General features: G+C 65.0%; 48 protein-coding genes and 1 pseudogene (2 of these 49 cut by a window edge). 17 read left to right on the top strand and 32 right to left on the bottom strand.

The annotated features are described in order from the left end of the window. Together Q0D31_RS18300 and Q0D31_RS18295 are read left to right on the top strand one after the other, a co-directional pair. Nucleotides 1–643, top strand: partial view of a dienelactone hydrolase family protein gene (locus Q0D31_RS18300; RefSeq protein ID WP_291854087.1) — the 3' portion only. The gene continues 326 nt to the left of window position 1, outside the view; the window shows 643 of its 969 coding nt (coding positions 327–969); its start codon lies off the left edge, out of view; the stop codon is at nt 641–643. Between the two features lie 216 nt (nt 644–859). Further along, on the top strand, nt 860–1,693 hold the full coding sequence (locus Q0D31_RS18295; RefSeq protein WP_291854085.1) for a metallophosphoesterase: 834 nt from the start codon (nt 860–862) through the stop codon (nt 1,691–1,693). Nucleotides 1,694–1,697: 4 nt separating this feature from the next. Here Q0D31_RS18295 and Q0D31_RS18290 read toward each other — a convergent pair whose 3' ends face one another. The 4 genes from Q0D31_RS18290 to Q0D31_RS18275 form a co-directional block, all read right to left on the bottom strand. Further along, the gene (locus tag Q0D31_RS18290) at nt 1,698–2,468 is read right to left on the bottom strand and encodes a glucose 1-dehydrogenase (protein WP_291854083.1); all 771 of its coding nucleotides are present in this window, start codon (nt 2,466–2,468) and stop codon (nt 1,698–1,700) included. A gap of 29 nt (nt 2,469–2,497) precedes the next feature. Continuing rightward, nucleotides 2,498–3,523, bottom strand: coding sequence for an NADP-dependent oxidoreductase (locus Q0D31_RS18285; protein ID WP_291854081.1), 1,026 nt, complete (start codon nt 3,521–3,523; stop codon nt 2,498–2,500). Nucleotides 3,524–3,752: 229 nt separating this feature from the next. After that, a complete protein-coding gene (gene guaB / locus Q0D31_RS18280; protein WP_291854079.1) occupies nt 3,753–5,243 on the bottom strand; it encodes an IMP dehydrogenase in 1,491 nt (496 codons plus the stop codon). Nucleotides 5,244–5,442: 199 nt separating this feature from the next. Then, the gene (locus Q0D31_RS18275) at nt 5,443–5,691 is read right to left on the bottom strand and encodes a hypothetical protein (RefSeq protein WP_291854077.1); all 249 of its coding nucleotides are present in this window, start codon (nt 5,689–5,691) and stop codon (nt 5,443–5,445) included. A 152-nt stretch (nt 5,692–5,843) separates the two neighbouring features. On the opposite strand from Q0D31_RS18275, the gene Q0D31_RS18270 reads away from it, so the two are divergent. Then, nucleotides 5,844–7,319, top strand: a complete 1,476-nt coding sequence (locus Q0D31_RS18270) for an MFS transporter (RefSeq protein WP_291854074.1) — start codon at nt 5,844–5,846, stop codon at nt 7,317–7,319. Nucleotides 7,320–7,433: 114 nt separating this feature from the next. Here the strand turns inward: Q0D31_RS18270 and Q0D31_RS18265 are convergent, their stop codons facing one another. Together Q0D31_RS18265 and Q0D31_RS18260 are read right to left on the bottom strand one after the other, a co-directional pair. Next, nucleotides 7,434–8,123 (bottom strand): RlmE family RNA methyltransferase, encoded by a 690-nt coding sequence (locus Q0D31_RS18265; protein ID WP_291854072.1) that lies wholly within the window; start codon nt 8,121–8,123, stop codon nt 7,434–7,436. Between the two features lie 109 nt (nt 8,124–8,232). Further along, the gene (locus Q0D31_RS18260) at nt 8,233–9,276 is read right to left on the bottom strand and encodes a Ppx/GppA phosphatase family protein (RefSeq protein ID WP_291854070.1); all 1,044 of its coding nucleotides are present in this window, start codon (nt 9,274–9,276) and stop codon (nt 8,233–8,235) included. A 207-nt stretch (nt 9,277–9,483) separates the two neighbouring features. Between Q0D31_RS18260 and Q0D31_RS18255 the strand changes: the two genes are divergently transcribed. After that, nucleotides 9,484–11,859 (top strand): xanthine dehydrogenase family protein molybdopterin-binding subunit, encoded by a 2,376-nt coding sequence (locus Q0D31_RS18255; protein ID WP_291854068.1) that lies wholly within the window; start codon nt 9,484–9,486, stop codon nt 11,857–11,859. Nucleotides 11,860–12,028: 169 nt separating this feature from the next. Here the strand turns inward: Q0D31_RS18255 and Q0D31_RS18250 are convergent, their stop codons facing one another. Beyond that, entirely contained in the window at nt 12,029–12,829 is an 801-nt protein-coding gene (locus tag Q0D31_RS18250) for a hypothetical protein (protein ID WP_291854066.1), read from the bottom strand. Between the two features lie 166 nt (nt 12,830–12,995). On the opposite strand from Q0D31_RS18250, the gene Q0D31_RS18245 reads away from it, so the two are divergent. From Q0D31_RS18245 to Q0D31_RS18230, 4 genes are all read left to right on the top strand, one after another. Continuing rightward, a complete protein-coding gene (locus Q0D31_RS18245; RefSeq protein ID WP_291854064.1) occupies nt 12,996–13,490 on the top strand; it encodes a YaiI/YqxD family protein in 495 nt (164 codons plus the stop codon). A 3-nt stretch (nt 13,491–13,493) separates the two neighbouring features. Continuing rightward, a complete protein-coding gene (locus Q0D31_RS18240; protein WP_291854062.1) occupies nt 13,494–15,305 on the top strand; it encodes an ATP-binding cassette domain-containing protein in 1,812 nt (603 codons plus the stop codon). 118 nt (nt 15,306–15,423) lie between these two features. After that, nucleotides 15,424–16,506, top strand: a complete 1,083-nt coding sequence (locus tag Q0D31_RS18235) for a D-TA family PLP-dependent enzyme (RefSeq protein WP_291854060.1) — start codon at nt 15,424–15,426, stop codon at nt 16,504–16,506. A 152-nt stretch (nt 16,507–16,658) separates the two neighbouring features. Then, nucleotides 16,659–17,612 carry a cyclase family protein gene (locus Q0D31_RS18230; RefSeq protein WP_291854058.1) on the top strand — a complete coding sequence of 318 codons (954 nt, stop codon included), beginning with the start codon at nt 16,659–16,661 and terminating at the stop codon, nt 17,610–17,612. Nucleotides 17,613–17,709: 97 nt separating this feature from the next. Here the strand turns inward: Q0D31_RS18230 and Q0D31_RS18225 are convergent, their stop codons facing one another. From Q0D31_RS18225 to Q0D31_RS18185, 9 genes are all read right to left on the bottom strand, one after another. Next, on the bottom strand, nt 17,710–18,939 hold the full coding sequence (locus tag Q0D31_RS18225; RefSeq protein ID WP_291854055.1) for a TIGR03862 family flavoprotein: 1,230 nt from the start codon (nt 18,937–18,939) through the stop codon (nt 17,710–17,712). Between the two features lie 130 nt (nt 18,940–19,069). Beyond that, entirely contained in the window at nt 19,070–19,987 is a 918-nt protein-coding gene (locus Q0D31_RS18220; RefSeq protein ID WP_291854053.1) for an SDR family NAD(P)-dependent oxidoreductase, read from the bottom strand. A 257-nt stretch (nt 19,988–20,244) separates the two neighbouring features. Then, a complete protein-coding gene (locus Q0D31_RS18215; protein WP_291854051.1) occupies nt 20,245–20,724 on the bottom strand; it encodes a MaoC family dehydratase in 480 nt (159 codons plus the stop codon). Between the two features lie 3 nt (nt 20,725–20,727). Continuing rightward, the gene (locus tag Q0D31_RS18210) at nt 20,728–22,458 is read right to left on the bottom strand and encodes an AMP-binding protein (RefSeq protein ID WP_291854049.1); all 1,731 of its coding nucleotides are present in this window, start codon (nt 22,456–22,458) and stop codon (nt 20,728–20,730) included. An 11-nt stretch (nt 22,459–22,469) separates the two neighbouring features. Continuing rightward, nucleotides 22,470–23,357: a 3-hydroxyisobutyrate dehydrogenase gene (gene mmsB, locus Q0D31_RS18205; RefSeq protein WP_291854047.1), complete on the bottom strand. Its 888-nt coding sequence runs from the start codon at nt 23,355–23,357 to the stop codon at nt 22,470–22,472. 35 nt (nt 23,358–23,392) lie between these two features. Then, nucleotides 23,393–24,475 carry an enoyl-CoA hydratase/isomerase family protein gene (locus tag Q0D31_RS18200; protein WP_291854045.1) on the bottom strand — a complete coding sequence of 361 codons (1,083 nt, stop codon included), beginning with the start codon at nt 24,473–24,475 and terminating at the stop codon, nt 23,393–23,395. Further along, nucleotides 24,472–25,617, bottom strand: a complete 1,146-nt coding sequence (locus Q0D31_RS18195; protein ID WP_291854043.1) for an isobutyryl-CoA dehydrogenase — start codon at nt 25,615–25,617, stop codon at nt 24,472–24,474. Before Q0D31_RS18195 ends, Q0D31_RS18200 begins: the two co-directional genes overlap by 4 nt. A 117-nt stretch (nt 25,618–25,734) precedes the next feature. Continuing rightward, nucleotides 25,735–27,231 (bottom strand): CoA-acylating methylmalonate-semialdehyde dehydrogenase, encoded by a 1,497-nt coding sequence (locus Q0D31_RS18190; RefSeq protein ID WP_291854041.1) that lies wholly within the window; start codon nt 27,229–27,231, stop codon nt 25,735–25,737. 299 nt (nt 27,232–27,530) lie between these two features. Continuing rightward, nucleotides 27,531–28,145: a TetR/AcrR family transcriptional regulator gene (locus Q0D31_RS18185; protein ID WP_291854039.1), complete on the bottom strand. Its 615-nt coding sequence runs from the start codon at nt 28,143–28,145 to the stop codon at nt 27,531–27,533. A 195-nt stretch (nt 28,146–28,340) separates the two neighbouring features. On the opposite strand from Q0D31_RS18185, the gene Q0D31_RS18180 reads away from it, so the two are divergent. From Q0D31_RS18180 to Q0D31_RS18170, 3 genes are read left to right on the top strand one after another with little or no spacing between them, the layout of a single operon-like run. Next, a complete protein-coding gene (locus tag Q0D31_RS18180; protein ID WP_291854037.1) occupies nt 28,341–29,111 on the top strand; it encodes an enoyl-CoA hydratase in 771 nt (256 codons plus the stop codon). Between the two features lie 12 nt (nt 29,112–29,123). Then, nucleotides 29,124–30,815 (top strand): FAD-dependent monooxygenase, encoded by a 1,692-nt coding sequence (locus Q0D31_RS18175; RefSeq protein ID WP_291854036.1) that lies wholly within the window; start codon nt 29,124–29,126, stop codon nt 30,813–30,815. Next, on the top strand, nt 30,812–30,997 hold the full coding sequence (locus Q0D31_RS18170; RefSeq protein WP_291854034.1) for a hypothetical protein: 186 nt from the start codon (nt 30,812–30,814) through the stop codon (nt 30,995–30,997). The genes Q0D31_RS18175 and Q0D31_RS18170 overlap by 4 nt, the downstream gene beginning before the upstream one ends. A gap of 150 nt (nt 30,998–31,147) precedes the next feature. On the opposite strand, the gene Q0D31_RS18165 is transcribed toward Q0D31_RS18170, so the two are convergent. After that, a complete protein-coding gene (locus Q0D31_RS18165; RefSeq protein ID WP_291854032.1) occupies nt 31,148–32,707 on the bottom strand; it encodes a carboxyl transferase domain-containing protein in 1,560 nt (519 codons plus the stop codon). Then, complete coding sequence (locus Q0D31_RS18160) at nt 32,637–33,614, bottom strand: helix-turn-helix domain-containing protein (RefSeq protein WP_291854031.1); 978 nt, start codon at nt 33,612–33,614, stop codon at nt 32,637–32,639. The genes Q0D31_RS18165 and Q0D31_RS18160 overlap by 71 nt, the downstream gene beginning before the upstream one ends. 135 nt (nt 33,615–33,749) lie before the next feature. Between Q0D31_RS18160 and Q0D31_RS18155 the strand changes: the two genes are divergently transcribed. From Q0D31_RS18155 to Q0D31_RS18145, 3 genes are all read left to right on the top strand, one after another. Next, a complete protein-coding gene (locus tag Q0D31_RS18155; protein WP_291854029.1) occupies nt 33,750–33,989 on the top strand; it encodes an acetyl-CoA carboxylase biotin carboxyl carrier protein subunit in 240 nt (79 codons plus the stop codon). Between the two features lie 103 nt (nt 33,990–34,092). Continuing rightward, nucleotides 34,093–35,259, top strand: a complete 1,167-nt coding sequence (locus Q0D31_RS18150; RefSeq protein ID WP_291854027.1) for a TAXI family TRAP transporter solute-binding subunit — start codon at nt 34,093–34,095, stop codon at nt 35,257–35,259. Between the two features lie 65 nt (nt 35,260–35,324). Beyond that, nucleotides 35,325–37,397, top strand: coding sequence for a TRAP transporter permease (locus Q0D31_RS18145; protein ID WP_291854024.1), 2,073 nt, complete (start codon nt 35,325–35,327; stop codon nt 37,395–37,397). Between the two features lie 39 nt (nt 37,398–37,436). Here the strand turns inward: Q0D31_RS18145 and Q0D31_RS18140 are convergent, their stop codons facing one another. After that, nucleotides 37,437–39,776, bottom strand: coding sequence for a Tex family protein (locus Q0D31_RS18140; RefSeq protein ID WP_291854022.1), 2,340 nt, complete (start codon nt 39,774–39,776; stop codon nt 37,437–37,439). A 230-nt stretch (nt 39,777–40,006) separates the two neighbouring features. On the opposite strand from Q0D31_RS18140, the gene Q0D31_RS18135 reads away from it, so the two are divergent. Further along, a complete protein-coding gene (locus tag Q0D31_RS18135) occupies nt 40,007–41,263 on the top strand; it encodes an Hsp70 family protein (RefSeq protein ID WP_291854020.1) in 1,257 nt (418 codons plus the stop codon). Nucleotides 41,264–41,285: 22 nt separating this feature from the next. On the opposite strand, the gene Q0D31_RS18130 is transcribed toward Q0D31_RS18135, so the two are convergent. After that, the gene (locus Q0D31_RS18130) at nt 41,286–41,813 is read right to left on the bottom strand and encodes a carboxymuconolactone decarboxylase family protein (protein ID WP_291854018.1); all 528 of its coding nucleotides are present in this window, start codon (nt 41,811–41,813) and stop codon (nt 41,286–41,288) included. A 182-nt stretch (nt 41,814–41,995) separates the two neighbouring features. Here Q0D31_RS18130 and Q0D31_RS18125 point away from each other — a divergent pair, with 182 nt between their 5' ends. Then, nucleotides 41,996–43,729, top strand: coding sequence for a DUF255 domain-containing protein (locus Q0D31_RS18125; protein ID WP_291854016.1), 1,734 nt, complete (start codon nt 41,996–41,998; stop codon nt 43,727–43,729). A 406-nt stretch (nt 43,730–44,135) separates the two neighbouring features. Here Q0D31_RS18125 and Q0D31_RS18120 read toward each other — a convergent pair whose 3' ends face one another. From Q0D31_RS18120 to Q0D31_RS18065, 12 genes and pseudogenes are all read right to left on the bottom strand, one after another. After that, nucleotides 44,136–44,495 carry an OB-fold domain-containing protein gene (locus tag Q0D31_RS18120; RefSeq protein ID WP_291854014.1) on the bottom strand — a complete coding sequence of 120 codons (360 nt, stop codon included), beginning with the start codon at nt 44,493–44,495 and terminating at the stop codon, nt 44,136–44,138. Continuing rightward, nucleotides 44,492–45,629, bottom strand: a pseudogene (locus Q0D31_RS18115) (thiolase family protein). The gene Q0D31_RS18120 and the pseudogene Q0D31_RS18115 overlap by 4 nt, the downstream one beginning before the upstream one ends. A gap of 151 nt (nt 45,630–45,780) precedes the next feature. Further along, nucleotides 45,781–46,947, bottom strand: coding sequence for an acyl-CoA dehydrogenase family protein (locus Q0D31_RS18110; protein ID WP_291854012.1), 1,167 nt, complete (start codon nt 46,945–46,947; stop codon nt 45,781–45,783). 10 nt (nt 46,948–46,957) lie between these two features. Next, a complete protein-coding gene (locus tag Q0D31_RS18105; RefSeq protein WP_291854010.1) occupies nt 46,958–48,160 on the bottom strand; it encodes a CoA transferase in 1,203 nt (400 codons plus the stop codon). 174 nt (nt 48,161–48,334) lie between these two features. Then, on the bottom strand, nt 48,335–49,504 hold the full coding sequence (locus Q0D31_RS18100; RefSeq protein WP_291854008.1) for an acetyl-CoA acetyltransferase: 1,170 nt from the start codon (nt 49,502–49,504) through the stop codon (nt 48,335–48,337). 55 nt (nt 49,505–49,559) lie between these two features. Beyond that, entirely contained in the window at nt 49,560–50,210 is a 651-nt protein-coding gene (gene eda, locus Q0D31_RS18095) for a bifunctional 4-hydroxy-2-oxoglutarate aldolase/2-dehydro-3-deoxy-phosphogluconate aldolase (RefSeq protein WP_291854006.1), read from the bottom strand. Further along, nucleotides 50,207–51,151, bottom strand: a complete 945-nt coding sequence (locus Q0D31_RS18090; RefSeq protein WP_291854004.1) for a sugar kinase — start codon at nt 51,149–51,151, stop codon at nt 50,207–50,209. The genes eda and Q0D31_RS18090 overlap by 4 nt, the downstream gene beginning before the upstream one ends. Nucleotides 51,152–51,185: 34 nt before the next feature. Then, nucleotides 51,186–52,172, bottom strand: coding sequence for a D-erythronate dehydrogenase (gene denD, locus Q0D31_RS18085; RefSeq protein WP_291854002.1), 987 nt, complete (start codon nt 52,170–52,172; stop codon nt 51,186–51,188). 58 nt (nt 52,173–52,230) lie between these two features. Then, entirely contained in the window at nt 52,231–53,322 is a 1,092-nt protein-coding gene (gene ugpC, locus Q0D31_RS18080) for a sn-glycerol-3-phosphate ABC transporter ATP-binding protein UgpC (RefSeq protein ID WP_291853999.1), read from the bottom strand. Between the two features lie 75 nt (nt 53,323–53,397). Continuing rightward, nucleotides 53,398–54,249, bottom strand: coding sequence for a carbohydrate ABC transporter permease (locus Q0D31_RS18075; RefSeq protein WP_291853997.1), 852 nt, complete (start codon nt 54,247–54,249; stop codon nt 53,398–53,400). A 55-nt stretch (nt 54,250–54,304) separates the two neighbouring features. Next, complete coding sequence (locus Q0D31_RS18070; RefSeq protein ID WP_291853995.1) at nt 54,305–55,243, bottom strand: sugar ABC transporter permease; 939 nt, start codon at nt 55,241–55,243, stop codon at nt 54,305–54,307. Between the two features lie 133 nt (nt 55,244–55,376). Beyond that, nucleotides 55,377–56,693: an extracellular solute-binding protein gene (locus Q0D31_RS18065; RefSeq protein WP_291853993.1), complete on the bottom strand. Its 1,317-nt coding sequence runs from the start codon at nt 56,691–56,693 to the stop codon at nt 55,377–55,379. A 345-nt stretch (nt 56,694–57,038) separates the two neighbouring features. Between Q0D31_RS18065 and Q0D31_RS18060 the strand changes: the two genes are divergently transcribed. After that, on the top strand, nt 57,039–57,533 hold the 5' portion of the coding sequence (locus tag Q0D31_RS18060; protein ID WP_291853991.1) for a LacI family DNA-binding transcriptional regulator. It continues 537 nt past the right edge of the window; 495 of the gene's 1,032 nt are visible here — the first part of the coding sequence; it begins with the start codon at nt 57,039–57,041; its stop codon lies beyond the right edge, outside the window.

Raw genomic sequence — 57,533 nt, 5'->3', positions numbered from 1 at the left:
CCAGACCCAGTTCTCGTTTGCCGCCAGCGCCTATGACGTGCTGGCGGCGTGGCAGGTGCTCGCCGCGCATCCTGATATCGACGTGTCCCGGATCGGCGCGCAGGGCCACAGCCGCGGCGGCTCGGCGGTGCTGACGGCGGCGACGCGCCGCTTCGCCGACGCGGTTGTCGGCGACGGCGCGGGCTTCCGGAGCATGCTCGCGGCCTATCCCTGGAGCGGCCACCAGTTCCTCGACCCCTCGGTCGACCAGACCGAAATCCGCGTCATCATGGGCGACGCTGACGAATGGTGCTCGCCGATGCAGGTGCAGGGCCATTGCCAGGCCATCCGGCTCGCCGGCGGCAAGGTCACGATGCGGCTGATCGGCGGCGCGCAGCACAGTTTCGATCGCGGCACCGCGGTCGAGAACGTCGCCGACGCCGCGGTGTCGCCGGCCGCGCCGACGGTTTATATCGGCCATGACGGCGCCTTCATCCACCCGCTCGCCGATGCCGCGGACGCCAAGCTTGTCGACCGCGACCTGATGATCTACGCGCTGAAAGCCGGCTACGGCCGCAAGGGCGCCAGGATCGGCAGCCGCGACGGCGAGGCCGAGCTGTTTCGCGCGGACATGCTGGCGTTCTGGCGGCGAACGCTGGGGTGAGATTCACGCTACTCGTCATACTCCGCGAAGGCGGAGTATCCAGTACGCCGCGGCTTCTCGATCCTATCGACAATCCTCTGGAATACTGGATCGCCCGCCGGAGCCTGTCATCGGGCTCGCCAAGACGAGACCCGGTGGCGGGCGATGACAGCCATGGGATTTGTCACCATTTCGACGCCTGACAGACGGTATGATCGGACCTGAAGGGACCACCGCATGAGCGAATTTCGCCTGACGCAGATTTCCGACACGCACCTCACCCGCCGCCTGCAAAAACTCACCGACAATTTTCACGCCGTCAGCGCGCATATCGACGCGACGCGGCCCGATCTCGTGGTCAACAGCGGGGACCTCGCCTTTGACGCGCCGACCAGCCGCGACGATCTGGTGTTTGCGAAGGAACTGCACGACGCCCTGCCCGCGCCGTGCCGTCATCTGCCCGGCAATCACGATATTGGCGACAACCCGACGGCGGTTGGTCCTGCACCGAAGCAGCCCGCGACCGAGCAGGAGCGGCAGAACTATCTTGCCGTAATCGGCGAGGACCGCTGGCGCTTCGACGCCGCCGGCTGGTGTTTTATCGGGCTGAACTCGCTGATCATGAACACCGGGATATCAAGCGAGGCCGAGCAGTTCGACTGGCTCGCCTCCGAACTCGCAGGCGTCAACGGCAAGCCGGTCGCGCTGTTCCTGCACAAGCCGCTGTTTCTCGATACGCCCGATGATCCCGAGACCGAGGCAACCGCGATCCGCTACGTGCCGCAGCCGCGGCGGAAACACCTGATCGAGATGTTTGCGGCGGTCGATCTGAGGCTGGTGGCAAGCGGCCACGTCCACCAGCGCCGCGATTTCAGCTTTGGCCGCACCCGCCATGTCTGGGCGCCCTCCGCCGGCTTCGTGCTTCCCCACGAAAAGCAGGAAGTGATCGGGATCAAGGAGGTCGGGCTGGTGGAGTATCGTTTTGCGCCCGACCGTTTCGAAGTCCGCCACGTCAGGCCGCCCGGCCTGACCGACATCTGGCTGAACGAGCTGCTCGGCAAGCCGGCGTGATGCTTCAGGCCGCGTAGTATCCGCCGTCGACCACATGCGACGCGCCGGTCATGAACGAGGCCTTGTCCGAGCACATCCAAGCCACGGCTTCGGCGATCTCGGAGGGAACGCCCATCCGCCGCATCGGAACTTTCGCCAGGATTTCCGCGCCGCGCTCCTCGATCGTCTCCTTTGTCATCGGCGTCGCGACGTAGCCGGGATTGACGCAGTTCACGCGGATGCCGTCCTGGGCGTATTCGATCGCCGCGCTCTTGGTCAGCCCGACCACGCCGTGCTTGGCGGCGACGTAATGCGCCGAGGTGGCGAGTCCGATCAAGCCTGCGATCGAGGCGGTGTTGACGATCGCGCCGCCGCCGCCTTGCGCCAGCATCTGCGCGATCTCGTGCTTGAGGCAGAGAAACACGCCGGTCAGGTTCACCGCCAGCATGCGATCGAACGCTTCCTGGCTGAGTTCGTGCGTGCGCTGGCCCACCGGGCCGATGGCGCGTCCGGCGATGCCGGCATTGTTGAAGGCGCAATCGATCCGCCCGAAGGCGGAAACCGTGCGCGCCACCATGGCCGCCACGTCGGCCTCGCGCGTGACGTCGCCGCCGAGGGCGATGGCCTGGCCGCCGGCCGCGTTGATCAGCGCGACCGTCGCCGCGGCGTCGGCCTCGGCGCGGTCGGCCACCGCCACCCGCGCCCCCTCCCGCGCCATCACCACCGCGGCGGCCTGCCCGATCCCGGATGCGCCGCCGGTCACCAGCGCCACCTTGCCGTCAAGAATGCCCGCCATGTTCATCTTCTCCGAGATGTTGCGACCGCTTACGCCTTGTCGGGCCCGACCCGCACCAGCTGCTTGCCGAAATTGGCGCCCTTGAGCAGGCCCATGAAGGCGGCCGGCGCGCTGTCGAGGCCTTCGGTGACGAACTCGCGGTGCTTGACTTTGCCCTCGCGCACCCAGCCCGACATGTCGCGCAGGAAGTCGGCGTGACGCGCGGCGAAGTCGCTGACGATGAAGCCGCGGATGGTCAGGCGCTTGGTCAAGACGTTGCGCATCAGCGCACCGGCCCATTTCGGGCTGGTGCCGCCGAAATTGTTGTATTCCGAAATCAGCCCGCAGACCGGCATCCGCGCAAACGCGTTCAGGAGCGGGAACACCGCCTCGAACACCGCGCCGCCGACATTCTCGAAATAGACGTCGATGCCCTTGGGGCAGGCGTCCTTCAGCTTCGCCGCCAAATCGGGATCGCGGTGATCGAGGCAGTCATCGAAGCCGAGCTCCTTTTTCACATAGTCGCACTTCGCCTTGCCGCCGGCGATGCCGACCGCGCGCGCCCCCTTGATCTTCGCGATCTGGCCGACGGCCGAGCCGACCGCGCCGGAGGCCGCGGCGACGACGACGGTCTCGCCCGCCTGCGGCTTGCCGATGTCGAGCAGGCCGGTATAGGCGGTCATGCCGGGCATGCCGAGCACGCCGACCGCGGTCGAGATCGGCGCCAGCTTCGGATCGATCTTGGCCAGCCCCTTGCCGTCGGAGATCGCATGGGTCTGCCAGCCGGCGCGCGACAGCACGATGTCGCCCCTGGCAAAGCCCGGATTGTTCGAGGCGATCACCTCGCTGACGGTGCCACCCTCCATCACGCCGCCAACCGGCACCGGCTGGGCGTAGGACGGCCCTTCGCTCATGCGTCCGCGCATGTAGGGATCGAGCGACAGCCAGATGGTGCGCAACAGCACCTCGCCCGCCCCCGGGGTCGGAACCGGGCATTCCTCGAGGCGGAAATCGGATGGCTTGGGTTCGCCGACAGGGCGCGCGGCGAGGACGATGCGTTTGCCAGATGCGGACATAGGGGGTTCCTCCGGTTGTTATTGTTCTTTCGTCATTGCGAGCGTAGCGAAGCAATCGACAGCTCCGCAAGCTGTGAAATGGATTGCTTCGTCGCTAACGCTCCTCGCAATGACGGTGGCGAATGGCGCCTCCTCAAACGCCGTCATTCCGGGATGGTCCGAAGGACCAGACCCGGAATCTCCAGATTCCGGGTTCGCTTCGCGCCCCGGAATGACGGCGTATGGTGGATCACACCCCGCCCGGATAGTTCGGGCTTTCGCGGGTAATCGTCACGTCGTGGACGTGGCTTTCGCGCAGGCCCGCGCCGGTGATGCGGACGAACTGCGCCTTTTCGTGGAATTCGGCGAGGTTGCGCGCGCCGACATAGCCCATCGCGGCGCGCAGGCCGCCGGCGAGCTGGTGCATGACATTGCCGACCGGCCCCTTGTACGGCACCTGGCCCTCGATGCCCTCGGGCACCAGCTTGAGCGTGTCCTTGATGTCCTGCTGGAAGTAGCGGTCGGCCGAGCCGCGCGCCATCGCGCCGACCGAGCCCATGCCGCGATAGGCCTTGTAGGATCGGCCCTGCCACAGAAACACCTCGCCCGGCGTCTCGTCGGTGCCGGCGAGCAGCGAGCCGACCATGGCGATGTCGGCGCCGGCGGCGAGCGCCTTGGCCAGATCGCCGGAATATTTGATGCCGCCGTCCGCGATCACAGGCACGTCGACTTTCTTTGCGGCTTCCACCGCGTCCATGATGGCGGTGAGCTGCGGCACGCCGACGCCGGCGACGATGCGCGTGGTGCAGATCGAGCCCGGACCGATGCCGACCTTGATCGCATCCGCACCGGCATCGATCAGCGCCTGCGCGCCCTCGCGGGTGGCGATGTTGCCGGCGATCACCTGGACGGCGTTGGAAAGCCGCTTGATGCGGTTGACCGCTTCCAGCACGCGCGAGGAATGACCGTGCGCGGTATCGACCACGATCACGTCGACGCCGGCGTCGATCAGCTTTTCGGTGCGCTCATGGCCGCCCTCGCCGACGGTGGTCGCGGCCGCCACGCGCAGCCGGCCCTGCGAATCCTTGCAGGCGAGCGGATGGGCGACCGCCTTCTCCATGTCCTTAACGGTGATCAGGCCGACGCAGCGATACTGGTCGTCGACCACCAGGAGCTTCTCGATGCGGTGCTTGTGCAGCATCCGCTTGGCCTCGTCCTGGCTGACGCCCTCGCGCACCGTGACCAGGCTTTCATGCGTCATCAGCTCCGACACTTTTTGCGTGGGATCGGTCGCAAAGCGAACGTCGCGGTTGGTGAGAATGCCGACCAGCTTGCCGGGCGAAGTCTTGCCGGCGCCGGTGACGACGGGGATGCCGGAGAAGCCGTGATCGTTCATCAGCGTCAGCGCGTCGGACAGCATCGCATCGGGGCCGATGGTCAGCGGATTGACCACCATGCCCGATTCATACTTCTTGACCTGGCGCACCTGGGCGGCCTGCCCGTCGGGATCGAAATTACGGTGGATGACGCCGATGCCTCCGGCCTGCGCCATCGCGATCGCCATCCGCGCTTCGGTGACGGTGTCCATCGCGGAGGCGATGATCGGGATGTTCAGCGGAATGGCGCGGGTGACGCGGGAACGGATATCGGCCTCCGAGGGCAGGATATCCGACAGACCGGGTTTCAGCAGCACGTCGTCGAACGTGTAGGCTTCACGGATGCCCTGAAGTCCCTGCGCCATTGCCAACTCCTTTCGGCGGCGGCCCGCCGCGATCATGACCTGGGATGAACGCCGCCTCCGGCGATGCTACCGGCATCGCCGTCGAATCGAAGCCCATCGGTGGGGTTGACGGCGGTCGATAGCATGTCGAGAGGGCGAATCAAAGCGGTTGCCTGCCATGCGCGGGCTTTTGGCGGAGAAGCCCGATCAATCAAGGGCCTTAGCGCTGATATCCGGGCGGCGGGCCATGCCGGCGGATCGCCTCCACCACCTCCCGGTGGCGGCGGTCCTCCCGCCTCATATGGACGGCGATCAGCGCATGCGCGGAGGGCACCAGCAGCAGCACGGGGAAAATCAGCCCGAACAGCAGGCAGAGCACGATCAGCACCACGTTGAAGATCGCCGAGAACGGCTGCCCGTTCAGCAGCAACCCGAGCGGCGGCAACAGGGCAGCAAGGACATAGATCATCGGTTCAAACCTCCAGCGGCCGGCGCGACACATGCCAGCGTCACGCTGGATTTAGGTGGTTTGCCGGCTTCCGCAATGGTCAGTGTGACGCAGGGATGATACAGGCCGGTCGCCCGCGTTCCGCTCGAATAGCTGACCTTGCCCTGGTATCGATGACCAAAGAACGCCTGATCCCGCTCATCGTCGCCACCGCCCTGTTCATGGAGAACATGGACTCGACGGTCATTGCCACCTCGCTGCCGGCGATCGCGGCCGACATCGGCACCAGCCCGTTGACGCTGAAGCTTGCGATCACGTCGTATCTGATTTCGCTCGCGGTATTCATTCCGGCCAGCGGCTGGACCGCCGACCGCTTCGGCGCGCGCATGGTGTTCTCGATCGCCATCGCCGTCTTCATGGTGGGGTCGATCGGCTGCGCGCTCTCGCAGAACGTGACCCATTTCGTGATCGCCCGCATTTTGCAGGGCATGGGGGGCGCGATGATGACGCCGGTCGGCCGGCTGGTGCTGCTGCGCTCGATCGACAAGAGCGCTCTCGTCAACGCCATGACCTGGGTGACGGTGCCGGCCCTGATCGGCCCGGTGATCGGGCCGCCGCTCGGCGGCTTCCTGACCACCTATTTCTCCTGGCACTGGATCTTCCTGATCAACATCCCGATCGGGCTGCTCGGCATTTTCCTGGCGATGAAATACATCGACCCGATCAAGAGCGAGACTCCCGAGCGCTTCGATCTCTACGGGCTGGTGCTGGCGGGAATTGGCCTGGCCGGCATCGCCTTCGGCTTGTCGGTCGCCGGCCTCAACCTGCTCCCCTGGCCGATCGTCGCCGGCCTGGTCGCGGTCGGCACCATCTCGATGACGCTGTATGTCATGCATGCCCGCCGAACCGGCTCGCCGGTGTTGGACTTCTCGCTGATGCGGCTTTCCACCATGCGCGCCAGCATTTTCGGCGGTTTCCTGTTCCGGCTCGGCATCGGCGCGCTGCCGTTCCTGCTGCCGCTGCTGATGCAGGCGGGCTTCGGCCTGTCGCCGTTCCAGTCGGGCCTGATCACGTTTTCCTCCGCCGTCGGCGCCATGGGCATGAAGACGCTGGCGGCGCGCATCATCCGCGCCTTTGGATTCCGCTACATGATGACCGTCAACGCCATCATCAGCGCAGTCTTCCTCGCGGCCTGCGCGCTGTTCACGGTGACGACGCCGCTGTCGCTGATCTTCATCATCCTGGTGGTCGGCGGCTTCTTCCGCTCGCTGCAGTTCACCGCGATCAACACCGTCGCCTATGCCGAAGTCGAGCCGGCGCAGATGAGCCGCGCCACCACGCTGGTCAGCGTCAACCAGCAACTGGCGCTTTCGGCCGGTGTTGCCGTCGGCGCGTTCTCGGTGGAATCGACCATGCTCTATCAGCACGTCACCGAACTGGACGCCGGAGTGTTCGCGCCGGCCTTCGTCGTGGTCGCGCTCATCTCGGCGGTGTCGGCCTGGTTCTTCTGGCAGATGCCCGACGACGCCGGTCATGAAATCTCGGGGCGCAAGGCGGTGGAGATCGCCAGCCGCAAGGGTGCGGCGACGGCGGCGACCAAGGCCGCCAGCGAGGGCACCGACGACGCGCGGGACCAGCGGCTGGGCTAACGAAGCAACAACACTTTCCGCGTCATTGCGAGGAGCAAAGCGACGAAGCAATCCATGGTTCCCCGCGCAGAGGATGGATTGCTTCGCTTCGCTCGCAATGACGGCGGTGGTTACCTACCCGCCCTTCGGCCCGCCGCGGAATCCCATCGCCAGCACGTAGCGCTCGGAGGAGTCCTGCCGGCTGGAGGCCGGCTTGACGTGACGCACGCTGACGAAATCGCGCTTGAGCTGGCCGACCAGTTCGGCATCGGCGCCGCTCTGGAACGCCTTGGCGAGAAAGGTTCCGCCGGGATTGAGCACGTCGGCGGCGAAGGCAGCCGCGGTTTCGATCAGGCCGACGATCCGCAACTGGTCGGTCTTGCGGTGGCCGGTGGTGTTGGGCGCCATGTCGGACATCACGACGTCGGCGCGCCCGCCCATCATCGCGACCAGCCTGGCCGGCGCGTCCTCGGCCAGAAAATCCAGCTGCGCAAAATTGACGCCGGGGATCTCCGGCATCTCCAGGAGATCGATCGCCACCACCCTGCCCTTGCCGCCGACCGCGCCGACGCGCTTGGCCGCGACCTGGCTCCAGCCGCCGGGGGCGGCGCCGAGATCGACCACGGCGATGCCATGCTTGAGAAAGCGGTGCTTGTCGTCGATCTCGATCAGCTTGTAGGCCGCGCGCGAGCGATAGCCGTCGCGCTTGGCCTGCGCGACATAGGGATCGTTTAGCTGCCGCTCCAGCCAGAGCTTCGATGACAGCTTGCGCTTGCCGCCGCTCTTGACGGTGACGTGCAGCCGCCCGGTGGTGTCTTTCGCCATGTCGGTCCCTGTTGTCATTCCGGGATGGTCCGAAGGACCAGACCGGAATCTCGAGATTCCGGGTCTGCGCTTCGCGCATCCCGGAATGACGTTTATCTTATAATGACGTTTAGCTTATGCGGAGCGCGCCGTCCTCGCGCATCATCTCGACCAGCATGCCCTCGCGCAGGCCGCGATCGGCCACCCGCAGCCGCGGCAGCGGAAAGGCGTCGCGGATCGCGTCGAGAATGGCGCAGCCGGCCAGCACCAGATCGGCGCGCTCGACGCTGATACAGTTATTGTCGATGCGTTGCTGGTAGCTCATGCCGAGCAGCCGCTGGATGACGGCGGTGACGTCGGCATCGCTCATCCAGACGCCGTCGATCCGCCGACGGTCGTAGCGCGCCAGATTGAGATGAATGCCCGCGAGCGTCGTCACTGTCCCCGACGTGCCAAGCAGGTGCATGTCGTGCAAATCCGCGCCGTGCTCGGCCGCGAACGGCGCGACATGGCGCGCGACTTCGCCCACCATCCGCGCGTAGGATTCCGCCGTCACGTCCCGACCTCCGAAATGCTCGGCCACGGTGACGACGCCGAGCGGGATCGACATCCACGCCTTGATCACCGGCGCCGCGTTCCATTGAGCGGGATCGCGCACGATACGGACCAGTTCCGTCGAGCCGCCGCCGATGTCGAACAGGATCGCGCCCCGGCTTGCGGGATCAAGCAGCGGCGAGCAGCCGACGACCGCCAGCGTGGCCTCGGTCTCGCGATCGATCACCTCGAGCCGAATGCCGGTCTCGGCGGCGACCCGCTCAATGAAGCTGTCGGCGTTGGCGGCCGAGCGGCAGGCCTCGGTTGCGATCAGCCGCAGGCGCCTGGCCTTGCGATAGCGGATCTTGTCGCTGCAGATGCCGAGAGCGGCGATGGCACGCTCGATCGCGGCCTCGCTGATGCTGCCGGTCGCCGAAATGCCCTCGCCGAGCCGGATGATGCGCGAGAACGAGTCGAGCACGCGAAAGCCATCGCCGGCCGGGCTGGCGATCAGAAGCCGGCAATTATTGGTGCCCAGGTCGAGCGCGGCGTAGACACCGCTTCCAGCATCTGTCGCAGCCAACTCTGGCGGGCTCGCACGGGCCAGAAGAGCCTCGCCAAGCCGCGGATCCTCATTCATCGAATACTGTCTTTCCGCGGCCCCCCGAGCCGCCGAAGAAATAACCGTTCACGGAAACTTTAGCAGGGCCAAGGGGCCGCGCAACAACGCATCACATGGGACCATGCCCAATCAGGCGTTGTCGCGCGCAAGGCGGTGGGTTATCTCAACACTATCCCGCGAAAGCGCGAGAATCCAAGAACATAACAAGCATTTCAGGTGTTATCGATGCAAGGTCACACGTCGCCATCCTCATTGGACAACGCTATCGCACTGCAGAAGTACGGGGTCGGGCAGCCGGTACGCCGCAAGGAAGACGACACGCTGGTCCGCGGCAAGGGCAAATATACCGACGACTTCTCACTCCCGGGCCAAGCCTATTGCTGGATGGTGCGCTCCAGCCACGCCCACGGGATCATCCGGGGTATCGAAACGGCAGCCGCCAGGACAATGCCGGGGGTGCTCGGCGTCTGGACCGGAAAGGACCTCGAAGCCGCCGGCTACAACCCTTTCACCTGCGGCCTGCCGCTGAAGAGCCGGGACGGCTCGGCGCTGCTGCAAACCAACCGCCCGGCGCTTGCCATCGACAAGGTGCGCTTCGTCGGCGACCCCGTCGCCTTCGTGGTCGCGGAGACGCCGGCGCAGGCGCGCGACGCCGCCGAAGCGGTCTCGCCCGACATCGCGCCGCTGCCCGCCGTGACCGACGCCGCCGAGGCCACCAAGCCCGGCGCGCCGCAGCTCTATGACCACATCCCCAACAATATCGCGCTCGACTACCACTACGGCGACACCGCCAAAATCGACGCCGCGTTTGCCGCCGCCGCGCATGTGACCAGGCTCGATATCGTCAACACCCGTGTCGCCGTGGTGACGATGGAGCCGCGCGTGGCGCTGGCCGCCTACGACAAGACAAGCCAGCGCTTCACGCTGCAGGTGCCGACGCAGGGCGTGTCCGGCAACAAGGCGACGCTGGCGAAGATCCTCAACGTGCCGAACGACAAGGTTCGCATCCTGACCCCGAATGTCGGCGGCTCCTTCGGCATGAAGAACGTGAGCTATCCCGAATACACCTGCATCCTGCACGCGGCGAAGCTGCTGGGCCGGCCGGTGAAATGGACCGACGAGCGCTCGACCAGTTTCCTGTCCGACAGCCAGGGCCGCGGGCAGCTGATCCACGCCGAGCTGGCGCTCGACGCCGACGGCAAGTTCATCGCGGTCCGCCTGCAGGGTTACGGCAACCTCGGCGCCTACATCACCGGCGTGGCGCCGGGCCCGCTGTCGCTCAACACCGGCAAGAATCTCGCCAGCGTCTACCGCACGCCGCTGCTCGGCGTCGACATCAAGACGGTGCTCACCAACACCACGCTGATGGGCGCCTATCGCGGCGCCGGCCGGCCCGAGGCCAATTATTACATGGAGCGGCTGATCGACCGCGCCGCCGACGAGATGGGTATCAACCGGCTGACGCTGCGCAAGCGCAACTTCATCAAGCCGTCGCAACTGCCGTTCGCAGCCGCCAGCGGCGTCATCTATGACAGCGGCGATTTCGCCGGCGTCTTCAACAAGGCGCTGGAGATTTCCGATCACGCCAATTTCGCGAGGCGCAAGAAGGAAAGCAGAAAGAACGGCAAGCTGCGCGGCATCGCCGTCGGCTCCTACCTGGAGGTCACCGCGCCGCCGAGCGGCGAACTCGGCAAGATCACCTTCGAGCCGGACGGATCGGTGAAGTTGACCACCGGCACGCTCGACTACGGCCAGGGTCACGCCACGCCGTTCGCACAGGTGCTGTCGGCGCAGCTGGGCGTGCCGTTCGAGAAGATATTGCTGGAGCAGAACGACAGCGATCTGGTGCGTTTCGGCAACGGCACCGGCGGTTCGCGCTCGATCACGGCGACGGGCCAGGCGATCGTGGAAGCCGCCGCGCTGGTGATCGCGAAAGGAAAGCAGGCGGCCGCCCATCTTCTGGAAGCCTCCGAGGGCGACATCGAATTCGCAGGCGGCCGCTTCACCATCGCCGGCACCGACCGCGCCATCGGCATCATGGAGCTGGCGCAGCGGCTGCGCGAGGGCAAGTTGCCCGAGGGCGCGCCGGACACGCTCGACGTCGATCACGCCACCAAGGAGATCGCGTCGACCTTCCCCAATGGCTGCCATGTCGCGGAAGTCGAGATCGATCCCGAAACCGGCGTGGTGGCGATCGTGCGCTATTTCGCCGTCAATGATTTCGGCACCGTCGTCAATCCGATGATCGTCGCCGGCCAGTTGCATGGCGGCGTGGCGCAAGGCATCGGCCAGGCCTTGATGGAGGAGGTCAGCTACGATCCCAGCGGCCAGCCGATTACGGGATCTTTTATGGACTACGCGCTGCCGCGCGCGGAGGACATTCCGCCGATGGAAGTGAGCGACCACCCCTCGCCGGCCAAATCCAATCCGCTGGGCACCAAGGGCTGCGGCGAAGCCGGCTGCGCCGGCAGTCTCGTCTGCGTCGTCAACGCCGTGATCGATGCGCTGTCCGACCACGGGATCAAGCAGATCGACATGCCGCTGACGCCGGAGCGGGTATGGCGGGCGATCCAGGGCGCGAAGGCGAAACAGGCAGCGTAGCCCGGTCAAGCCTACCACATCCACAATTGTCGTCGCCCGGCTTGACCGGGCGATCCAGTATCCCAGAGACGTTAGCGATAGAATCGAGAGGCCGCGGCGTACTGGATTCCCCGCTTTCGCGGGGAATGACGGGTAATGAGATTGGCGTGGCGATGCGCCGTTTCGCGCCCTACGCCGCCGCCTGCTCCCTCGGCTGGTAGATCGCGACGTGGTGGCAATGCGCCAGCGGCGTCTTGCCGTTGGCAATGACGAGTGCGTCGAGCTCGACGAAACGGTGGCCTTTCCTGTCGTAATTGCCGACCACTTTGGCGCGCGCGGTCAATTCATCGCCGATGCGCCCGGCGGACAGCAGCTGCATCCGGGTGCCGACATGAATCCACGGACCCATGATGGCGTTGTCGACCAGCACCTTGTTCATCACCCGCGGCAACAGGCCGGGGTGGCCGAGCCCTTCCCGGGCATAGATCGGCTCAGTCTCGCGAATATCTTCCAGATATTCCTTGGCCGCATCGGCCGCCCCGCTGCGCGGCACCGCGCCTAGCCATCTGCCGAGGGCATAGGACGTCGCATCCACCGGCTTTCGCTCGGCTGCCGCCGCAACATCGACAAAATCGGAAAGGGAAAACGATGGCGCGGAAGCCGGCAGCGATGCCGTGCCGGTCGCGCAAAGGCCTCCCCGGCTCACGACCTGGATCGCGAGCACGCCGTTGCTCTCTTCGCCGGTGACATCGACCAGTTCGCCGTCATAGACCGGCTTGACGAAGCGCGCCTCGATCAGGCCGCGCTCAAGGAAGGGACGGCCCCATTTCGCCACCGGCAGGTGCATCATGTAGGCCATCACGTCGACGCCGGGCACCAGTCCGCCGACAAAGCCATAACGCTTCGCCACGGTGTCATCGTGCATCTTGTTTTCGGAATGCTTCGACGTGTTGTAGGCCGAGACCCGATAGGGCTCGATGCGGCATGTCATGCCCGTTTCCTCTGGTTTCCTGTTCTTTCCGGCCGTTATCGTACGCGAAGAAAGTGACGTGGCAAGCGTGTTCCGGCAGCTGTTTTCCTCGCATTTTTGCGCCCGGTAGAGTACCACGCGCGGATGACAAAACGTCACCGAAACCAATCCGATTGACGGACCTGAAGTGCCTGAATTGAATAGCCCCCGCATCTATGTCGATGCCGACGCCTGCCCGGTAAAGGACGAGATCTATCGGGTCGCGATCCGGCACGGCCTGCCGGTCAGTGTGGTCGCGGGCAATTTCATTCGCGTGCCGGAGGATCCGCTGATCGAGCGCATCGCCGCCGGTTCGGGCATGGACGCCGCCGACGACTGGATCGCGGAGCGCGCGGGCAAAGGCGATATCGTCATTACCTCGGACATCCCGCTCGCCAGCCGCTGCGTCAAGGCCGGCGCCGAGGTGATCGCACCGAACGGCAAGCCGTTCACCGAACAATCGATCGGCATGACGCTCGCGGTGCGCAACCTGATGACCGACCTGCGCTCGTCCGGCGAGGTGACCGGCGGCCCGAAATCCTTTGCGCCGCGCGACCGCTCGGCCTTCCTGTCGGCACTCGACCAGACGATCCGCCGCATCCAGCGCCAGCCGGCGCAGCAGCCCGCGCCAAACCAGGACTGACCGATGGCGCCACCGCTGATCCAGTTGAAGGATATCCGGCTGACCTTTGGCGGCACGCCGCTGTTGTCGGGCGTCGAACTCACGGTGTCGGCGGGCGAGCGGGTGTGCCTGATCGGCCGCAACGGCTCCGGCAAGTCGACGCTGCTCAAGATCGCCGCCGGCCTGGTCGAGCCCGACGGCGGCAGCCGCTTCGTGCAGCCCGGCGCCACGATCCGCTATCTGCCGCAGGAGCCTGATTTCGGCGGCCACAAGACGACGCTGGCCTATGTCGAGGCAGGTCTCGGCCCCGGCGACGATCATTACCAGGCGCGCTATCTGGTGGAACAACTCGGCCTCTCCGGCAACGAAGACCCTGCCCATGTTTCCGGCGGCGAGGCCCGCCGCGCGGCGCTGGCGCGGGTGCTGGCGCCCTCGCCCGACATCCTGCTGCTGGACGAGCCGACCAACCATCTCGACCTCACCACCATTGAGTGGCTGGAGAGCGAACTGGAAAGCCGACGCTGCGCGCTTGTGATCATCAGCCACGACCGCCGCTTCCTCTCCAATCTCTCGCGCGCCACCGCATGGCTTGACCGCGGCCAGATCCGGCAGATCGACCGCGGCTTCTCGGCGTTCGAGGCCTGGCGCGACGAGGTGCTGGCGGAAGAGGAGCGCGACCAGCACAAGCTTGACCGCAAAATCGTCAATGAAGAGCACTGGCTGCGCTACGGCGTCTCCGGCCGCCGCAAGCGCAACGTCAAGCGGCTCGGCAACCTGCACGCGCTGCGCGACCAGCGCCGCGATTACCGCGGCGCAACCGGCAACGCCAATCTCGCCGCCGCCGAATCCGACAAATCCGGCAAGCTCGTGATCGAGGCCAAGCACATCAGCAAGGCCTATGGCGAGCGCAAAATCGTCGATGACTTCTCGATCCGGGTCCAGCGCGGCGACCGGATCGGCATCGTCGGCCCCAACGGCGCCGGCAAGACCACGCTGATCGAGATGCTGACCGGCGGCAGCGCGCCGGACAGCGGCACGGTCCGGCTCGGCGCCAACATCGAGATGGCGACGCTGGACCAGCACCGCGAAAGCCTCGACCCGAAATCGACGCTGGCGGAAGCCCTGACCGGCGGCCGTGGCGACCACGTCATGGTCGGCGGCAAGCCGAAGCATGTGGTCAGCTACATGAAGGATTTTCTGTTCGCGCAGGAACAGATGCGCACGCCGCTGGAGGTGCTATCCGGCGGCGAGCGCGGCCGGCTGATGCTGGCCCGCGCGCTGGCGAAGCCGTCGAACCTGCTCGTCCTGGACGAGCCGACCAACGACCTCGACCTCGAAACCCTCGACGTGCTGGAGGAAATGCTTGGCGACTACGAGGGCACCGTGATCCTGATCAGCCATGACCGCGACTTCCTCGACCGCGTGGTCACCTCCGTGATCGCGCCCGAGGGCGACGGCCGCTGGATCGAATATGCCGGCGGCTACAGCGACATGCTTTCGCAGCGCGGCGAAGACCTGAGGCGCGATGCCGCGAAGGCCGCGGGGGCCGATCCGAAGAAGGAAACCAGGGCTGGCGCGCCCTCGGCGACGTCGAAGCGCCGGCTTAACTTCAACGAAAAGCACGCGCTGGAAACGCTGCCGAAGACGATCGCCCGATTGCAGGCGGAAATCGCCAAGCAGCAACGATTCCTTGACGATCCCAACCTGTTCCAGAAGGATCGCAAGCGGTTCGACCAGGCCTCCGATGCGCTGACCAAAGCGCAGAAGGAGCTGACGGAAGCCGAGGACAAATGGCTGGAGCTCGAAGTGCTGCGCGAAGAGATTGAACAGGCCTAGAGCGTATGCTTCCTTTCTTCATTGCGAGCGAAGCAAAGCAATCCATAGCTCGGCAAGTTGAGGCATGGATTGCTTCGCTTCGCTCGCAATGACGGGAACCACGCATGGAGTCGATCCGATGACCACGCCCCTCGCCGCCAAGATCGCCCGCGAATACGGCACGCCCTGCGCCGTGATCGACATGGACCGGGTCGAGCGCAACATCGCCCGCATCCAGGCCGCCTGCGACGCGGCCGGCGTCGCCAACCGCCCGCATATCAAGACCCACAAGAGTCCCCTGCTGGCGCAGATGCAGATCGCGGCGGGCGCCAAGGGCGTCACCTGCCAGAAACTTGGCGAGGCCGAAGTGATGGCGGACGCCGGGATCGACAACATCCTGATCAGCTACAATTTGCTCGGCGAGGAGAAGATGGCCAGGCTCGCCGCGCTGCAGGCCAAGGCCCACATGACGGTCGCCGCCGACAATTCGACCGTGATCTCATGCCTGCCGCAGGCCGCGAGCGTGTCCGGCCGCCCGCTTTCGGTCGTGGTCGAATGCGACACCGGGCGCAAGCGCGCCGGCGTCGAAACGCCGGCCGAGGCGATTGCGCTGGCGCGGGAGATCGCGGCATCGGAGGGGCTGACATTCGCCGGCTTCATGCTGTACCCGACCGAGAGCGGCTGGGCCGAGGCCCAGAAGTTTTTCGACGAGGCGCTGGCCGGCGTGCGCGCCAGCGGGCTTGATGCGGCGATGGTTTCCACCGGCGGCTCGCCGAACATGAAGAATGTCGGCAAGCTCAAGGGTGCGACCGAGCATCGGCCCGGCACCTATATCTACAACGACCGCATGCAGGTCGCCGCCGGCGTCGCCGGCTGGGACGATTGCGCGCTCAACATCTATGCCACCGTGGTCAGCCGTGCCGGCCCGGACCGCGGCATTCTCGATGCCGGCTCCAAGACACTGACCTCCGATCCCGGCGGGGGCCTCGATGGCTACGGGCTGATCCTGGAACACCCCGAGGCCAGGATCGCCCGCTTCGCCGAAGAGCACGGTTTTCTCGACCTCACCCGCAGCAACACCCGGCCCGATGTCGGCGATGTCGTGCGGATCGTGCCCAATCATGTTTGCGTCGTCGTCAACATGATGGACGAGGTGGTGATGGTGCGCGGCGAGGAGATCGTCGGGGTGTTGCCGGTGGCGGCGCGGGGCAAGTTGCGCTGACACCGTCGAGAGGCAACGCTAAAACGCGCACAGCTGGATTGCTGATGACGCTCCCTGCGCAACCTTGTTGGGCCTTGAACCGGCTGGCTTGAACCCGCATGATCGGACCCAAGGGCGCCGTTTCCAGAGCGCCCTGTGTTGGGAGGATACGGATGAAAGCATTCACATTGTGTGCGGCGATAACGCTTGCGTTTTCCGCCGCCGCCTACGCGCAGGCGCCGACCTGGACCGTTCCGACGGAAAGCCAGCGTTGTCCGTCGAAATGGGGCGCCGCCGACGAGCGCGGCTCGGTCAATCACCAGAAGCCCGCGGCGGTGACGAACGCCGCCAAGCTGATCAAGACCGGCGAGGTGATCGAGCTCGCGCATGTGCTTGGTCCCAGCATGGCGTTCTTCGGAACCCGGCGGTTCGACGTCCATACCAAGCGCACGTTCATGAACCAGTTCTCCAACATGCGCGGCTCGAACGAAGAGGTCGTCATCACCGAACTCGGGCAGGTCGGCACGCAGTTCGACGGCTTTGCGCACCAGACTCACCTCAACAGCTGGTACAATTGCCAGAAGGTCGACGAGAACGTCGATCGCACCGGCTTCAAGAAGTTCGGTATCCACAATGTAGGCACGCTGTTCACGCGCGGGGTCCTGATCGACGTCGCGGGCTTCAAGGGCGTGGGGATGCTGGGCGACAATTACGAGATCACCGTGGAAGACCTAGAGGGTGCGCTGAAGAAGCAAAACCTCACGCTGCAGCCCGGCGACGCCGTGCTGATCCACACCGGCTGGGGCAAGCTCTACGGCAAGGACAACCCGCGCTACGTCAAGTCCTGCCCGGGCATCGGCGTTCCGGCCGCGCTCTGGCTTGCCGCGAAAGACCCGATGCTGCTCGGCGCCGACAACTGGCCGGTCGAAGTCTCGCCAAACCCCGACAAGCAATTGTCGCTTCCGGTGCACCAGGTCGCACTCGTGGTGAACGGAATCCACCTGCTGGAGAATCTCAAGCTCGATGAGCTCGCGCAAAAAGGTGTCGGAGAATTCGCCTTCGTGATGCAGCCGCTCAAGATCCAGGGCGGCTCGGGCTCCACGGTGTCGCCGGTTGCGGTGAGATAGCGGCGGTAGGCAAGCCCTGACGCTTCGCGTCGACGCACGCCGCAGCGTGACGTCCGCTCCGTAGGTGGAGCGGGCGCCACCTGGTGGAGCGCCCGGGCTATCGCTCAAGCCACTTCAACGACCCCCGGCCCGCCGCGGCACCGGTCGCGAACGATGCCTGCAGGAGATAACCGCCGGTTGGCGCTTCCCAATCCAGCATTTCGCCCGCCGCAAACACACCGGGCAAGCGGCGGAGCATGAAGTCGCCGTCGAGTTCGCTGAACGATATTCCTCCGGCGGTCGAGATCGCGCGGGCGATCGGGGCCGTGCCGGTGAGCTCGATCGGGATGGCGTTGATCAGGTGGGCGAGATCGGCCGGCGGCAGCGACGCCAGCGACACGCCGGATGTTCGGGCGGCCTCCTGCAACAGGCCGATGGCGAGCGGTGACAGATTGACCGCCTTGCGCAGGAAGTTGGAGAGGGATTGTTTGCCCCTTGGTACCGATACCTTCGCGATCAAGTCTTTCATGTCGAGATCGGGCCGTAGCGCAACCTGCGGGGTTGCCCGCCCCGACTGGTCGATGGCCTCGCGCAACTCGGCCGATAGCGCGTAGATGGCGCCGCCCTCGACGCCGGCGCGGGTCACGATTAACTCGCCGCGTCCGCTTTGACCGGCGAATGTCAACGCGACGCCCTTGAGCGGCTGGCCTTCGAACCGTTCCCGGAAGATATCCGACCAGACGACGGTAAAGCCGCAATTGGCCGGCCGGAGCCGCGATATCTTCACGCCCCGGGCTTCAAGCGTTTCCGTCCATGCGCCGTCGGAGCCCAGCCGCGGCCAGCTCGCGCCGCCGAGCGCCAGCACGGTCGCCCGCGTCTCGACCGCGCGCGGTCCATCCGGTGTCTGGAAGCGCAGCCGGCCCTGCTCGTCCCAGCCGACCCAGCGGTGACGCAGCGCCAGCTTGACGCCCACCGCCTCCAGCCGCCGCAGCCACGCCCGCAGCAGCGGCGACGCCTTGAACGTATGCGGGAACACCCGGCCGCTGGAGCCGACGAAGGTTGGCTGCCCGAGCGCCTCGCTCCAGTCGCGCAACGCCTGCGGCGGGAGTGCTTCGATGGCGGCGGCCAGATGCGGCGTCGCCTCGCGGTAACGCGCAAGGAACGGCGGCAGCGGCTCGCTATGGGTGAGGTTAAGCCCGCCGCGGCCGGCGATCAGGAACTTGCGCCCCGCCGACGGCATCGCGTCATGGACGGTGACCTCCGCGCCGCCTTGGGCGAGCACTTCGGCGGCCATCAGCCCGGCGGGGCCGGCGCCGATGACGGCAATTTTTTTGGAGATTAGCGACATGATGCCAATGTGGCCCGGTTTCGCTGACCGTGGGAGAGGACGTCATTCCGGGATGGTGCGTTAGCACCAGACCCGGAATCTCGAGATTCCGGGTTCGATGCTTCGCATCGCCCCGGAATGACGGCGAACGCTACAGCTTGATCCCCGCCCTGGCCGCGGCCTGCGCGACGTACTTCTGGGTCTGCTCGAACGCACCCTGCAACGCCTTGGCCGTGGAGACGTCGCTGATCTCGGCAAAATGGGCGGCGACGGCATCGGGGGTCCAGTCCGACTGCGGCAGGTTGACGCCCTCGGTCTCGATGATCCTGATCACGGCGAATGAGCCAGCGCCGGCGCCCATGATGGTGCGGGTTGGCGCGTCCTCGCTGAGCAGGAATTCCACCGCCGGCGTGATCGCCTCGGGACGCATCAGGGCCAGCGCCTGCGGTGACAGCAGTTCCTCGGTCATCCGGGTCGCAGCCGTCGGCGAGATCGTATTGACGCGGATGTTGTTCTTGCGGCCCTCCTCGGCCAGCACGTTCATCAGGCCGACCATGCCGGCCTTGGCGGCCCCGTAATTGGCCTGGCCGAAATTGCCGAACAGGCCGGACGACGAGGTGGTGACGACGATGCGGCCATAGTTGCGCTCGCGCATGCCGGCCCACACTGCCTTGCAGCAGAGGAAAGTGCCGGTGAGGTGGACGTCGAGCACCTTGGCCCAGTCCGCGACCTCCATCTTGGCAAAGGACTTGTCGCGCAGGATGCCGGCGTTGGCGCACAGGAGATCGACGCTGCCCCATTCCTTTGTGGCGCGCTCGACCATGGCGGTGACCTGCTCGAAGTTCGACACGTCGGCGCCGTCGGCCATCGCCGTGCCGCCGGCTTTGCGGATTTCCTCGACCACGGCCTCGGCGGGACTCAGCGAGCCGCCGGTGCCGTCGCGCGCGCCGCCGAAATCATTGACCACCACCCTGGCGCCGCGGCGGGCCAGCCCCAGCGCATGCGCCCGTCCAAGACCATTGCCCGCGCCGGTGACGATGGCGACGCGTCCGTCAAACCTGATTGCCATGAGTGGAATTCCCGGAAGTTAATGGAAGGCGGTTCTATTCCCTTCTCCCCTTGTGGGAGAAGGTGGCGCGGACGAAGTCCGTGCCGGATGAGGGGTTCTCTCCAAAGACGAATTCGCGGAGAGAACTCACCCGTCTCGCCGCTGCTTCGCGCCGTCGATCCACCCTCTCACAAGGGGAGAGGGTGCAAGCGCCCGGCCGTTGCCAGCTTTTGAACAAGGATGGCTGGTCGGGTCAAGCCCGGCCATGACGGAAACGCCTAATCGAAATAGATCAGCCCGATCCAGTCGGCGACCAGCGCAGGCTTGTCCTCGCCCTCGATCTCGACGGTGACGCTGGTGCGCGATTGCAGCTCCTTCGGCTTGCGCAGTTTCGCCTCCATCAGCGTGAAGCGGCCGCGCACGCGCGAGCCGGCGCGCACCGGAGAGAGGAATCGCAGCTTGTCGAAGCCGTAATTGACGCCCATCGCGGTGCCCGAAATGACAGGCATCACCTCATAGGACATGATGCTCATCAACGACATCGTCAGAAAGCCGTGCGCGATGGTATTGCCGAACGCGGTTTCCTTTTTCGCCCGCTCGGGATCGACATGGATGAACTGGTGGTCCTCGATCACGTCGGCATAGACGTTGATCCGGTTCTGGTCGATCAGATGCCACGAGGACACGCCGACCTCCTTGCCGACCATCGCCTGATAGGCCTCGAACGACACCGGCGGCTTCTTCCAGACTTCATTCATTCCCTAGTTCTCCATCCCGGCGGTCCGCACTTTTTGCAGCTCCGGGAACTCTTCCTCGCGAAATTCCGTTCCGCGCAGGGCGTCCGCACGGTTGTTGTCATGCTCGAGACGGCGCAACTGCACGCGGCGGATCTTGCCGGAAATCGTCTTTGGCAGTTCCGTCACCAGTTCGATCCTGCGGATGCGCTTGAACGGCGCCAGCCGCGTGTGCAGGTGCTTGAAGATCGACAGCGCGGTTTCAGGCGAGCGTTCGACGCCGGCGACCAGCAGCACATAGGCCTTGGGAATCGCAAGCCTGATCGGATCGGGGCTCGGCACCACGGCGGCTTCGGCGACCGCCTCATGCTCCAGCAGCACGCTTTCCAGCTCAAACGGGCTGATGCGATAGTCGGACGATTTAAAGACGTCGTCGGAGCGGCCGACAAAAGTCAGGTAGCCATCCTCATCGGCGAACACCACGTCGCCGCTGCGATAGAGGTCGCCATCCGCGCCGGAGAGCTTGCCGTCCTCGCCCTGGTAGCCCTGCATCAGGCCGGGGGGGCGATCGGCGCCGAGTACCAGTGTCACCTCGCCCTCCCTGGTGACGTGGCCGTCATTGTCGGTGATCTGAACGCGATATCCCGGCAATGGGCGGCCCATCGAGCCGATCTTGACCCTCTGGCCCGGCGAGTTGCCGGCAAGCGCAGTGGTTTCGGTCTGGCCGTAGCCGTCGCGGATGGTCAGGCCCCACGCCGCCTTGACCTGATCGATGACTTCCGGGTTCAGCGGCTCGCCGGCGCCGCACACCTCGCGCAGGCTGACCTTGAAATCGGCGAGCTTCTCCTGGATGAACAGCCGCCACACCGTCGGCGGCGCGCACAGCGTGGTGACGCCGCAGCGCCCGATGGTCGCGAGCAGCGCCTTGGCGTCGAAGCGCGGCTGGTTGACCACGAACACGGTGGCCCCTGCATTCCACGGCGCGAACAGGCAGCTCCAGGCATGCTTGGCCCATCCCGGCGACGAGATATTGAGGTGCACGTCGCCCGGCTGCAGCCCGAGCCAGAACATCGTCGATAACGCGCCGACCGGATAGCTGCGCTGGCTGTGCCGCACCAGTTTTGGCTTGGCGGTCGTGCCGGAGGTGAAATAGAGCAGCATCGGATCGTCGGCGTTGGTCGGCCCGTCCGGCGCGAACGTTTCGGAGCTGTTGGCGGCTTCCTCGAACGGCAACCAGCCGTCGTGCTTTGACGAGGCCCCGACCACGATCCGCACCAGGCTGTCGGCGCCGAGCGCGGCGAATTTTCCGACCTGGTCCTGCGAGGCCACCACCGCCCGGGCTCGGCCGCGATCGAGCCGGTCGCGCAGTTCGTCCGGCGTGAGCAGCGTGGTCGCCGGGATCACCACCACGCCGAGCTTCATCGCCGCCAGCATGGTCTCCCACAGCGGCGCCACATTGCCGAGCAGCAGCAACAAATGATCGCCGCGCTTCAGGCCCTGCGCGCGCAGGAAGTTCGCCACCTGGTTGGAGCGGCGCGAGAGCGTCGCAAAGGAGAGTTTGGTATCCTTGTCGCCGGGATCGACGATCCACAGCGCCGCGCGGTCGCGGCTGTCGGGACTGCCGGCGAGTTCGGCATCGAACCAGTCGAGCGCCCAGTTGAACGGGACCGGGTCCGGCCAGCGGAATCCCTTCACGGCCGCGTCGTAATCGGTGCGGTGCTCAAGCAGAAAAGCCCGCGCTTGCTGGAAGGTCGTCATCGGCTCTCCGTTTATTTCCCGGCGAGGCTCCGAACGTGCTGCATAATTCCGGAAAAATCCACCCCGCCATGGCCGGCGGCGTCGAACGCCCGGTAGATTTCCTGCGCGTGCTTGCCGAGCGGCGTCGCAGCACCGGCGGCGTTGGCGGCGTCCTGCGCCAGCGTCAGGTCCTTCACCATCAGCGCCGCGGCAAATCCCGGCCTGTAACCGTTATTCGCAGGAGAGGTCGGCACCGGGCCCGGCACCGGGCAATAGGACGTCATCGCCCAGCATTGCCCCGAGGAGGTCGAGGCGACATCGAACAACGCCTGATGCGACAGGCCGAGCTTTTCGGCGAGCGCGAAGCCTTCGCAGACCGCGATCATGGAGACGGCGAGGATCATGTTGTTGCAGATCTTGGCCGCCTGCCCCGCGCCAACGCCGCCGCAATGCACGATCTTCTTGCCCATGTTCTCCAGCACGGGTTTTGCGGCCGCAAACGCCTTAGCCTCGCCGCCGCACATGAAGGTCAGCGTCGCGCCCTTGGCGCCGCCGGTTCCGCCGGACACCGGCGCATCGACCGAGAGCATGCCGTGCCGGGCGGCCAGCGCATGGGCCTGCTTGGCGCTTTCGACGTCGATGGTCGAGCAGTCGATGATCAGCGCGCCTCGGCTCATCGCCGGGATCACCTCGTTCCAGACCGACAGCACGTGCTTGCCGGCGGGCAGCATGGTGACGATGATTTCAGCGCCCTTGACCGCCGCGACCGAGCTTTCGGCAATCGCAGCGCCGTCGGCTTTGGCCTGGTCGCGCAAGGCCGCCACCAGATCGAACGCCGTCACCTTGTGGCCGGCCTTGACCAGATTGGCCGCCATCGGCCCGCCCATGTTGCCGAGGCCAATGAATGCGATATGTGCCATTTCGAACTCTCCCGCGTGAATCTTTTCTGTCTTGATCAGTCGAACTTCAATTCGTCGGCGCCGATCTCGGCGAAGTATGGCTCGACCATGGCCGGCGTCACGTCCTCGACTCGCGGCGGCGACCACCGCGGATTACGGTCCTTGTCGATCACGGCGGCACGCACGCCCTCGCGGAAATCATCGCTGGCGAACACCTCCAGCGCGGCGCGATATTCCCGCACCAGACATTGCTCCAGCGAGTTCGACGCCCGCGCCAGCCGCAGCAGCTTCAGCGTCACCACCATGCCCCGCGGCGACTTCTCATTCAGCGTCCTCAGCGTCGCCAGCGCAAGTTCAGAACCGTCGCGCTGCAACGCCGCGACGATCTCCTCCATCCGGTCATGCGCGAACCAGCGATCGATGCCCGGCTGCATCGCCGCCACCGGGCCTGCGGTTTCGCCAGTGGCAAGGCCCGCGATCAGGGATTTGACCGCCGCCGAGGCGGTCCCGGCGCGAACCCTCGTGAGCGCCTCACGCAGCGCCGGCAGCTTCTCCGACGGCACCACCGCGTCGGCAAAGCCGGCATGGACCGCGTCCGGGCCGTTCATGGTATGCCCGGTCAATCCGAAATACGTGCCGATCTCCCCCGGGGCGCGCGACAACAGCCAGGTGCCGCCGACGTCGGGAAAGAAGCCGAGGCCCACTTCCGGCATCGCGAGCTTCGTCTTTTCGGTCACGACGCGATGGCTGGCATGGGCCGACAGCCCAACGCCGCCGCCCATCACGATGCCGTCCATGAAGGCGACATAGGGTTTCGGGAATTTCTTGATCCGGGCGTTGAGGATGTATTCCTCGCGCCAAAGGATCTTGCCGAGATCGCCCTTGACCCTGGAGCTCTCCCAAAGCGCGCGGATGTCGCCGCCGGCGCAAAGGCCGCGCTCGCCCGCGCCTTCGAGCAGGATCACGGCTATGGCCGGATCGGCTTCAAACGCGTCGAGCGCCTTGTCGATGTCGCGAAACATCTCCAGCGTGACCGCATTGATGGCCTTCGGCCGGTTGAGCCGGATCACGCCGGCGGCGCCTTCGCGCCGCGCGATCAGGTCGCCTTCGGTTGGCGTGGATGCCGCGGCCGCCGTCATCGCGCGCCCTCGATCAGCTTGCGCGACACGATCAGCCGCATGATCTCGTTGGTGCCTTCCAGGATCTGGTGCACCCGCAGGTCGCGCACGATCTTCTCGATGCCGTATTCGCTGAGATAGCCGTAGCCGCCATGCAGCTGCAGCGCCTGGTTGGCGACCTCGAAACCGACGTCGGTGCCGAATCGCTTGGCCATCGCGCACAGCATGGTGGCGTCGGGGTCCTTGCGGTCGAGGGCGGCGGCGGCGCGCCAGACGAAAGTCCGCGCCGCCTCCAGTTCGGTCGCCATGTCGGCGAGGCGAAACTGCAGCGCCTGGAATTCATCGAGGCGCTTGCCGAAAGCTTTGCGCTCCTTCATGTAGGCCAGCGACTTTTCCAGCGCGCTTTGCGCGCCGCCGAGCGAACACGCCGCGATATTGATGCGGCCGCCATCGAGCCCGGCCATCGCGATCTTGAAGCCGATGCCTTCCTCGCCGAGCCGGTTCTCGACCGGGACGCGGGCGTTCTCGAAGATCACCGCGCGCGTGGGCTGCGCGTTCCAGCCCATCTTGCGCTCGTTGGCGCCGAACGAGAGCCCTGGCGTGTCGGCCGGAATCACCAGCGTCGAGATCCCGCCGGCGCCGTCGGCCCCGGTCCGCACCATCACGACATAGAGATCGCTGCCGCCGGCACCGGAAATGAACTGCTTCTGACCGTTGAGAACATAGTGATCGCCCTCGCGAACCGCGCGGGTGCGCAGCGCGGCGGCGTCGGAGCCGGAGCCCGGCTCGGTCAGGCAATAGCTCGCCAGCAACTCCATGGTGCAAAGCTTCGGCAACCACTTTCGCCGCTGGGTGTCATTGCCGTAGGCGTCGATCATCCATGACGCCATGTTGTGGATCGAGATGAAGGCCGACACCGTCGGGCAGCCCTGCGCCAGCGCCTCGAAGATCAGCGCCGCGTCGAACCGCGTCATCCCCGATCCGCCGACGTCGTCGCGGATATAGATGCCGCCGATGCCGAGCCTGGCGGCCTCCCGCATCACTTCCACCGGGAAATGCTTGTCCTCGTCCCAGCGCAGCGCATGCGGTGCGATCTTCTCCGCGGCGAATCCCCGCGCCATGTCGCGAACCGCAAGCTGGTCCTCGTTGAGGGCGAAATGCATTCTGGGCTGCTCTTTCCTCGTCATTGCGAGAGGCGAAGTGACGAAGCAATCATGCTGCCGTTTCGCGGCAGCTTCGACTGCTTCGCTACGCTCGCAATGACGGCCTGGGCTATTCGGTCAATTCATCGTCGGGATCGAGAACTCCGCGCCCTCCTTGACGCCGGACGGCCAGCGAGAGGTGATGGTCTTGGTCTTGGTGTAGAAGCGGATCGAATCCGGGCCATGCTGGTTGAGATCGCCGAAGCCGGACTTCTTCCAGCCGCCAAAGGTGTAATAGGCGATCGGCACCGGGATCGGCACGTTGATGCCGACCATGCCGACATTGACCCTGGCGGCGAAATCGCGCGCGGCGTCGCCATCGCGGGTGAAGATCGCGACCCCGTTGCCGTAGTCATGGTCCGACGGCAGCGCCAACGCCTCGGCGTAGTCCTTGGCGCGCACCACCGAGAGCACCGGGCCGAAGATCTCTTCCTTGTAGATCCGCATATCCCTGGTGACGTTGTCGAACAGGCAACCGCCCATGTAGAAGCCGTTCTCATAACCCTGCATCTTGAAGCCGCGGCCGTCGACGGCGAGCGTAGCGCCCTCCTTGATGCCGATATCGACATAGTTTCTGACGCGATCGAGCGCCTCCCGCGTCACCAACGGTCCGTAGTCGGCGGAGGGATCGATCGAGGTGCCGATCTTCAGGGACTCGACGCGCGGGATCAGCTTTTCCATCAGCCGGTCGGCGGTGGTCTTGCCGACGGGCACCGCGACCGAAATCGCCATGCAGCGCTCGCCGGCCGAGCCGTAGCCTGCGCCGATCAAGGCATCGACGGTCTGGTCCATGTCGGCGTCGGGCATGACGATGGCGTGGTTCTTGGCGCCGCCAAAACACTGGCAGCGCTTGCCGGTGGCCGCCGCACGCTCGTAGATATATTGCGCGATCGGCGAGGAACCGACGAAACCGACCGCCTTGATATCGGGATCGTCGAGAATGGCATCGACCGCTTCCTTGTCACCATTGACAACGTTCAGGATACCGGGCGGCAGCCCGGCCTCGATCATCAGCGCCGCCAGCATCATCGGCACGCCGGGGTCGCGCTCAGAGGGCTTCAGGATGAAGGCATTGCCGCAGGCGATCGCGGGCGCGAATTTCCACATCGGGATCATCGCCGGAAAATTGAACGGCGTGATGCCCGCGACCACGCCCAGCGGCTGGCGCATCGAATAGATGTCGATGCCGGGGCCCGCACCCTCGGTGTACTCGCCCTTCATCAGATGCGGCACCCCGCAGGCGAACTCGACGACCTCGAGGCCGCGCTGGATATCGCCCTTGGCGTCGGGAACGGTCTTGCCATGCTCACGGGCCAGCATGTCGGCGAGCTTGTCGTAGTCGCGCTGCGCCAGTTCGAGGAACTTCATCAGGACCCGCGCCCGGCGCTGCGGGTTGGTGTTGGCCCACTCGACCTGCGCGACCTTGGCGTTCTCGACGGCGGCGCGAACCTCGGCCTTGGAGGCCAGCGCCACCTTGGCCTGGACGTCCCCGGTCATCGGCTCGAAAACGTCGGCCGTCCGTCCCGAGGCGCCCTTGACCTCCTTGCCGCCGATGAAATGTCCGATTGAGCGCATGGATAACCTCCCTGGGAGCCCGGCAGGCGCCTCGGTTCCGATCGAACCGGGCGCCGGACTTGTTCATAAGCGTCCTCGTCGCGCGAACCAACCTCGCTCGAAACCGCGAAGGGTCCGCTTTGGAGTGCTTTCTTGCCTGGCATTTTCGAAGAAACAAGTCCGATAAATCGCACCATAGATGCGCGGAAATGCCGGATCAAGCCGCCCGAACCATCGATGGCGCGCGCTTCGACGAAACCCGCCAGCGCGAGCGACGCGCCAGGTGGCAGGAACAGTGCCACGCCCGCACGGCCGTGAGTTCAGTGCGGCTTTGGCCGCTGCTTCCGCAAAGTGGGCCTGCCCCCCCGCCCCAGAGCGGCCTCGCGTCCGGCGGACAGAATTTCGTCGGACAGTTCGCCCGTGCCGGCGATCCGCGACAACACCAGCGTCCCTATCATGGCCGTCAAGGCCGCGGTGGCCTGCTTGCGGGCAGCGGGCCGAGGAACGCCGTGCAACTGATCGGCCATCATGTCGATCATCTGTTCAAGCTTGGCCGCAAACGCCTTGCGCATTTTCGGGCTCTCACGAGCGATTTCGGCGCCGAGCGCCGGCACCGCGCAACCATGACCGGGATCGTCGCGGTGGACCGGCGTCAGGTAGCTTTCGACGATGGCTGCAAACCGCTTATCGGGCGGTGTCGCCGCGGCGACCTTGCGCCAGCGCTCGCTTGAGCGGTCCATCGCATAGGCGAGAGCCTCGATTACCAGCGCCTCGCGCGAAGCGAAATGCGCGTAGAAGCCGCCATGGGTCAGGCCCGCCTCCTTCATCAGGTCGGCGACGCCGATGCCATGCGCGCCCTTTTCGCGAAGCCGCACCGAGGCCCTCTTCACAATTCGCGCGTGAGTCTCCTGCTTGTGCTCTTTCGAATAGCGCATCGCGGCGTCCTATAAGATGTCTGCGGTCATATAATAGCAGCGACGTTCGGCAAAAGCTGCATCTATTTCGTCTTCACCCTGTCGGCCCACCGAGCAATCGCCGTCGCGTGCGCCGCAAGATTGCCCTCCCTTGACAAGCCGGCGCAATATCCTTGGAAGTGGAGCGGACCGCCAGAACGGATCCGGGAAAACAACATGGAAATGCTCAATTCCCATTGCGGGGTCGACCGCGACGGCCGGGGCGTCGCTCGGCTGACGATCTGCAATGCCGGCTCGCTCAACATCCTTTCCTCCGCCGTCACCGACGGCGTCCGCGAAGGGTTCGAACACCTCGCCGGCGACAAGGATATCCGAGCCGTGATCCTGGTCGGGCAGAGCGAGAAAAGCATGATCGGCGGCGCCGACATCAAGGAGATGGCGGGTCTCGACCAGAAATCTGCGGAAGCTTTCATCACGCGGCTGCGCGACCTCTGCGAAGCCGTGCGCAGGTTTCCCGCACCTGTTATCGCGCGACTGCCGGGCTGGTGCCTCGGCGGCGGCCTTGAAGTCGCCGCCGCCTGCGATTTCCGGATCGCCGCCCACGACGCCCGGTTCGGCATGCCGGAAGTACGGGTCGGGATTCCCTCGGTGATCCACGCCGCCCTGCTGCCGCGGCTGATCGGCTGGGGCCGCGCCCGCTGGCTGGTCATGACGGCCGAGAACATCGACGCGCCGACCGCGCTTGGCTGGGGCCTGGTCGATATGGTCGCCAGGCCAGGCGGTCTTGACGCCGCGATCGAGCACACCGTAAGCGCCCTGCTCGAATGCGGCCCCGAAGCGCTGCGCGCGCAGAAGGCGCTGCTGCGCCAGTGGGAAGAACTGCCGCTGACGGAATCCGTCAATTTGAGCATCGGCGTGTTCGGACAATCCTTCCTGACCGGCGAGCCGCAGCGGCTGATGCAGGGCTTTCTCGATCGCAAGAGATAAACGGAGAAACGCATGAGACCCGCCGGCAAGGGGCCGCTGGAGTCGCTCTATTTCAACTATCCACGGTTTGCCGCGCGGCGCGTCCCCGAGCTCGACGGCGTCACGCCCAAGCACGCCGTCCTGATCGCCGGCGCCGGTCCGATCGGCATGACCGCGGCGCTGGTGCTGGCGCGCCATGGCGTCAGATGCGTGCTGATCGACCGCAAGGACACCTTCAACGACGGCAGCCGCGCCATCTGCATCGCGCGGCCCAGCATGCATATCCTGGAGCGGATCGGCGCGGTCGCGCCGTTTCTCAACAAGGCGCTCGGCTGGCAGTTCGGCCGCAGCTACTATCGCGGCGAACAGATATTCCGGCTTGAGATGGCGCAACCGCCGGGCGAAAAATATCTGCCGATGTACAATCTGCAGCAGCAATATATCGAGAAGTTCCTGCACGACGCGGTTGCGGCCAGCGACCTCATCGACATGCGCTGGCAGAGCGAGTTGTCGACCATCGAACCTCACGATGATGGCGTATCGGTTCGGATTTCATCTCCGGAGGGCGATTACCGGCTCGACGCCGATTATGTGCTCGCCGCCGACGGCGCGCGCTCGCCCGTCAGATCGATGCTCGGACTGCGGCTGAAGGGCGACAATTACGAAGGCCGGTATGTGATCGCGGATATCCGCACGGACCACGACTTTCCGACCGAACGCCGGGCGTTTTTCGAACCCCGCGGCAACCCCGGCGGCACGGTGCTGATCCACAAGCAGCCGGACGACATCTGGCGCGTGGACTATCAGCTGCGCGAAGACGAGAGCGAGGAAGAGGCCGTAAGGGAGGATAACATCCGCGCGCGGGTCGGCGCGATCCTTGCCGATATCGGGCACACAAAGCCGTGGGAGCTGGAGTGGTGGAGCGTCTATTCCGCCAACACGCTCTGCCTCGACGACTACCGGCACCGGCGCGTCTTCTTCATCGGCGATGCCGCGCACATCGTGCCGATCTTCGGTGTGCGTGGACTGAACAACGGGCTGGCGGACGCCGAAAACCTCGGCTGGAAGCTCGCGCGCGTCCTAAAGGGCGAGGCGGACGACCGACTGCTCGACAGCTATTCGCCGGAACGGCGCGGCGCCACCCTCGATGTCTTCGCCAACGCCGCCAAGAGTACGCGCTTCATGACGCCGCCGACGCGCGGCTGGCGGCTGGCGCGCGAGGCGGCGCTCTCGCTCAGCTTGCGTCACGAATTTCCGCGCGGGCTGGCCAATCCGCGCCAGATGCAGCCCTACACCTATTCGGACAGCCCGCTGACGCCCTATCCCGGACGCGACGCGGAGTTTGCCGGCGGGCCCCCTTGCGGCAGCGCCGCACCGAATGCGAAACTCGACGATGGCGGCCATCTGCTCGATCACGCCGGTTACGGCATGACGGCCATTGTTTTCTGCAAGGGGCAGCCCACCTCCGAACAGACGGCCCTGCTTCAGCGACTCCGCCGGATCGACCGAGGTTTCACTGCGTTGCTGATTGGCGCCCGGGGCTCCGTACCGGAAGCGAATGCCGTCGCGGACGATGACGGCGAGATCGCCCGCCTGTTCGCCGCTGAACCTGGCGCGCTCTACCTGCTGCGGCCCGACCTGCACATCGCCGGACGATGGCAGGCGGCCGTTCCCGCCGAGGTCGCGAGAGCCGCGGGCATTTGCCTGGGAAGCGAGCCGCCATGAGCACGATGCCCTCTGAGGATGTCGAAGCGGCCTATGAGGCGTTGGCCATGGCAATCGATTCAGCCGGCGCCGAGCGCGAAGCGCTGTTCCTGACCCGGCTGGCGCTGGTCCTCGGCCATGAACTCGGGGACATCACGGCGTTCAGGCGGGCCATCAAGACGGCGCTCGAAGACCTGCAATAACGCGACCCGGTCCCGGCGCGATCGCGCGGCCGAAGGCGGCGGCGGATGCGGTGGCGTAAAGGCCGAAATGTCATTCCGGGGCGATGCAAAGCATCGAACCCGGAATCTCGCGGGTCTGGTGCTGACGCACCATCCCGGAATGACATCCCCCTAAGGCCGGATCGCCATGTTCCTCGCCGGGCCTGCCTCGCGAATCGGCTCGGCGAGCCGCGCGAACTCGCACAGCAGCGAACGCGTCTTGCGGGGGTCGATCACCTCCTCGACCCAGAATCTCTCGGCCGAACGGAACGGCGAGCGCAGCTTGTTGAGGCGGTCCTCGATTTCCTTCAGCTTGGCGGCCGGATCATCCGAGGCGTCGATCTCGGCGCGATAGGCGGCCTCGATGCCGCCTTCCAGCGGCAGCGAGCCCCAATAGGCTGACGGCCAGGCATAGCGCATCGAATAGCGGTTGGCCGGCTGATGCACGACGCCGGCAACCCCGAACGCGTTGCGCACGATGATGGTGCACCAGGGAACGGTGGACTGGTTGACCGCGGCCATGGCGCGGACGCCGTGACGGATGGTCGCCGACTTCTCGGCCTCGAGCCCGATCATGAAGCCGGGACAATCCATCAGATAGACCACCGGCAGATGGAAGGTCTCGGCGAAATCGACCCAGCGCACCACCTTCTGGCATGCTTCCGCCGTCCACGACCCGCCATAGTGGAAGGGATCGCTCGCCAGCAGCAGCACGGCGCGGCCCTCCAGCCGGGCGAGCCCGGCAATCACCGGACGGCCGAAATTGGCATTGACCTCGAAGAACGAATCCTTGTCGACCACGGCGCCAATGATCGGGCGCATCTTGTAGACCTGACGCCGGTTGCGCGGCACCGCGTTCAGCAGCGATTCCTCGGCGCGCTCGGGATCGTCGGTGCAGGGCGAAGTCGGCGGCAGCTCGTACACCGAGGACGGCAGATAGGACAGGAACCGCCGCGCCCGCTCGAACGCCTCTTCCTCGGTATCGACGGCGTCATCGACGCCGCCGGCGCGGGTCTGGATCTCGGCGCCGCCAAGCTCCTGCTTGGTCAGGTCCTGGCCGAGCCGCTTCACCACGGGGGGACCTGCGACGAACATCGCGGAGTTCCGGGTCATGACCGAATAATGACTGGCGGCAAGCCGCGCCGCGCCGAGGCCCGCGACCGAACCGAGTCCGAGGGCCACCACCGGCACCCGCGCCATGTTCGCGGTCGTAAACCAGTACCAGCGCGTGCCGCCGACGCCGCCCGGCAGATTGGCGGCGCCCTTGGTCTCGATCGTCTTCACCGAACCGCCGCCGCCGGAGCCTTCGATCACGCGGATGATCGGCAGGCGGAAGTCATGGGCCATTTCCTCGGCCATCAGCGGCTTGGCCGAAATCGAGGCGTCGGCCGATCCACCGCGCACGGTGAAATCGTCGCCAACCACGACCACGGGCCTGCCGTCGATCTTGCCGCGGCCGAACACGCAATTCGCCGGCGTCAATAGTTTCAGTTCGCTGTTTTCGTCGTATTCCGCGACGCCGGAAATCGCGCCGATCTCATGAAAGGAATTCTTGTCGATCAGCTTGTCGATGCGCTCACGAACGGTGAGCCGGCCCTGGTCATGCTGGCGCTTGACCTTGTCAACGCCGCCCATCTCGCGCGCGAACGCTTCGCGCCGGGCGAGGTCGTCGAGTTCCGGCTTCCAGTTCATTCGCATCCTCCGTCTTGATGATCTTGTTGTTATTGGGGGTCGGCGGCGGAAGCGCTTTTCCTTCCAGACGGTTGACGAAGATGTCGCCCTCGGCGCCTTCGAGCAGGCTGCCGATGGCAGCACCTAGTCCGAGCATGTGCGGCGCTACTTCCCGGTGCAGCCGGTTCTCGTCGAACATCGCAGCGAGAAGCCCGATCGTCGCGACGACGTAGGTCTGATATTGCGGCGACCAGATCGGCACCGCCAGACCGTTGATGTGCGGACTCCAGGTGCCGCAAGCAACGACATAGCCATGCTGGCCGAGATGACGGCGGTTGTCCTCGATGCGCGACTTCAACAATGCGGCGCGGTCACCTATCTCCCGCTCCATTTCGGCGATCAAGGCGTTGCCGACGTCGGCGTCGAGCGCGGCGGTGTAGGCAAATCCCGCGGCCGTGCTCGTCATCGAAATCCGGCTGCCGGTGCCCTCGTGCAGGCCGAGCGCGTTCGCCGCCCGCGCAAATTCGAGATAGACCAGATGGAAGCGGTCGGGGATGACGAAACCGACCGTGCCCGGCAACTGCTCGGCGACGTCCTGCAGCCTCAGCCGGATCAGGTTGCGAAGCTGCAACCCCTTCATCATCGACGTGCTCATCGCCACCGCGCTTGGACCGATCCTGTATTTCTGGTCGCGCGGCAAGTAAACGAGCTGCCCCATCCGCGTCAGCGTGTGCGTGAGCCGCGACACCGTCGAGCGCGGCAGGCCGCAGCGGCTGGAAATCTCCAGATTGCCCAACCTGGCCTCGTGACTCTCAAAGCAGCGCAGGACGTCGAAGGCCCGCGACACCACCTGGATCACATCGCCCTCGCCTGAGAGATCACCGGCGAGCATTCCCTGCTTGCTAAGCCGCTCCGAGCGTCTTCCCATGTGTTTTCGGCTCCATTCCGCCGTGCGGAATAAAATTCCACTTGCGTAACAAAGTACCTCAGGCAATCTGCGGCCACAACAAAAAGCCGTTCGCGAGGGCAATTCGTCCGCCAGACGGTCGCGGGGGAGGACGGAATGCCAGAGATCAAGATCGTCACAGAAGTCGCCGGGCGCGTGTGCGCGCTTCCCGTTGAAACCGGAGGGAGCGTCGGCGACGGTGACGAAATCGCCTTTGTCGAAGCCATGAAGATGGAAATCCCGGTGACGTCGACAACGGCGGGAACGCTCAAGGCGATCCTGGTCAAGCTCGACGACGTCATCGCCGAGGGCCAGGTGGTCGCCATCGTCGAATCAGAGACCCGCGATGTGGGCTGATTGTCAGACGGGGACCGGAACTTGCCCCGGTCGTTGCCATCGCCATGCCGCGATGACATGATCCCGCCCATAAAAAACACCCGTAGAAGCCCTTGGAGGAAACATGATGCGTCGGCTGATCGATTCCGTGCCTGCTGCCCTGGCAACCCTGTCGCTGCTGGCAATCGCCCCTGCGCTGGCCGACGAGGTCAAGCTGCCACCCTCTATGGCCATCACCGCCTACGATACCGGCACGGCTGGCTTCAACATCACGGTCGGCGTCGGCAAGATGATGAAGGACAAGCACGGCACCGACGTCCGGGTGCTGCCCGCGGGCAACGACGTGGCGCGGCTGGCGCCGCTGCGCGCCAAGCGCGCGTCGATGTCCGCGATGGGTTCCGGCAGCTATTTCGCCCAGGAAGGCGTGTTCGAATTCGGCGTCAAGGAGTGGGGTCCGCAAGCCCTGCAACTGGTGCTGTCGTCGGTCGACTGCAATGGCGCCTCGCTCGGCGTGGCACGGGACACCGGGGTTACCGAGATCAAGCAACTCAGGGGCAAGCGTGTTGGCTTCGTCGTCGGCTCGCCGGCGCTGAACCAGAACTCGCTCGCGGTGCTGGCGTTCGGCGACCTCAAGCAAAGCGACGTCAAGGTTGTCGAGTTCTCCAGCTATGGCGCGATGTGGAAGGGACTGGTCAATAACGACGTCGATGCGGCCTTCGCCACCACGATCACCGGCCCGGCCAAGGAAGCCGAGACATCGCCGCGCGGCATCATCTGGCCCCCGCTGCCGCACAATGACAAAGCCGGCTGGGAGCGCGTCCAGAAGGTCGGCTCGTTCTTCTTCCGGCACATGGCAACCTGCGGCGCCGGCATTTCCAAGGACAAGCCGATCGAATTGGGGAACTATCCCTACCCGATCTTTGTGGTCTATGCCTCACTTCCCACCGACGAGGTCTATTCCATCACCAAGGCGATGATCACGGGCTATGACGCCTACAAGGACTCCGCGCCCGGCGCGAGCGGCCTGGCGGCCGATCGGCAAACCAAGAACTGGGTGATTCCGGTTCATCCGGGTGCTGCGAAGGCGCTCAAGGAAGCCGGCCACTGGACGGCCGATCAGGAAACCCACAACAACGGGTTGCTGAAGCGCCAGCAAGTGCTGGCCGCCGCCTGGGCCGATTACGGCAAGACCAACCCGCCTTCAGACGACAAGGCCTATCTCGACGGCTGGATGAAGGCACGCGCTGCGGCGCTGGCGAAAGCCAACATGCCGAACGGCTTTGATCAATAGCGCTTGCTTCCGGACTTTGAGCTTGGCCTGGAGCTGAAGGCGAACACCATTCTTTGGGGAAAATGATGTCACCTTCCGCATCCGATGGCGTGGCCGCGCCGGCCAGGCGGATCGAGTTCGAGGATCCGCACGCCGGCATCAGCAACCTGCAGGAGGCCGAGGTTTCGCGCGTGCGCACCCTGCGCGGGGCATGGCGCTGGACGCTGGTGGTCGCAACCGCGGCGACGATCCTCTTGTGCATCAACCAGCAGTTCTCGCTCCGCTTCTTTCTCGGCTATACCCAGCTCAACACCGAATACTTCTATCTGCTGATCGCGCTGATGCTGCCGTTCACGTTCCTGATCTTTCCAGGAACGGGAGCGGCGTCACTCGATCGCATCCCCTGGTACGACCTGCTGCTGTTCGTGGCGACCTTTGTCGCCTCGATCTGGCTGATGCTCAACGTCCGCAAGGCCGCCCAGTTCGGCTGGGAATCGGACGGCGCGCCGCCGAGCGTGATCGCTGCCGGTCTCGTGATGTGGTTTGTACTGATGGAGGCGCTGCGGCGAACCGGCGGCTGGAGCCTGCTGCTGAGCGTGCTTCCCTTTACGCTCTACCCGCTGTTCGCCGGCGCGCAATGGCTCGGGCCGTTCAAGGGGTCGCAACTCACGCTGGAGCAGACCACCGCCTATCACGTGCTGTCAGGCGAAAGCCTGCTCGGCATTCCGATCCAGGCCTTCGCCGATACCGTGATCGGTTTCCTGGTATTCGGCACCGCCTTGATGATGACCGGCGCCGGCAAGTTCTTTATCAACATCTCCTTTGCGATGTGCGGCACATTTCGCGGCGGCGCGGCGAAGGTCTGCATCTTTGCCTCGGGCCTGCTCGGCATGATGTCCGGCTCGATCATCTCCAACGTGTTGACCGCCGGCACCATGACCATTCCGGTCATGAAGAAGAGCGGTTTCCGCGCCTCCTACGCCGCCGCGATCGAGGCCTGCGCTTCGACCGGCGCTGTGCTGGCGCCGCCGGTGATGGGCGCTACCGCGTTCGTGATCGCGCAGTTCCTCAATGTCAGCTACGCCGAGGTCGCGATCGCCGCGATTATTCCGGCGGCGCTGTACTACGCCGGCCTGTTCATGCAGGTGGACTCCTATGCCGCGCGCCACGGGCTGAAGGGCATTCCGCGCGCCGAGTTGCCGAAGATCTGGGATACCATCAAGGACGGCTGGTACTACATTTTCGTCATCGCCCTCCTGATCGTGATGCTGCTGTACTTCAAACGCGAGAGCCACGCGCCGTTCTATGCGACCGCGCTGCTGCTGGTGCTGAACCAGCTCTTTTCCAGGGACACGCGCTGGACGGTTGCGACCATCAGCAAGTTCCTGGAAGTCAACGGCCGCACCTTCGTCGAACTGGTCGGCATTCTCGCCGGCTGCGGCCTCCTGATCGGCGCGTTCTCGATGACGGGCGTGGTGTCCAGCCTCGCCAACGACCTGTTGCGGATCGCCGGCGACAATGCGTTCCTGCTACTCGGCATGTGCGCCTTCACCAGCCTCGTTCTGGGGCTCGGGCTGACGACGACAGCCTGCTACATCTTCCTCGCCATCCTGGTCGCGCCTGCGCTGGAGAAGCTCGGCCTCAACCGGATGGCCGTTCACATGTTCATCTTCTACTGGGGCATGCTGTCGTCGATCACGCCGCCGGTCGCCATCGCCTCCTTTGCCGCGGCCGGCATCGCCGGTTCTCCGGCGATGAAAACGGGATGGGAGTCGATGTGGGTCGGCAGCATCATCTACTTCATCCCGTTCTTCTTCGTGTTGAACCCGACGCTGGTGATGCAGGGTGATAACCCCTATCTCGAAGGGCTCGGGCTGATGGCGCTGGCAGGCGTCGGCACGCTGTTCATCTGCGGCGGCATCCAGGGCTATCAGGCCTTTGTCGGCGACCTCCGCGGCGCGGGCACGCTGGAATGGCCGCTGCGGGTCTTGCTGGTGATCGGCGGCTTCGTCCTTGCCACGCCCGGCGGCGGCATCATGCCGCTCTCGCAATGGCAGATCACCTCGCTCGGATTGGCGATCCTGATTCCGACTGTGCTGCTTGCGCTGCTGTTGATCCGACGTCAGGCGCCGTTACCGGGACAGACGCGTACGCGGTGACGGCGCGGCTGGCGTGGACGACAAAGCCCCAACGCCCTCCTAAGCCCTCGTCTTGCCTCGTCCGTTCTTCGAAGCCGCGCGGCGCAGGGCTTCGGCGAGCGCGCCGTCACCTGACGGCTCCCCGGGCCTGCCCGGCGGCGCCGACGTCGGGACCTTGTCGGCATCGCGCGGCTTGCGTTCCGCCAGCTTCGGGCCCTTGGTTCCGACTTCGTCGTCGAGACGAAGAGACAGCGAGATACGCTTGCGGGCAACCTCGACCTCCAGCACCTTGACCTTGACGATGTCGCCCGGCTTGACCACCTCGCGCGGGTCCTTGATGAAGGTCCTGGACATCGCCGAGACATGCACCAGCCCGTCCTGGTGCACGCCGATATCGACAAAGGCGCCGAACGCCGCGACGTTGGTCACCGTACCCTCCAGGATCATGCCGCGCTTCAAGTGCTTGATCTCCTCGACCCCCTCCTTGAGCACCGCCGCCTTGAACGCCGGACGCGGATCGCGGCCGGGCTTTTCCAGCTCGCGCAGGATGTCGGTCACCGTCGGCAGACCGAACGTCTCATCGACAAAGGACTGCGGCTCCAACTGCCGCACGACCTCGGCATTGCCGATCAGCGCCTTGATATCGCGCTTGGCCGCCGCAAGAATCCGGCGCACCACCGGATAGGCCTCAGGATGCACGCCGGACGCGTCGAGCGGATCCTCGCCACCGTTGATGCGAAGGAAGCCCGCGCATTGCTCGAACGCCTTGGGACCGAGCCGCGGCACCTCCTTGAGCGCCTTGCGCGATCTGAACGGACCGTTGGCGTCGCGATGCTGCACGATGCTCTGCGCGAGCCCCGCCCCGATGCCCGACACCCGCGCCAGCAGCGGCGCTGAAGCGGTGTTGGCGTCGACGCCGACGGCGTTGACGCAGTCCTCGACCACGGCATCGAGCGAGCGCGCCAGCCTGGTTTCGCCGAGGTCGTGCTGGTACTGTCCGACGCCGATCGCCTTCGGGTCGATCTTGACGAGTTCGGCGAGCGGGTCCTGCAGGCGGCGCGCGATCGACACCGCGCCGCGCAAGGTGACGTCAAGCTCCGGCAGCTCTTCGGAGGCAAAGGCCGAGGCCGAGTACACGGATGCACCGGCTTCCGACACCACGATCTTCGACATTTTCAGGTCGGGCAGCAGCTTGACCAGCTCGATCGCCAGCCGGTCGGTCTCGCGCGAGGCGGTGCCGTTGCCGATCGCGATCAGGTCGACGCGGTGCGCGGCTGCAAGCTTGCCCAGGGTCGCCAGCGCCGCGTCCCATTGCCGCTGCGGCTCGTGCGGGTAAACCGCCGTGGTCGCCACCACCTTGCCGGTCGCATCGACGATCGCGACCTTGACCCCGGAGCGGTAGCCGGGGTCGAGCCCCATGGTGACGCGCGCGCCGGCCGGCGCAGCCAAAAGCAGGTCGCGCAGGTTCGAAGCGAACACGCGAACGCCCTCGGTCTCGGCCGCCGTCCACAGCCGCATCCGCAGGTCGAGGTTGAGATGCACCTGAATCCTGGTCTTCCACGCCCAGCGCGCGGTCTCGACCAGCCAGCGGTCGCCGGGACGGCCCTGATCCGCAATGGCGAAGCGCTGCATGATCTGTCGTTCATACGTGCTGGGCTCGCCGGCCGGCGGAACATTCGCCTCGGGCAGCATCTGCAGATCGAGGATTTCCTCCTTCTCACCGCGGAACATCGCGAGGATGCGGTGCGACGGCAGCTTGTGCAGCGGCTGGGAGAAATCGAAATAATCCTTGAACTTCTCACCCGCGAGCTTCTTGCCCTTGCGCACCGTGGACGCCATCAGGCCGCTCGACCACATCTGCTCGCGCAACCGCCCGATCAGGTCGGCATCCTCGCCAAAGCGCTCCACCAGGATGGCGCGTGCGCCTTCCAGCGCCGCGGCCACGTCCGCCACCTGCTTGTCGGCATCGACAAAGCCCGCGGCCACCACCTTCGGATCGTTCTGCGGTTGCGTCAGCAACAGCTCGGACAGGGGTTCGAGCCCGGCTTCCCTGGCGATCTCGGCCTTGGTCCGGCGCTTCGGCTTGAACGGAAGATAGATATCCTCCAGCCGTCCCTTGCTGTCGGCCGCCATGATCGCCGCCTCCAGCGCGGCGTCGAGCTTGCCCTGCTCGCGGATCGAATCGAGGATGGCGATGCGGCGTTCCTCGAGTTCGCGCAAGTAGGTCAGGCGTTCTTCCAGGGTGCGCAGCTGGGCATCATCCAGCCCGCCGGTGACTTCCTTGCGGTAACGCGCCACGAACGGAACGGTGGCGCCGTCGTCGAGCAGCGCCACCGTCGCCGCGACCTGCTGCTCGCGAACGCCAAGCTCTTCGGCGATCTGTCGGTTGATGTTTGCCACGCCAAATCTTTCCACGACCACGGCGGCAGGTGAATCCTCCGCTGCCGGAGGCCGCTTATGGACCATCGCAGATTGCTTCATCAAGGCATCGCGGGAAACAAATTGATCTGTGGATGGCCCTGACCGGGAAAATCAACATGTGCGCGCAACCCCTTGGGATCAACGGGTGAGATAAAGGTGGATCGATGGCGTTGTAATGTGTAAACGAACGCTCCCCCTTGGGAGCATCCATGTCCAGTTGTGGCCTTGATTTCGGAACGTCGAACACGACGCTTGGCATGATCGAAGGCGAGACGCCGGTTCTGGTGGCGCTGGAGGCCGGAGAGACCGCCATACCCAGTGCGATATTTTACGAGACGGACGGCGCCGTCCTGATCGGCCGCGGGGCGGTGGAAGCCTATGTCGAAGGGGCGCCCGGCCGCCTGATGCGCAGCCTCAAGTCGGTGCTTGGAACCTCGCTGATCGACGAAACCACGCGGCTCGGACGCATGCAGGTCAGTTTTCGCGATGTCATCGCCTACTACCTCGGCGCGGTCAAACGCCGCGCCGAACAGGCCTCGGGGCGCGAACTGCGCGACGTCGTCCACGGCCGGCCGGTCCACTTCGTCGACAATGCGCCTGACGCCGATCGCAAGGCGGAGCAGACCTTGAGGATGATTGCACGGGAAATCGGTTTCGACGAGGTTACGTTTCAGTTCGAACCGATCGCCGCGGCCCTGGACTATGAGCGGCAGATCAACTCCGAGCAAGTGGCGCTGATCGCCGATATCGGCGGCGGCACGTCCGATTTTTCAATCGTGCGTCTGGGGCCTAAGCGCCACGGCAAGGCCGATCGCGCCGCCGACATTCTCGCCAATGATGGCGTGCGCATCGGCGGCACGGATTTTGACCGCCAGCTCAGCCTCGGCGTGGTGATGCCGCTGTTCGGCTTCGGCGGCGCCATGAAGCGCGCCGGGCTTGACGTGCCATCGAGCTATTTCCACGACCTCGCGACCTGGTCGAGCATCAACCGCATGTATGAGCCGCGCGTGATCGCCGATATCCGCCAGGTCCGGCAGGAGGCTCGCGAGCCGGAACTCCTCGAGCGGCTGATCCGCGTGGTCCACGAACAGCGCGGCCATACGCTGGCGATGGAGGTCGAAGACGCCAAGATCGCGCTATCCGAGAAGCGCCGGGCGGATATCCCGCTGGAATGGGTGACCCCCGGCCTTGCCGTCGCCATTGGCCGCCCCGATCTCGTCAGTCATACACGACAGTTGGTCGATCGGATCGCGGCACGCGTCAAGAACTGCCTAGGTCAGGCAGGCCTTGCCGCCGGCGCTATCGACGCGGTGTTCCTGACCGGCGGCTCGGTCAAGCTCGCCCATGTCCGCAAGGCGATCATCAAGGCGGTGCCGGCGGCCCGGATCGTCGAAGGCGACATCTTCGGCGCGGTCGGCAAGGGGCTGACGCTGGAGGCACTACAAAGGTACGGGCCACGGGCGTGACATCCATCGTTCGCGAAACTAGTCAGGCCACCACTTCACTCACCGGCTGCAGGTCGATGGCGAAGGTTTCGAGGAACTTCGAGGTCATGATGTAGAAGCCGACCGAGAGCTGCAGTTCGACCAATGCGGCCGGGGTCAGTTTGGCGGCGATCGCGTTGAACGTTGCGTCGGTCGGCTTGTGACGCTTGACGATCTCGTCGGTGAAGGCGAGCGCGGCGCGCTGCACCTCGTTGAAGCAGGTCGCCGCCTGCCAGTTTTCAAGCGCCTCGTTCTGTTCGTCGGTGACGCCGACGTTCTTGCCGATCCGCTTGTGGGCGACGATTTCATAGGGCGCCTCGCACAGGATGCCGGTACGCGTGATGGCAAGCTCGCGCACGATCGGGTCGAGTTCGCCCTTGTGCCTGATGGCCCCGCCCAGCCGGCAGTACTGCTCGAAATAGCTCGGCGAGTGCGCCATCATGCGGAAGATATTGGCGTTGCGGTTCTTGCCGAGGATTTCGCGGGTACGTTCGCTGGCCTTGGCGGGATCGCTGTACTCAATGCGGGCCATTCGTTACCTCGGGGTTGCTTTTGGTTTTTCTGATTTGAAGGCCGGATCATGCCCTGCGGCTGGGGGTGGATCAACCATTGTGTTGCAGCGGATTGCGGCCGGAATAACTCACAGGCCCGTGTGTTTCCGCCGATAGCAGGATCTGCCACTATCCCGCGCCACGCGCCCTTCCGGGAAACGCCATGATACGCATTCTCGCAACCGTCCTTGCGCTCACGCTGGCGGGAGCCGCCCGGGCCGCGCCGGTCGACAATGCCGACGGCTTCTGGAGTGAATGGAGCGAGGCGACCTTTGCCAGGGCCGCGCGCGAGCAGAAGTTCGTGATCGTGTCGCTGCAGTCCTGGTGGTGCCGCTGGTGCCACGTCATGAACCGCGAGACCTGGGCCAACCCGGAGGTGCGCGGAATCCTGAAAGACAAGTTCATCCCCGTCTATGTCGATCAGGACAGCCGGCCGGATATCTCGCAACGCTACGAGCGCTGGGGCTGGCCTGCCACCATCATTTTCGGTCCCGACGGCGCCGAGCTCGTGAAACTGCGCGGCTTCTATTCGCCGCAGTTCTTCAGCCCGATTCTGACCGCGACGATCGAAGACCCTTCGCCCGTGGTCTATCCCGACGCCGGCGGGGCCGAGCGCGAACGCACGCTGGCGACGGGCCTGACGGAGGCGCAGCGCAATGAAATCCTAGGCTTCATCGACCAGGCCTGGGATGAGAGCAACGCCGGCTGGAGCAAATCCAAATTTGTCGACGGCCCGATGCTGATCTGGGCCTTGCAGCGCGCCCGCCAGGGCGACGCCAGCAACGCGGCGCGGATCAGAAAGGTCCTGACGCTGATGGCGGAAACCATGATCGACAAGGCCACCGGCGCCATGAACCAGGTCAATCTGAAGCCGGACTGGTCGGAGCCGGCGCGGGAGTTTCCGATGTTCGCGCAGGAGGCCGGTCTGGCAGCCTATTCGCGGGCCTGGATCATGTTTGGAGATCCCGCCTACCGGCAAGCCGCCGATCGCATCTATGGCTTCCTCAGGGATACCCTGGCCGCGCCCGGTGGCGGCTTTTATGCATCGCTTGGCATGAGCGAGGGCGAGCCCGGCGTCGACCGGCGGCTGTATGCGCGCGAGACCGCGCAGGCGGTCGCGGGGCTGCTCGCCTATTACGACGCGACCGGGGTCGCGGAAGCGCGCGAGCTGGCAGTCGGCAGCGTGCGCTGGGCCATGGCCAACCGCGCATTGCCCGGCGGCGGCTTCCGCCATGCCGAGCAGGACAAGGCCGGGCCCTACCTCGCCGACAATGTCGAGATGGCGAAAGCGCTACTGGCCCTGCACCGCTCCACCGGCGAGCGCGAATGGCTTGCGCACGCGAGGGCGGCCGCTGACTTCATCGCCAACAGCTTCATCGACCCCGCAACCGGCGGCTTCGTGGTCTCTGCGGCCCCGGACGCCAGCCAATTGACCAAACCGATCAAGCAGCGCGAGGACAATGTGACGGCGGTGCGGATGTTCAACTTGCTATCATCTTACACCGGCGCGAACCGCTATCGCGAGATCGCCGAGGCTGGCATGGGCTATTTGACCTCGCCGCCGATCCTCGACGCCTACGGCTTCCTGCCGGATGTGCTGCTCGCCGAGGACGAGCTGCGCAACGAGCCTGTGCATGTCACCATCGTTGGCGCCAAGGATGATCCGCGTTCGGCGGCGCTCTATCGGGCGGCGCTGGCCTACCCACTTGTCAACAAGCGCGCGGAATGGTGGGACAAGCGCGAAGGAAACCTCGCCAATGCCGACGTCGACTATCCGGGTTTTCCCGACGGACCCGCGGCTTTCGCCTGCACCTCGACGTTCTGCTCCTTCCCCGTCACCGACCCGGCCGAGATCCCGGCGCAGCTCGACAGCCTCAAGCGCGCCCGCAAGCCTTAGGCCATTACGCTGAAAAAACGTCATGACCCGCGCACAAACCGGCTGCGGGCGGGCCAAATTGCCGCCGTATTGCTGGTCGATTTTGAGACGGTCGATGTTCGCTGAGTGGGGACTCAAACAAGAGCGAATACTCGTCGCGGGGTAGTTCCGAGTTCACACCAACCGATCCATCAGGCCTTCGCGGGCAATGATGATTCATGCCCGGGTCTAGGGAGTTAGACATGAAGGAAGCCACCAGAAGGGCGGCCTCGGAGGCGCTTGCGCAGACCATGGCAGTTACGGCCATGATCGTCATCGCCAGCGTCGTGTTCTACTGGCGTTGAATGTTGACGCGGCGAAGCAATTCAGGCCCTTCCTGTTCCGCGTAGGTCTGAATCTGCTTCGCTGCGTCAGCATTCAACGCGGTTCACTTTCGCTTCTCGAAATACGGGACGAGCCTTCCCGCGAACGACCGATAGCCGGCGACGACCTGGTCGCCGATCGCGAGGTCGTTGTCGCCATGGGCCATCATGCGAAAGCCCTCGCGCGTATCGACCAACAAGATGTTGTAGGGAATGTGCGCGCGCGTCTCAGGCGTCGCGGCGCGGCAGACCAGCGACGTCGCGTAAACCGTCCCTGTTCCACTCGCGCTTTTCTCCACCACATCAGGCGCGCCACAGGCGGCGCAGAAGCTGCGGCGGAAATACTGGGCCCTGCCGCAGGCGCCGCAGGATTGATAGAGGATGGCTTCCGCGCCGCTGGTCCAGTCCGCAAGTTTTCCGCTCATCGCACCCGCTCCAGGAACATGCTGACATGCGACGACAGCACGCCGCCGTCGCCATGCAGAAGCGCGAGCGAAGCGTCGCGGACCTGCCGGGGACCGGCACGTCCGGTCATCTGCAAATGCGTCTCGACCAGATGCGCCATCGCGCCGCCGACGCCGCAATGGCCATAGCTGAGGAGCCCGCCATGGGTGTTGAGCGGCATGGCGCCGGCGCGGCCGAAATATCCCGCCCGCACCCGCGCTGCGGCTTCCCCGCGCCCGGCAAGGCCAAGGTCTTCCAGCAGCATCGCCAGCGTAATGGTGAAGCTGTCATAGACCGCGGCATAGCGCACATCGGATATCGCAACGCCGGACGCCGCCTTCGCCCTGGCAATCGCAATCTCGGCGCCAAGTTCGCTCAACGCCGGGGCCGCCGTGACGTGCTGGTGGGTATGTGCCTGCGCGCAGCCACGAACGCGAATGCCCATGGCGCCGGTGCGCTCGCGGCTGACCACGAACGCCGCGCCGCCGTCGGACACCGGGCAGCAGTCCAGAAGCTTCAGCGGCATCGCCACCGGTTTCGAGGCCATCACGTCGGCCACCGTGATCGCCTCCTTGAACTGGGCGCCCGGATGCGTCAACGCGTGCGCGCGCATCAGCACCCGCGAATTCGGCGAGGTCTTGCTGGGTGACGCCGTATTCATGCATGTAGCGGGAAGCGACGAGGCCGTAATAGGCGGGGATGGTCGGCCCCAGCGTCACTTCGTAATCGGGATGGCCGACCTGGGCCAGCGCCTGGATCGAGGCGTCGCGGCTCTGCCCGGTGAGACGGTTCTCGCCGCCGACAACAAGCACATGCCGGGCGACGCCGGCATCGACCAGATGATGCGCCAGCATGGTCATGGCAAGCCCGGTGGCGCCGCCGACCTGGACGGCGTGGGCGTAGGACGGCGTGACGCCGAAATGCTCGGCAAACACGGTGGCCAGCATGATGTGCGGCGAAACCGTCGAGTAGCCGCAGAGAATGCCGTCGATCTCGGACCGCTTCAGCCCGGCATCGGCGATCGCCAGCTCCGCCGCCCGGCTCATGAGATCGAGCGAGGATGATCCCTCGTGCTTGCCGTAGGGCGTCAGTCCGACACCGGTGATGAAGCTCATGGTGATTCCGTCCCGCTCCTCTCCCCGTCATTCCGGGGCGCGTCGAAGACGCGAACCCGGAATCTCGAGATTCTCAGGTGCGCAATTGCGCATCGTAGTTCACCGCTCCGCGGCGCCCCGGAATGACTGCGAACTACAACGTGCGCCCACCTCAATACGACTTCGGCAGCCCCAGCACCTTCTCGGCGATGAAGCTGAGAATGAGCTGCGGGCTGATCGGCGCGATCCGGGGAATCAGGGATTCCCGCAAATAGCGCTCGACATGATATTCCTTGGCGTAGCCGAAGCCGCCATGCGTCATCACCGCCTGCTCGCAGGCATGGAAGCCGGCTTCGGCGGCGAGATATTTGGCGGCATTGGCCGCCGGCCCGCATGGCATGCCCTGGTCGTACTGCCAGCCGGCCGAGAGCACCATCAGCCAGGCGGCTTCCAGCTCCATCCAGTTCTTCGCCAGCGGATGCTGGATGCCCTGGTTCATGCCGATCGGGCGGTTGAACACGATCCGGCTCTTGGCATAGGCCGAGGCCCGCGACAGCGCGACCTGCCCGAGACCGACCGCTTCGGCCGCGATCAGGATACGCTCGGGATTCATGCCGTGCAGGATGTATTCGAAACCGCGGCCCTCCTCGCCAAGGCGATCCTCCACCGGGATTTCGAAGTTCTCGAAAAACAATTCGTTGGAATCGACGGGCTTGCGGCCCATCTTCTCGATTTCGTGGACGGCGACGCGCTTCTTGTCGAAGTCGGTATAGAACAGGCTGAGGCCCTGCGTCGGCTTCTTCACCTCTTCCAACGCCGTGGTGCGCGCCAGCAGCAGGATCTTGTTGGCGACCTGCGCGGTGGAAATCCAGACCTTCTGGCCGTTGACGAGATACTTGTCACCCTTGCGCACCGCGCGGGTTTTCAGTTGCGTGGTGTTGAGCCCGGTATTGGGTTCGGTCACCGCAAAACAGGACTTGTCCCGGCCATCGATGATCGGCGGCAGCATCCGCGTGCACTGTTCCGTGGTGCCGAACACCACCACCGGATTGAGCCCGAACACGTTCATGTGGACGGCGGAGGCGCCGGACATGCCGGCGCCGGATTCGGCGATGGTTCGCATCATGATCGCCGCATCGGTGATGCCCAGCCCCGACCCGCCATATTGCTCGGGGATACAGATGCCGAGCCAGCCGGCATCCGCCAGCGCGCGGTGGAAGTCGGCGGGGTAGCCGCCCTCCCTGTCCTTTTTCAGCCAGTAGGCATCATCGAAGCGCGCGCAGATCTTTTCGATCGCGTCGCGGATCGATTCCTGGTTGGCCGACAGCGCAAAATCCATATGTCCGGTCCTATGTGCTGGCTACGGCCTTGGTGACACCATCGCGCACCAGCGCCGCGATCTCGTCCGGCGAGAAACCTTCCTCGCGCAGGATTTCGGCGCTGTGCTCGCTCAGACGCGGCGCCAGCCGCCTGGTTTCAACCGGCGTTTCCGAGAACCGCGCCGCGGGCCGCATGTTGCGAATCCGGCCCTCGGTCGGATGATCGACCACGGGAAAGAAATCGGTCGCGACGATGTGGGGATCGCCGAGCAGGCCCTCGAGATCATGCATCGGCATGACAGGCACGTCGGCTTTCTCCAGGATATCGGTCCATTCGGCGGTGGTCCGGGTTTCGAGGATACGCGCCAGTTCGGCATAGACCGTGTCGATATTGGCGGCGCGACCGGCGAAGGTCGCAAACTTGGGATTGCCGCGGAGATCGTCGCGCGCGGTGGCGGCGAAAAAGTTCTGCCACTGCTTGTCGTTGTAGACGATGACGCAGATGTAGCCGTCGGCGGTCTTGTAGGGCCGCCGATCGGGCGACAGGTGCCTTGCATAGCCGCCCTTGTCGAGCGGCGGCTCATAGGTCAGGCCGCCCATGTGATCGCCCATGACGAAGCCGGCCATGGTTTCGAACATCGGGATATCGACGCGCTGGCCGCGGCCGGTGCGGGCGCGATCGACCAGGCTGGCGCAGATGGCGCCCACCGCCGTCAGCCCGACGATGCGGTCGACGAGGGCGTTGGGGACATAGCGCGGCACGCCATCGGCAGTCTGCGCCATCAGCGCCGGCAACGCGGTCGCGCCCTGGATCAAATCGTCATAGGCGGGCTTGGCCGCGTAGGGCCCGTCCTGGCCGAAGCCGAACACGCCGGCATAGATCAGGCGCGGGTTGATTTTCGATACGACGTCATAACCGAGGTTCAGCCGCGCCATCGCCTGCGGGCGCACATTGTAGACCAGCACGTCGGCGGACTTGATCAGCCGCAGCACGACGTCGCGCCCGGCGGGATTCTTCAGATCGAGGCAGATCGAGCGCTTGTTGCGGTTGGTGTTGAGGAACACCGGCCCCATGCCGGGATGGCGGGTCGGCCCTATCTGGCGCGTCACGTCGCCGTCGAGCGATTCCACCTTGATGATGTCGGCGCCGTAGTCGCCGAGCGTCTGGGTGGCGTAGGGGCCCATCAGCACGGTCGTCATGTCGATGACCTTGATGCCTTCAAGGGGTCCCATGGCTGCTCCCAGGCAAGCGGGCGTTTCGACCGCGTTGTTGCTTCTGGGGTCTAGTAACGGCAGGTAGTCCGTAAGATCAAGCTCGTCCGGCGTATGGGCGTATGCATGGCGCGATCTTGGGGCAAAGGTGCGATCCGCCCTCGCCCGCCTTATCAACCTTGCGACTGGCTTCGGCTACTTCGCGGGTTCCAGGATCGAGACATAATTCGCCACCGCCGCGCCGCCCATGTTGAAGATGCCCGCAAGCTTCGCGTTCTTGAGCTGCATGCCCTCGGGCGCCTGGCCCACGAGCTGCATCGCGCTCATCACATGCATGGAGACGCCGGTGGCGCCGATCGGATGGCCCTTGGACTTCAGGCCGCCGGAGGGATTGACCGGCAGCTTGCCGTCCTTCTGCGTCCAGCCCTCCTTGATGGCTCGGGCGCCCTGCCCGCGCGGCGTCAGGCCCATCGCCTCATACTCGATCAATTCGGCGACCGTGAAACAATCGTGGGTCTCGACGAACGACAGATCCGACAACTGCACCCCGGCCTGAGCCAACGCGCGTTGCCACGCGACCGTGCAACCTTCGAACTGCAGGATGTCGCGCTTCGACATCGGCAGGAAGTCCTGGGCATGCGCGGTGGCGCGGAAGTTCACCGCCTTGCCCATCGTCCTGGCGGTTTCCGAATCCGTCAGCACCAGGGCCGCCGCGCCATCGGACACCAGCGAGCAGTCGGTGCGCTTCAGCGGGCCGGCGACGAACGGGTTCTTCTCGCTCTCGGAGCGGCAGAACTCGTAGCCAAAGTCCTTGCGCATCTGCGCATAGGGGTTGGCGACGCCGTTCCTGTGGTTCTTGGCCGCGATCATCGCCAGCGCATCCGACTGGTCGCCATATTTCTGGAAGTAGCCTTGCGCGATCTTGCCGAACACGCCGGCGAAGCCGCCGACCGTCTCGCCGTCCTCGGGCAGATACGAAGCCTTCAAGAGGTAGCGGCCGATATCGGCCGAGGGCGTCCGCGTCATCTGCTCGACGCCGACCACCAGCACGATCTTGGCGGCCCCCGCCTCGATCGCCCGGATGCCCTGGTGCACGGCCGCGGAACCGGTGGCGCAGGCGTTCTCGACCCGCGTGGCCGGCTTGAAGCGCAGCTTCGGGTCGGCCTGCAACACGAGGGACGCCGTGAAATCCTGCGGCGAGAAACCGGCGTTGAAATGACCGAGCACGATCTCGTCGACGTCTGCCGCGGAAATGCCGGCATCGGTGAGCGCGTCGGTCGCCACCTTGACCACGAGGCTCTCGACGGTTTCCGCGTCGAACTTGCCGAACGGCGTGTGCGCCCATCCGACGATGCTGGCTGTCATGGTCGTTCTCCCTGTTTCGGTTCGCGGGACTTTGTATCCTATTGGCAAACAGACTTCACGCCGGTTTCAGCGATTTGATCGCCCGCGCGCACATGGCGGTTATGCCGGCCCAGTTACCGGAGCGGATAGCCGCCGCCGGGCAGAGCCAGGAACCGCCGACCGCCACCACGTTAGGATCGGCCAGCCAGGACGCCGCATTGGCCTCGCCGATGCCCCCGGTCGGGCAGACGCGGATATTCGGGAATGGTCCGGCCAACGCCCGCAGCGCCTTGATGCCGCCGGACGGCTCCGCCGGGAAGAATTTGACGAGGTCGAAGCCATGCGCCAGCGCCTGCATCAATTCGGAAGCGGTGGCGATCCCCGGCGCGAACGGCAGATCGCCGGCCGCTGCGGCCTGCAGCAGTTCCGGGGTCGCGCCCGGGCTGATGCCGAATTGGGCGCCGAGCGCCCGGGCACGCGCGAGATCGTCCGCGTTCAGGATCGTGCCGATGCCGACGACGGCCTCCGGCACCTCCGCCATCATGGCCTTGGCGGCCTCGATGGCCACCGGCGTCCGCAGGGTAACTTCCAGCACGCGCACGCCGCCGGCAACCAGCGCCCGCGCCAGCGGCACCGCGTCTTCCAACCGTTCGATGGTCAGCACCGGGATGACCACGGCGGACTTGAAGATGGCGGCGAGCTTCTCCTGCCGTACGGCTGCAGTCATGGCGACGCCTTGCATAGGGTTTCGGGGCCTGAGAACAGGTTCGCCGGCATCGCCGCGCGCGGGATGATGGCGCCGGGATAACAGACCACGACGCCGGCCAGGCGGTGGCCGGCGCGCGCGGCGCGCTCGGGGTCCGCACCCGCCAGCCGCGCCGCGAGATAAGCCGCGGCAAAGCTGTCGCCGGCCGCGGTGGTATCGACGACTGGCGCTTGCACCGGCTCGGCCCTGATCCGGTGCGCGGCGCTCCCAAGGCGCAGGATGCTCGCGGGCTCGGCCAGTTTCAGAACCACCTCCGCGGCCGGGATGCGCGCCAGCAGCGCTTCCTCGCTTTCGCCGGGATAGAGCGGCAACAGATCCTCCGTCGAGGCCAGAACGATATCGGCGGCCTCGAAAGCCTCCCGAAACACCGCCCGCGCAAGCGCTGGATCAGGCCAGCCGCGGGCGCGGAAATTGGTGTCGAACGCAAACCGCGCCCCGGCTTTTCGTGCGCGTCCAAGCGCCGCAAACAGCCGCGCTTGTCCCTCCCCGCCATAGAGCGAGAGCGTGATCGCCGAGAGATAGACGACGCGATAATCCGCCAGCGACTCCAGAATGGCCGCGGTCTCCGGCAAGTCCATCAGGCGGCGGGCGGCGGCGCTGTCGCGCCAGTGGAAGAAGCGCCGCTCACCGCGGCCGTCGGTCTGGATCATGTAGAGGCCCGGCAGCTTGCCCGGCAGGCGCAACACCCGCGTCGTCCCAACCCCTTCCGCCGCCCAGCCGGCGATCATCTCGGCGCTGAGGGCGTCGTCGCCAAGTGCGGTGAGGTAATCGACCCCGGCGCCGAGACGGGCGAGATAGACGGCGGTGTTGAGCGTATCGCCGCCGTAGCCGCGCGAGAACAGGCCGCCTTCCGCCTGCTTCAGCTCGATCATGCACTCGCCGATGCAGGCTACAGGAGTCATGGCCGCGTCCGCACGAAGTAGCGTGAAAGTCGCCTCAGCTTGCGAACTTGCCGCCGAGTTCATCCTCGATGTGAATCCGGATGATGTCGTCGAAGGTCTGCTCGGCGGTCGTGAAGCCGAGCTTGAGCGCGCGGTCGGTGACGAAATCCCGTGGCCAGCCGCTGACGATGCCGATGATGGTGGGATCGGGAAGCCGCCTGATGCGCACGGTGACGTTCTTGCCGGCGACGCGATCGAGGGCCGCGATCTGTTCGCCGACGGTCACGGACATTCCGGGCATGCTCAGATTGCGCCGCGGCCCGATCGAATTGAGGTCCATGGTGCCGGCGTGGATCAGGAAACCTACCGCCGATTTCGGCGAGGCGTGCCAGTGCCGCACGTCCTCGGACACCGGCAGCACCGCTTCTTCGCCCGCGAGCGGCTCGCGGATGATGTTGGAGAAGAAGCCGGAAGCCGCCTTGTTCGGCTTGCCTGGGCGCACACAGATCGTCGGCAGGCGGATGCTGATCCCGTCGAGCATGCCCTTGCGGGTGTAGTCGTTGATCAGGAGCTCGCAGATCATCTTCTGCGTGCCGTAGCTCGTCAGCGGCGTATGGAAGAATTCGTCACCGATCTTTTCCGGGAACGGCGCGCCGAACACCGCAATCGATGACGTGAACACCAGCCGCGGCTTGTAGCCGCCGCCGGCATTGCGGATGGCGTCGATGAGAAATCGCGTGCCGTCGAGATTGATCCGGTAGCCCTTGTCGAACTCGGCCTCGGCCTCGCCGGAAACGATCGCGGCGAGATGGAAGATCACTTCGGGCCGATGCGCAATCAGCGGCGCGGCAGCGCCAGCATCCGCGATATCGGAAGCCACCACCTGGATCGGGATCGACGCCTTGGCGGGTTTGGCGGGAGCCACCACGTCCTGCAGCGTCAGGCGGGTGATCTCGTGCTTGCCGAGGCGGCCGTCGCGCAGCAGTCGTTCGGTCAGCTTGCGGCCGACCATGCCGGCGGCGCCGAGAATCAGAATGTGCAAGACCCAACTCCTCCTTTTCCTTGCTCTCCGCCGGTCGTCCGGGCACCGCCTGCGGCGATCAAATGGCCGCCTCGGTCGCTGCGTCGAAGAACCGAAGTCCCCTCGGGTTGATGCCGAGGCGAATCTTCTGCTGCGGCTTCACCTTGACGGTCGGCTCGACGCTGGCGACCATCGCGCCGCCGCCGGCTTTCAGGTCGAGAATGATCTCGGAGCCGAGCTGCTCGGCGACCTCCACCACCGCATCGAACGAGAGTTCTTCCGGGTCGGCGCCGGTGGCCATGTGCAGGTCTTCGGGCCGGATGCCGAGCGTCGCGGGCTTGCCCTTGTGCGGCCCCATGCGCGCCGCGATCTGCTCGGGCACGCGAATCTTCATGGTCGGGTTGGTGGCGTAGACCGCGTTCCCGACCTGCTCGATCACCGTCTCGGCGAAATTCATCGCCGGAGATCCGATGAACCCGGCGACGTATTTGTTGGCCGGGTTGTTGTAGAGTTCGAGCGGCTCGCCCACCTGTTGGATCAGGCCATCTTTCATCACGACGACCCTGTCGCCCAGCGTCATCGCCTCGACCTGGTCGTGGGTCACATAGATCGAGGTCGTGGCAAGGCGTTGGTGCAACTTCTTGAGCTCCACGCGCATCTGGACCCGCAGCTTGGCGTCAAGATTGGACAGCGGCTCGTCGAACAGGAAGACTTTCGGATTGCGCACGATGGCGCGACCGAGCGCGACGCGCTGGCGTTGCCCACCCGACAGCATGCGGGGCTTGCGGCTGAGATGCTCCTTGATATCGAGGATATCGGCGGCGTTGTTGACCCGTTTGGCGATCTCCGCCTTGTCAAATTTCCTCATCTTCAGGCCGAAGGCCATGTTGTCGTAGATCGTCATGTGCGGATAGAGCGCGTAGTTCTGGAACACCATGGCGATGTCACGATCCATGGGCGGCAACTCGTTGACGATCTTGTTGCCGATCATGATGTCGCCCTCGGTGATCGTCTCGAGCCCCGCGACCATGCGCAAGGTGGTGGTCTTGCCGCAGCCCGACGGGCCGACGAGCACGACGAACTCCTTGTCCTTGATCTCGAGCGAGATACCCTTCACCGCATGAAAATCGGCGTAGTGCTTGTGTACATGACGGATCGTTACATTTGACATTGCCGCTCTCTGTCCCCAGTCGTCCCGTTTTGTTGTGCCTTGGTGGATTGCCCCGCTGGCATGGCACTTAATGCGCTAACCCTTGACGCTCCCGGTCACGCCGGAAACGTATTGTTCGACGAAGAACGAGTAGGCAATGGCGACCGGAATCGAGCCGAACAACGCCCCGGCCATCAGCGGTCCCCAGAAGAACACGTCGCCGCGCACGAGTTCCGAGATCACGCCGACGGGTACGGTCTTCTGCTCCGGGCTCGACAGGAACACGAGGGCGTAGATGAACTCGTTCCAGCTGAGCGTAAACGCGAAGATCATGGCGGACAGGATGCCTGGCACCGCTACGGGGATGATGATGTACAGCATCGCCTGCCAGCGTGTGGCGCCGTCGATACGCGCGCACTCCTCCAGCTCCTTCGGAACGGACTTGAAGTAGCCCATCATCAGCCAGGTGCAGAACGGGATCAGGAAAGTCGGGTAGCTCAGGATCAGCGACCAGGGCGTGTCGCCGAGGCTGTAGGCGCGGATGATCTCGGACAGCGGAATGAACAGCAGCGTCTGCGGCACCAGATAGGTGACGAAGATGGTGGTACCGAGCAGCGCCGCGCCCCTGAAGTTCAGCCGAGACAGCGCGTAGCCGGCGAGCACGCCGCAGAACAGCGAGATGGCGGTGGCAACAACCGCAATGAAGGTGGTGTTCCACATCCAGATCGCGAAAGTGGTTTCGCCGAACAGGTACTTCAGATGCGCCGTGGTCGGATTCCAGGTCCAGAACGGTTTGTAGTTGGCCCGGTACCAGGGAATGTAGAGCTCACCATCGGGCCGGAATGTCGTGATGATCATCCAGTAGAAAGGGAACAGCAGGAAGATCAGGAAGATCGCCATCGGCAGGCGAAAGAACACCCACCGGCGCCAGATTGCACCTTCGATCATAAGTGGGACTCCGGGGCCCTGGATGACAGCGGTGGAGCGGCGAAGCGATTGCTCATCACCGTGTCTCCACCCTGCGAATGTACATCAACTGGAAGATTACAATGGCAAACAGCAGCGGGAACATGGCGAGCGAGACGGCGGCGCCCTGACTGAGCAGGCCGGTGCCGATGCCGAGCTGGTAGGCATAGGTCGCGAACAGGTGAGTGGCATTGGCCGGGCCGCCGCCAGTCATGACATAGACGATCTGGAAGTCGGAGAAGGTCTGGATCACCGAGAACAGCACAACGACCATGGTCACAGGCATCAGCAGCGGCCAGGTAATGTACCAGAACCGCTGCAACGGCTTGGCGCCGTCGATGGCGGCGGCCTCACCAAGGTCAGGGCTGATGGTCTGCAGGCCCGCCATCAGCGAAATGGCGAAGAACGGCACGCCTCGCCAGATGTTGACGATCATGATCGACAGCATCGCCATATCGCCGTCGCCGAGCCAGTTGACGCCGGCGCCAGCCGCGACGATGCCCAACTTGAACAGCATCCAGTTGATCACCGAGAAGGTCGGATCGAACATCCACTTCCAGGCGAAGCAGGCGAGCACGGTCGGCACGATGAAGGGGAGCAGAATGAAGGCGCGCGTGAAGGCCTTGAACTTGAAATCGCGATTGAGCAGCAAAGCGAGCCAGAGACCCAGGATGAGTTTGAACACCGTGGTGACAAACGTGTAGAGGAACGTGTTGTAAACGACGGCGTGGAAAATTGGGTCTTTCAGCAGGCGCGCGAAGTTCTCGAAACCGACGAAATCGCCGATCACGCCGACCTTCGAATTGGTAACCGCGAGCAAGATCCCGCGCACAAAAGGGTAGGCGATGAACATCAGCAGCAGCGCGACTGTCGGCAGCAACAGCAGCAGCGCGAGGTTGCCTTCGTTCTCCAACGGTCGCCATTTCGGCTTGCCGACAATGATACCGCCGTCGGAAACGGATACTACGGTGGCCATTACATCAATCCAGGTGCGGTCGCATAAAGCAAAGCCCCTTGTCGCCAATCAACGGGCGCAAAGAAAGGCGCACAGAAAAACGGCAATGCGAAGATGTCCCTGTCGCCACGGGGGCGACAGGGACAGGCTCGCATCAGGCGCCGTAGATCGATTTCAGCTGGCTCTCGCACGCCTTGACGGCGTCCTCTGCCGACTGGCCCTTGATGGCCGACGCAAACATGTTGCCGATCAGGTATTTCGACAGCACTTCGGCAGCCTTGGCATTCGACGGACCGGGATATCCGGCGGCCAGGCCTGTCTTTCCGATCGTCGCGAACGGCGACATCACGGGATTCTGGGTCCAGACCTTGTGCTTTTCCCAACCGGAGGTGGGCGGCGTGTAGAAGCCCTGGCCGGTCTCGAACCACTGCTCGTAATTCGCCTTGGTCTGCATGAACCGGAGCAGATCCTTGGCCGCCTTCTGGTTCTTCGAATAGGTCGGGATGACGTGCGACTGGACGAGGTGAAGACCGAACACACCTTTCGGGCCTGCCGGCAGGAATGCGTGCTGGATGTCGTCCTTGAGCGGCTTGCCGTCGGCCGTCTTGTACTGGTCCGGCTTGCGCGAGGCCTCAATGTAGATCGAGGCGCCATTCAGCGTCGAGCAGACGGTCCCGGCCAGGAAGGCGCGGTTGTTGGACGAGTCGTCCCAGGCAAGACCACCTTCGTCCATCGAGTCCTTCCAGAAGCCGGTCATGTACTTGACGGCCTCGATGGTCTCTTTCGAATTGATGGCGACCTTGCCCTTGTCATCGACCTCGGCCCCGCCCATCGACCACAGGAACGGATACGCGAACCCGACCGGATCGCCGAACGACTGGCCGAGCGACTGGCCGATCGGGAAGCCCTTGGCCTTCAATTTCTTGCCCGCGTCACGATAGGCGTCCCAGGTCTTGGGGAATTCGGTCAGCCCGATGTCCTTGAACATCGACACCCGCCAGGCGTTCAAACCGCCGACATAGTTCATCGGCACGCCGAAGAATTTGCCGCCCGCCGAAGCGTTGGCCAATGCGGCCTTGTACCACTCGCCCTGGTCCTTTGAGACTTCCGCCGCGATGTCGGAGACATCGACGAGGCTCGCCTGGTAGAGTTGAGGGTGATTGTTGTTCAGCATGATCACGTCGGGGCCGGCGCCAGCCTGAATGCCCGAGGTGATGCGCGCCTGCAGGTCGTTGGCGTTGACGGTCTCGAACTTGACCTTGATGCCGAGCGCCTTTTCAGCCTCGGGGAACAGCTTGGTCCTGAGCAGGGCATCGCAGGCCGGAACGAAATCGTTCCAGCGCAGAATATGCACTTCCGTCGGACCCTGCGCGATCGCCGGCATCTTGACCGACGCCAGCACGGCGGCCACGCCGCCCGTGGTCTTCAGAAATTTACGTCGATTGATCTTGGTCATGATGGTCTTGGTCATAGACTCCCTCCCTGGGAATTAGTGGGTAAGCGCTTCGAAATCTGCATCGTGGGCTCTTGAGGCCCATTGACCGAACAAGGATCGAACTGCCGGCAACGCCATTGGCAACATCAATGTATACATCGCCAGCCGGAAGCTCCATTCAGATTTTACAGTTGAGGATTGAAATGCGGTTTCCATTTACGCATCGGCAGGCACATCATCACCTTGCGCGGCATCATTCGCTAAACCCTACTTCGGAACGGCACCGCCTTGATTGTTGGCGTTTTGGCGGTTTATAGCAATCCGATGGTAGCGCTGTCAATAATGGTTCAATCGGCAAGCGTGATGTGATATCAGCGCGCGATGGTTCGCAAACAGACCAGATCAGGCAAAGTCCGGCTTACCGAAGTCGCCAAGCTTGCCGGCGTCAGTCCGATCACGGCATCACGTTTTTTCCGTAACCCTGACGCGCTGTCGCTGAGCAAGCGCGAGCGGGTCGAAAGCGCGGTCAAGGAGCTGGGCTACGTGCCCAATCTGGCGGCCCGCGCGCTGGCATCGCACCGCACCGAGGTCATCGGCGTCGTTATCCCCTCCCTGACCAACAGCGTGTTCGCGGACGTGCTGCGCGGCGTCTACGATTCTTCCGAAGGCAGCCGCTACAGCATCCAGCTGGCCAACACGCGCTACAGCATCCTGCAGGAGGAAAGACTGCTTCGGCTGTTTCGCGCCCAAAAGCCGGCCGGGCTGATCGTGACCGGCATCAACCAGACCGCAGAGTCGCGCGCCATCCTGGAATCCATGAACTGCCCGGTGACGCAGATCATGGAGATCGGCGACAGCCCGGTCGACATGATGGTC

Source organism: Bradyrhizobium sp. (assembly GCF_022844465.1).
Lineage (GTDB): Bacteria > Pseudomonadota > Alphaproteobacteria > Rhizobiales > Xanthobacteraceae > Bradyrhizobium.
The sequence above is the reverse complement of the archived record's forward strand: the minus strand, read 5'-3'. Positions and strand labels throughout refer to the sequence as shown.

Bases quoted from the DNA above. Each gene is read 5' to 3' on its own strand.
- Q0D31_RS18295 (WP_291854085.1), top strand. From the start codon at position 860: ATGAGCGAATTTCGCCTGACGCAGATTTCCGACACGCACCTCACCCGC.
- Q0D31_RS18290 (WP_291854083.1), bottom strand. From the start codon at position 2,468: ATGGCGGGCATTCTTGACGGCAAGGTGGCGCTGGTGACCGGCGGCGCA.
- Q0D31_RS18285 (WP_291854081.1), bottom strand. From the start codon at position 3,523: ATGTCCGCATCTGGCAAACGCATCGTCCTCGCCGCGCGCCCTGTCGGC.
- guaB (WP_291854079.1), bottom strand. From the start codon at position 5,243: ATGGCGCAGGGACTTCAGGGCATCCGTGAAGCCTACACGTTCGACGAC.
- Q0D31_RS18275 (WP_291854077.1), bottom strand. From the start codon at position 5,691: ATGATCTATGTCCTTGCTGCCCTGTTGCCGCCGCTCGGGTTGCTGCTG.
- Q0D31_RS18270 (WP_291854074.1), top strand. From the start codon at position 5,844: ATGACCAAAGAACGCCTGATCCCGCTCATCGTCGCCACCGCCCTGTTC.
- Q0D31_RS18265 (WP_291854072.1), bottom strand. From the start codon at position 8,123: ATGGCGAAAGACACCACCGGGCGGCTGCACGTCACCGTCAAGAGCGGC.
- Q0D31_RS18260 (WP_291854070.1), bottom strand. From the start codon at position 9,276: ATGAATGAGGATCCGCGGCTTGGCGAGGCTCTTCTGGCCCGTGCGAGC.
- Q0D31_RS18255 (WP_291854068.1), top strand. From the start codon at position 9,484: ATGCAAGGTCACACGTCGCCATCCTCATTGGACAACGCTATCGCACTG.
- Q0D31_RS18250 (WP_291854066.1), bottom strand. From the start codon at position 12,829: ATGACATGCCGCATCGAGCCCTATCGGGTCTCGGCCTACAACACGTCG.
- Q0D31_RS18240 (WP_291854062.1), top strand. From the start codon at position 13,494: ATGGCGCCACCGCTGATCCAGTTGAAGGATATCCGGCTGACCTTTGGC.
- Q0D31_RS18235 (WP_291854060.1), top strand. From the start codon at position 15,424: ATGACCACGCCCCTCGCCGCCAAGATCGCCCGCGAATACGGCACGCCC.
- Q0D31_RS18230 (WP_291854058.1), top strand. From the start codon at position 16,659: ATGAAAGCATTCACATTGTGTGCGGCGATAACGCTTGCGTTTTCCGCC.
- Q0D31_RS18225 (WP_291854055.1), bottom strand. From the start codon at position 18,939: ATGTCGCTAATCTCCAAAAAAATTGCCGTCATCGGCGCCGGCCCCGCC.
- Q0D31_RS18220 (WP_291854053.1), bottom strand. From the start codon at position 19,987: ATGGCAATCAGGTTTGACGGACGCGTCGCCATCGTCACCGGCGCGGGC.
- Q0D31_RS18215 (WP_291854051.1), bottom strand. From the start codon at position 20,724: ATGAATGAAGTCTGGAAGAAGCCGCCGGTGTCGTTCGAGGCCTATCAG.
- Q0D31_RS18210 (WP_291854049.1), bottom strand. From the start codon at position 22,458: ATGACGACCTTCCAGCAAGCGCGGGCTTTTCTGCTTGAGCACCGCACC.
- mmsB (WP_291854047.1), bottom strand. From the start codon at position 23,357: ATGGCACATATCGCATTCATTGGCCTCGGCAACATGGGCGGGCCGATG.
- Q0D31_RS18200 (WP_291854045.1), bottom strand. From the start codon at position 24,475: ATGACGGCGGCCGCGGCATCCACGCCAACCGAAGGCGACCTGATCGCG.
- Q0D31_RS18195 (WP_291854043.1), bottom strand. From the start codon at position 25,617: ATGCATTTCGCCCTCAACGAGGACCAGCTTGCGGTTCGCGACATGGCG.
- Q0D31_RS18190 (WP_291854041.1), bottom strand. From the start codon at position 27,231: ATGCGCTCAATCGGACATTTCATCGGCGGCAAGGAGGTCAAGGGCGCC.
- Q0D31_RS18185 (WP_291854039.1), bottom strand. From the start codon at position 28,145: ATGCGCTATTCGAAAGAGCACAAGCAGGAGACTCACGCGCGAATTGTG.
- Q0D31_RS18180 (WP_291854037.1), top strand. From the start codon at position 28,341: ATGGAAATGCTCAATTCCCATTGCGGGGTCGACCGCGACGGCCGGGGC.
- Q0D31_RS18175 (WP_291854036.1), top strand. From the start codon at position 29,124: ATGAGACCCGCCGGCAAGGGGCCGCTGGAGTCGCTCTATTTCAACTAT.
- Q0D31_RS18170 (WP_291854034.1), top strand. From the start codon at position 30,812: ATGAGCACGATGCCCTCTGAGGATGTCGAAGCGGCCTATGAGGCGTTG.
- Q0D31_RS18165 (WP_291854032.1), bottom strand. From the start codon at position 32,707: ATGAACTGGAAGCCGGAACTCGACGACCTCGCCCGGCGCGAAGCGTTC.
- Q0D31_RS18160 (WP_291854031.1), bottom strand. From the start codon at position 33,614: ATGGGAAGACGCTCGGAGCGGCTTAGCAAGCAGGGAATGCTCGCCGGT.
- Q0D31_RS18155 (WP_291854029.1), top strand. From the start codon at position 33,750: ATGCCAGAGATCAAGATCGTCACAGAAGTCGCCGGGCGCGTGTGCGCG.
- Q0D31_RS18150 (WP_291854027.1), top strand. From the start codon at position 34,093: ATGATGCGTCGGCTGATCGATTCCGTGCCTGCTGCCCTGGCAACCCTG.
- Q0D31_RS18145 (WP_291854024.1), top strand. From the start codon at position 35,325: ATGTCACCTTCCGCATCCGATGGCGTGGCCGCGCCGGCCAGGCGGATC.
- Q0D31_RS18135 (WP_291854020.1), top strand. From the start codon at position 40,007: ATGTCCAGTTGTGGCCTTGATTTCGGAACGTCGAACACGACGCTTGGC.
- Q0D31_RS18130 (WP_291854018.1), bottom strand. From the start codon at position 41,813: ATGGCCCGCATTGAGTACAGCGATCCCGCCAAGGCCAGCGAACGTACC.
- Q0D31_RS18125 (WP_291854016.1), top strand. From the start codon at position 41,996: ATGATACGCATTCTCGCAACCGTCCTTGCGCTCACGCTGGCGGGAGCC.
- Q0D31_RS18120 (WP_291854014.1), bottom strand. From the start codon at position 44,495: ATGAGCGGAAAACTTGCGGACTGGACCAGCGGCGCGGAAGCCATCCTC.
- Q0D31_RS18110 (WP_291854012.1), bottom strand. From the start codon at position 46,947: ATGGATTTTGCGCTGTCGGCCAACCAGGAATCGATCCGCGACGCGATC.
- Q0D31_RS18105 (WP_291854010.1), bottom strand. From the start codon at position 48,160: ATGGGACCCCTTGAAGGCATCAAGGTCATCGACATGACGACCGTGCTG.
- Q0D31_RS18100 (WP_291854008.1), bottom strand. From the start codon at position 49,504: ATGACAGCCAGCATCGTCGGATGGGCGCACACGCCGTTCGGCAAGTTC.
- eda (WP_291854006.1), bottom strand. From the start codon at position 50,210: ATGACTGCAGCCGTACGGCAGGAGAAGCTCGCCGCCATCTTCAAGTCC.
- Q0D31_RS18090 (WP_291854004.1), bottom strand. From the start codon at position 51,151: ATGACTCCTGTAGCCTGCATCGGCGAGTGCATGATCGAGCTGAAGCAG.
- ugpC (WP_291853999.1), bottom strand. From the start codon at position 53,322: ATGTCAAATGTAACGATCCGTCATGTACACAAGCACTACGCCGATTTT.
- Q0D31_RS18075 (WP_291853997.1), bottom strand. From the start codon at position 54,249: ATGATCGAAGGTGCAATCTGGCGCCGGTGGGTGTTCTTTCGCCTGCCG.
- Q0D31_RS18070 (WP_291853995.1), bottom strand. From the start codon at position 55,243: ATGGCCACCGTAGTATCCGTTTCCGACGGCGGTATCATTGTCGGCAAG.
- Q0D31_RS18065 (WP_291853993.1), bottom strand. From the start codon at position 56,693: ATGACCAAGACCATCATGACCAAGATCAATCGACGTAAATTTCTGAAG.